41 protein-coding genes and 1 pseudogene (1 of these 42 cut by a window edge) are annotated in these 57,671 nt (G+C 60.3%); 25 read left to right on the forward strand and 17 right to left on the reverse strand.

Annotated elements, in window-relative coordinates; translation table 11 throughout:
* Positions 1-65 precede the first annotated feature (65 nt).
* The gene (locus FXO12_RS13415) at positions 66-1,106 is read left to right on the forward strand and encodes an NADP(H)-dependent aldo-keto reductase (protein ID WP_057976853.1); all 1,041 of its coding nucleotides are present in this window, start codon (positions 66-68) and stop codon (positions 1,104-1,106) included.
* Positions 1,107-1,250: 144 nt separating this feature from the next.
* Here FXO12_RS13415 and FXO12_RS13420 read toward each other — a convergent pair whose 3' ends face one another.
* On the reverse strand, positions 1,251-2,387 hold the full coding sequence (locus tag FXO12_RS13420; protein WP_057976851.1) for an acyl-CoA dehydrogenase family protein: 1,137 nt from the start codon (positions 2,385-2,387) through the stop codon (positions 1,251-1,253).
* 220 nt (positions 2,388-2,607) lie between these two features.
* On the opposite strand from FXO12_RS13420, the gene FXO12_RS13425 reads away from it, so the two are divergent.
* The gene (locus tag FXO12_RS13425) at positions 2,608-3,528 is read left to right on the forward strand and encodes a GlxA family transcriptional regulator (protein WP_173647476.1); all 921 of its coding nucleotides are present in this window, start codon (positions 2,608-2,610) and stop codon (positions 3,526-3,528) included.
* Positions 3,529-3,665: 137 nt separating this feature from the next.
* Here the strand turns inward: FXO12_RS13425 and zapE are convergent, their stop codons facing one another.
* The 3 genes from zapE to FXO12_RS13440 all read right to left on the reverse strand — a co-directional run bounded on the left by zapE (position 3,666) and on the right by FXO12_RS13440 (position 6,841).
* Positions 3,666-4,760 carry a cell division protein ZapE gene (gene zapE / locus FXO12_RS13430; protein WP_057976849.1) on the reverse strand — a complete coding sequence of 365 codons (1,095 nt, stop codon included), beginning with the start codon at positions 4,758-4,760 and terminating at the stop codon, positions 3,666-3,668.
* 79 nt (positions 4,761-4,839) lie between these two features.
* Positions 4,840-6,195, reverse strand: a complete 1,356-nt coding sequence (locus FXO12_RS13435; protein ID WP_057976847.1) for a tryptophan--tRNA ligase — start codon at positions 6,193-6,195, stop codon at positions 4,840-4,842.
* 16 nt (positions 6,196-6,211) lie between these two features.
* Positions 6,212-6,841 carry an alpha/beta hydrolase gene (locus FXO12_RS13440; protein ID WP_054897033.1) on the reverse strand — a complete coding sequence of 210 codons (630 nt, stop codon included), beginning with the start codon at positions 6,839-6,841 and terminating at the stop codon, positions 6,212-6,214.
* Between the two features lie 145 nt (positions 6,842-6,986).
* On the opposite strand from FXO12_RS13440, the gene FXO12_RS13445 reads away from it, so the two are divergent.
* Positions 6,987-7,424, forward strand: a complete 438-nt coding sequence (locus FXO12_RS13445) for a YhcB family protein (protein ID WP_003171734.1) — start codon at positions 6,987-6,989, stop codon at positions 7,422-7,424.
* Between the two features lie 195 nt (positions 7,425-7,619).
* Here FXO12_RS13445 and FXO12_RS13450 read toward each other — a convergent pair whose 3' ends face one another.
* The 3 genes from FXO12_RS13450 to FXO12_RS13460 all read right to left on the reverse strand — a co-directional run bounded on the left by FXO12_RS13450 (position 7,620) and on the right by FXO12_RS13460 (position 11,259).
* Positions 7,620-9,344 carry an ABC transporter ATP-binding protein/permease gene (locus tag FXO12_RS13450; protein WP_057976845.1) on the reverse strand — a complete coding sequence of 575 codons (1,725 nt, stop codon included), beginning with the start codon at positions 9,342-9,344 and terminating at the stop codon, positions 7,620-7,622.
* 99 nt (positions 9,345-9,443) lie between these two features.
* A complete protein-coding gene (locus tag FXO12_RS13455; RefSeq protein ID WP_003171731.1) occupies positions 9,444-10,004 on the reverse strand; it encodes a response regulator transcription factor in 561 nt (186 codons plus the stop codon).
* Positions 9,997-11,259, reverse strand: coding sequence for an ATP-binding protein (locus FXO12_RS13460; RefSeq protein WP_003188495.1), 1,263 nt, complete (start codon positions 11,257-11,259; stop codon positions 9,997-9,999). The genes FXO12_RS13455 and FXO12_RS13460 overlap by 8 nt, the downstream gene beginning before the upstream one ends.
* Positions 11,260-11,593: 334 nt before the next feature.
* On the opposite strand from FXO12_RS13460, the gene FXO12_RS13465 reads away from it, so the two are divergent.
* From FXO12_RS13465 to FXO12_RS13525, 13 genes are all read left to right on the forward strand, one after another.
* A complete protein-coding gene (locus FXO12_RS13465) occupies positions 11,594-13,921 on the forward strand; it encodes a dermonecrotic toxin domain-containing protein (protein WP_057976843.1) in 2,328 nt (775 codons plus the stop codon).
* A gap of 125 nt (positions 13,922-14,046) precedes the next feature.
* Positions 14,047-14,760, forward strand: coding sequence for an SIMPL domain-containing protein (locus tag FXO12_RS13470; protein ID WP_034126285.1), 714 nt, complete (start codon positions 14,047-14,049; stop codon positions 14,758-14,760).
* Positions 14,761-14,944: 184 nt separating this feature from the next.
* Positions 14,945-18,289 carry a dermonecrotic toxin domain-containing protein gene (locus tag FXO12_RS13475; protein WP_160049685.1) on the forward strand — a complete coding sequence of 1,115 codons (3,345 nt, stop codon included), beginning with the start codon at positions 14,945-14,947 and terminating at the stop codon, positions 18,287-18,289.
* 97 nt (positions 18,290-18,386) lie between these two features.
* Positions 18,387-19,988: an ABC transporter substrate-binding protein gene (locus tag FXO12_RS13480; protein ID WP_057976838.1), complete on the forward strand. Its 1,602-nt coding sequence runs from the start codon at positions 18,387-18,389 to the stop codon at positions 19,986-19,988.
* A 258-nt stretch (positions 19,989-20,246) separates the two neighbouring features.
* Positions 20,247-21,875 (forward strand): ABC transporter substrate-binding protein, encoded by a 1,629-nt coding sequence (locus FXO12_RS13485; RefSeq protein ID WP_034126282.1) that lies wholly within the window; start codon positions 20,247-20,249, stop codon positions 21,873-21,875.
* A 356-nt stretch (positions 21,876-22,231) separates the two neighbouring features.
* Positions 22,232-23,785 (forward strand): ABC transporter substrate-binding protein, encoded by a 1,554-nt coding sequence (locus tag FXO12_RS13490; protein ID WP_371920470.1) that lies wholly within the window; start codon positions 22,232-22,234, stop codon positions 23,783-23,785.
* 171 nt (positions 23,786-23,956) lie between these two features.
* Positions 23,957-25,351 (forward strand): OprD family outer membrane porin, encoded by a 1,395-nt coding sequence (locus tag FXO12_RS13495; RefSeq protein WP_003188488.1) that lies wholly within the window; start codon positions 23,957-23,959, stop codon positions 25,349-25,351.
* Positions 25,352-25,431: 80 nt separating this feature from the next.
* Positions 25,432-27,030, forward strand: a complete 1,599-nt coding sequence (locus tag FXO12_RS13500; protein ID WP_034126280.1) for an ABC transporter substrate-binding protein — start codon at positions 25,432-25,434, stop codon at positions 27,028-27,030.
* A gap of 75 nt (positions 27,031-27,105) precedes the next feature.
* The gene (locus FXO12_RS13505) at positions 27,106-28,116 is read left to right on the forward strand and encodes an ABC transporter permease subunit (RefSeq protein WP_054896910.1); all 1,011 of its coding nucleotides are present in this window, start codon (positions 27,106-27,108) and stop codon (positions 28,114-28,116) included.
* A 10-nt stretch (positions 28,117-28,126) separates the two neighbouring features.
* Positions 28,127-29,038 carry an ABC transporter permease subunit gene (locus FXO12_RS13510; RefSeq protein ID WP_003188486.1) on the forward strand — a complete coding sequence of 304 codons (912 nt, stop codon included), beginning with the start codon at positions 28,127-28,129 and terminating at the stop codon, positions 29,036-29,038.
* A 10-nt stretch (positions 29,039-29,048) separates the two neighbouring features.
* The gene (locus FXO12_RS13515; protein ID WP_034126279.1) at positions 29,049-30,017 is read left to right on the forward strand and encodes an ABC transporter ATP-binding protein; all 969 of its coding nucleotides are present in this window, start codon (positions 29,049-29,051) and stop codon (positions 30,015-30,017) included.
* On the forward strand, positions 30,017-30,988 hold the full coding sequence (locus FXO12_RS13520; protein ID WP_057976834.1) for a peptide ABC transporter ATP-binding protein: 972 nt from the start codon (positions 30,017-30,019) through the stop codon (positions 30,986-30,988). The genes FXO12_RS13515 and FXO12_RS13520 overlap by 1 nt, the downstream gene beginning before the upstream one ends.
* A 412-nt stretch (positions 30,989-31,400) precedes the next feature.
* Positions 31,401-33,659, forward strand: a complete 2,259-nt coding sequence (locus FXO12_RS13525; protein WP_057976832.1) for a TonB-dependent siderophore receptor — start codon at positions 31,401-31,403, stop codon at positions 33,657-33,659.
* 79 nt (positions 33,660-33,738) lie between these two features.
* Here FXO12_RS13525 and FXO12_RS13530 read toward each other — a convergent pair whose 3' ends face one another.
* The 3 genes from FXO12_RS13530 to FXO12_RS13540 form a co-directional block, all read right to left on the reverse strand.
* The gene (locus FXO12_RS13530) at positions 33,739-33,993 is read right to left on the reverse strand and encodes a hypothetical protein (RefSeq protein ID WP_034126277.1); all 255 of its coding nucleotides are present in this window, start codon (positions 33,991-33,993) and stop codon (positions 33,739-33,741) included.
* Positions 33,994-34,088: 95 nt separating this feature from the next.
* Positions 34,089-34,334 (reverse strand): hypothetical protein, encoded by a 246-nt coding sequence (locus tag FXO12_RS13535; RefSeq protein ID WP_034126276.1) that lies wholly within the window; start codon positions 34,332-34,334, stop codon positions 34,089-34,091.
* 153 nt (positions 34,335-34,487) lie between these two features.
* Complete coding sequence (locus FXO12_RS13540; RefSeq protein ID WP_034126275.1) at positions 34,488-36,071, reverse strand: peptide chain release factor 3; 1,584 nt, start codon at positions 36,069-36,071, stop codon at positions 34,488-34,490.
* A 331-nt stretch (positions 36,072-36,402) separates the two neighbouring features.
* Here FXO12_RS13540 and FXO12_RS13545 point away from each other — a divergent pair, with 331 nt between their 5' ends.
* The 5 genes from FXO12_RS13545 to FXO12_RS13565 all read left to right on the forward strand — a co-directional run bounded on the left by FXO12_RS13545 (position 36,403) and on the right by FXO12_RS13565 (position 41,461).
* Positions 36,403-37,119, forward strand: coding sequence for an ABC transporter permease (locus tag FXO12_RS13545; RefSeq protein ID WP_003188475.1), 717 nt, complete (start codon positions 36,403-36,405; stop codon positions 37,117-37,119).
* A 20-nt stretch (positions 37,120-37,139) separates the two neighbouring features.
* Positions 37,140-38,033, forward strand: a complete 894-nt coding sequence (locus FXO12_RS13550; RefSeq protein ID WP_160049686.1) for a glycine betaine ABC transporter substrate-binding protein — start codon at positions 37,140-37,142, stop codon at positions 38,031-38,033.
* 12 nt (positions 38,034-38,045) lie between these two features.
* Positions 38,046-38,699 carry an ABC transporter permease gene (locus FXO12_RS13555; RefSeq protein ID WP_003188473.1) on the forward strand — a complete coding sequence of 218 codons (654 nt, stop codon included), beginning with the start codon at positions 38,046-38,048 and terminating at the stop codon, positions 38,697-38,699.
* Positions 38,696-39,853, forward strand: a complete 1,158-nt coding sequence (locus tag FXO12_RS13560) for a betaine/proline/choline family ABC transporter ATP-binding protein (protein ID WP_034126272.1) — start codon at positions 38,696-38,698, stop codon at positions 39,851-39,853. The genes FXO12_RS13555 and FXO12_RS13560 overlap by 4 nt, the downstream gene beginning before the upstream one ends.
* Before the next feature lie 444 nt (positions 39,854-40,297).
* The gene (locus tag FXO12_RS13565) at positions 40,298-41,461 is read left to right on the forward strand and encodes a type III PLP-dependent enzyme (protein WP_014716890.1); all 1,164 of its coding nucleotides are present in this window, start codon (positions 40,298-40,300) and stop codon (positions 41,459-41,461) included.
* 121 nt (positions 41,462-41,582) lie between these two features.
* On the opposite strand, the gene FXO12_RS13575 is transcribed toward FXO12_RS13565, so the two are convergent.
* Together FXO12_RS13575 and FXO12_RS13580 are read right to left on the reverse strand one after the other, a co-directional pair.
* Positions 41,583-42,326: a tetratricopeptide repeat protein gene (locus FXO12_RS13575; protein WP_057976830.1), complete on the reverse strand. Its 744-nt coding sequence runs from the start codon at positions 42,324-42,326 to the stop codon at positions 41,583-41,585.
* A gap of 2 nt (positions 42,327-42,328) precedes the next feature.
* On the reverse strand, positions 42,329-43,009 hold the full coding sequence (locus FXO12_RS13580) for a Fe2+-dependent dioxygenase (RefSeq protein WP_057976828.1): 681 nt from the start codon (positions 43,007-43,009) through the stop codon (positions 42,329-42,331).
* Between the two features lie 205 nt (positions 43,010-43,214).
* Between FXO12_RS13580 and FXO12_RS13585 the strand changes: the two genes are divergently transcribed.
* Together FXO12_RS13585 and FXO12_RS13590 are read left to right on the forward strand one after the other, a co-directional pair.
* The gene (locus FXO12_RS13585) at positions 43,215-45,500 is read left to right on the forward strand and encodes a TonB-dependent siderophore receptor (protein WP_057976826.1); all 2,286 of its coding nucleotides are present in this window, start codon (positions 43,215-43,217) and stop codon (positions 45,498-45,500) included.
* A 123-nt stretch (positions 45,501-45,623) separates the two neighbouring features.
* Positions 45,624-48,149, forward strand: a complete 2,526-nt coding sequence (locus tag FXO12_RS13590; protein WP_057976824.1) for a sulfite reductase flavoprotein subunit alpha — start codon at positions 45,624-45,626, stop codon at positions 48,147-48,149.
* 116 nt (positions 48,150-48,265) lie between these two features.
* Here FXO12_RS13590 and FXO12_RS13595 read toward each other — a convergent pair.
* The 5 genes and pseudogenes from FXO12_RS13595 to ptsP form a co-directional block, all read right to left on the reverse strand.
* Positions 48,266-48,601: pseudogene (locus tag FXO12_RS13595) on the reverse strand (alkaline phosphatase D family protein); the annotation flags it as partial.
* A 141-nt stretch (positions 48,602-48,742) separates the two neighbouring features.
* Positions 48,743-50,284 (reverse strand): alkaline phosphatase, encoded by a 1,542-nt coding sequence (locus tag FXO12_RS13605; protein ID WP_057976822.1) that lies wholly within the window; start codon positions 50,282-50,284, stop codon positions 48,743-48,745.
* 205 nt (positions 50,285-50,489) lie between these two features.
* Positions 50,490-52,199 (reverse strand): PTS fructose-like transporter subunit IIB, encoded by a 1,710-nt coding sequence (locus tag FXO12_RS13610; protein ID WP_057976820.1) that lies wholly within the window; start codon positions 52,197-52,199, stop codon positions 50,490-50,492.
* An 11-nt stretch (positions 52,200-52,210) separates the two neighbouring features.
* Complete coding sequence (pfkB, locus tag FXO12_RS13615; protein ID WP_054896898.1) at positions 52,211-53,131, reverse strand: 1-phosphofructokinase; 921 nt, start codon at positions 53,129-53,131, stop codon at positions 52,211-52,213.
* A complete protein-coding gene (ptsP, locus tag FXO12_RS13620; protein WP_057976818.1) occupies positions 53,132-55,990 on the reverse strand; it encodes a phosphoenolpyruvate--protein phosphotransferase in 2,859 nt (952 codons plus the stop codon).
* Between the two features lie 284 nt (positions 55,991-56,274).
* On the opposite strand from ptsP, the gene cra reads away from it, so the two are divergent.
* Entirely contained in the window at positions 56,275-57,270 is a 996-nt protein-coding gene (cra, locus tag FXO12_RS13625; RefSeq protein WP_057976816.1) for a catabolite repressor/activator, read from the forward strand.
* Positions 57,271-57,272: 2 nt separating this feature from the next.
* Positions 57,273-57,671 carry the 5' portion of a TatD family hydrolase gene (locus FXO12_RS13630; RefSeq protein WP_057976814.1) on the forward strand. It continues 378 nt past the right edge of the window, so the window shows 399 of its 777 coding nt (coding positions 1-399); its start codon is at positions 57,273-57,275; its stop codon lies off the right edge, out of view.

A 57,671-nucleotide genomic window follows, 5' to 3' on the forward strand; every position in this document is an offset into this window, starting at 1 on the left:
TTATGCAGATTGCGAAAAAAAATTCAACCTGCTTTTATGATTGTTTTCCCCCGAAGGAGTACCCGATGGATTACCGACAGCTGGGCCGCACCGATCTGAATGTCAGCGCGATCGCGTTGGGCACCATGACCTGGGGCGAGCAGAACAGCGAGGCAGAGGCCTTCGCGCAGGTCGAACGGGCCAAGGCCGCGGGGATCAACTTCCTCGACACTGCAGAAATGTACCCGGTGCCGCCCAAGGCCGACACCTACGCCACCACCGAGCGCTACATCGGCAACTACTTCAAAAGCCGTGGTGACCGCGCCGACTGGATCCTTGCCAGCAAAATCGCCGGCCCCGGCAACACCATCGACTACATCCGCGATGGCCACCTGCGCCACAACCGCAAGCACATCGGCGCAGCCCTCGACGCCAGCCTCAAGCGCCTGCAGACCGACTGGATCGACCTCTACCAACTGCATTGGCCGGAGCGCAGCACCAACTTCTTCGGCCAGTTGAGCTACAAGCACAAGGACGAAGACGACCTCACGCCACTGGAGGAAACGCTCGAAGCCCTGGATGAACAGGTGAAGGCCGGCAAGATCCGCCACATTGGCCTGTCCAACGAAACGCCGTGGGGCACCATGAAGTTCCTCGCCCTGGCCGAAGCCCGCGGCTGGCCACGTGCAGTGTCGATCCAGAACCCCTACAACCTGCTCAACCGCAGCTTTGAAGTGGGCTTGGCAGAGGTTGCCATTCGTGAGCAGTGCGGCTTGCTGGCCTATTCGCCTTTGGCGTTCGGCATGCTCAGTGGCAAGTATGAAGACGGCGCACGTCCGGCCAAGGCGCGCCTGACCGAGTACAGCCGTTTCAGCCGCTACTTCAACCCGCAATCGGAAGCGGCGTGCAGCCGATATGTGGCGTTGGCGCGCAAGCATGGCCTGGACCCGGCGCAGATGGCGCTGGCGTTTGTGACACAGCAGCCGTTTGTGACCAGCAATATCATTGGGGCCACATCACTGGAACAACTGGACAGCAACATCGCCAGTGCCGAACTGAAATTGTCGAAAGAGGTGCTGGAAGGGATTGAGGCGATTCAGAAGGATCATCCGAATCCAGCACCTTGATTGATCCGCACTGATCGTTCCCACGCTCTGCGTGGGAATGCCGCCTTGGACGCTCTGCGTCCGCTTTCAGAGTCGTGACGCGGAGCGTCACATGAGGCGTTCCCACGCGGAGCGTGGGAACGATCAATCAAGAGCACCTAACAATCAAAGCGCCCGCGCAATGATCTCCTTCATGATCTCATTGGTCCCCGCATAAATGCGCTGCACCCGCGCATCCGCCCAGGCCCGGGCAATCGGATATTCCCACATGAAGCCGTAGCCGCCATGCAACTGCACGCACTCATCGAGCACCTTGCACTGCAGGTCGGTGGCCCAGTACTTGGCCATCGCCGCCGTGGGCACGTCCAGCTTGCCTTCCAGATGCAAGGCCATGCACTGATCGACAAACACGCGGCCAATCTGAATCTCGGTGGCCATCTCCGCCAGCTTGAACCGGGTGTTCTGGAAATCGGCAATCGCCTTGCCGAACGCCTTGCGCTCTCGCGTGTACTCAAGGGTCCATTGCAACGCCGCTTCGGCTGAAGACAGCGCGCCAATCGCCACAGTCAGGCGTTCTTGCGGCAGTTCCTGCATCAGGTAGGCAAAGCCCATGCCCGCCTGGCCCAGCAGATTTTCCTTGGGCACGCGCACATCCTGGAAGAACAGCTCCGAGGTGTCCTGCGCCTTCATGCCGACTTTCTCCAGGCGCTTGCCCTTGTCGAAGCCCGGCGTGTCGGCTTCCACCAGGAACAGACTGGTGCCCTTGGCGCCAGCCTTGGGGTCGGTCTTGGCGACGACAATCACCAGATCGGCCAGGTAGCCGTTGGTGATAAAGGTCTTGGAGCCGTTGATCACGTACTCATCACCCTCCAAAACCGCTGTGGTCTTGACGCCCTGCAGGTCGGAACCAGCGCCCGGCTCGGTCATGGCAATGGCCGTGACCATCTCCCCGGAGATCAACTTGGGCAGGTACTTGTGCTTCAGTGCTTCACTGCCGTAATGCAGGATGTAAGGCGCGACGATATCCGAGTGCAGGGAAAAGCCGATGCCGGTCAAACCCAGGCGGCTGACTTCTTCGATCACCACCGCGCTGTAGAGAAAATCCGCGCCCAGCCCGCCATATTCCTCTGGCAGGTGGGAACACAACATGCCCGCCTCCCCCGCCTGGTTCCACAGGTTACGTTCGATATAGCCCTGCTTTTCCCATTGCCCATGGAAGGGCACGGCGTGCTTTTCGAGAAAGGTGCGCACGCTCTCACGGAAGAGTTCGTGCTCCGAGCTGAACAAGGTTCTAGGGATCATGGGTCACCTGCGTGGATTGTCGGACAAGGACGAGCCCACAGAGCCTATGCCCCGAAGGTGTCACGGGACACTGGACACATGCGACAAAAAATAAGACGATCCAGCCGTCTGGTGACCACTTTCCCCTATAAGAATAAATGAAATTATGTCTAACCAAATCTCCACGCCGTTGCGGCGCGTCAGCATTTTGGCCATTGATCGGGTATTCGCTTCAACCCTCATGCAAGCCAAGGATTTCTTCCATCTCGCCAGCCTGCGCCATGGCAAACAGCAAGGCCTGGGCCTGACCCCAGGGTTCGAAACGCGCCTGGTCAGCCCCGACGGCCAGTCCGTGCGCAGCTTCAGCGATGTGATCATGCCAGTGGACGGCGGCCTCGAAGACGCCGACATCATTGTGCTGCCGGCCTTCTGGGACGACTTCGATGCCCTGTGCTCCCGCTACCCGCAGGTGCTGCCGTGGCTGCGCGAACAGCACGCCCGCGGCGCCGTTCTCTGCGGCGAGGCCACCGGGGTGTTCTGGCTGGCCGAAGCCGGGCTGCTCGATGGCAAGGAGGCGACCACCTACTGGCGCTTCTTCAATGCCTTCACAGAGCGCTTCCCCAAGGTGCAACTCAACCAGGACAAGCACCTCACGGATGCCGATAACCTGTATTGCGCCGGCGGCACCACGTCGGCCTGCGACCTTTATATCTACCTGATCGAACGCTTCTGCGGCGCCAACATCGCCCAGGCGGTGGCCCGCGACATTCTCTATGAGGTGCAGCGCAACTATTCACCGGGGCGGATCGGGTTTGGCGGGCAGAAGCTGCATCAGGACGTGATCATCCTGCAGATCCAGCATTGGCTTGAAGAGCACTTTGCCGACAAATTCCGCTTTGAAGACGTTGCCCGGGAACACGGCATGAGCATCCGCAACTTCATGCGCCGCTTCCAGACCGCGACCGGTGACAAGCCGCTGCACTACCTGCAGCGCCTACGCATCGAAACGGCCAAGGGCTTGCTCTCGGGCAGCCGCAAGAGCATCAAGACCATCAGCTACGAGGTGGGTTACGACGATGCGAGTTTCTTTGCGCGGCTGTTCAGGCAGCACACGGAGTTGTCGCCGAACCAGTACAGGCAGCAATTCCAGCAAGCCGCCTGACCTCAGACCAACACAAACCATTGTGGGAGCTGGCTTGCCTGCGATGACGGTGTATCAGCCAGCCTATAGTTGGCTGATACACCCCCATCGCGGGCAAGCCGGCTCCCACATTAGATCTCCATTGAGCCGGAGATTGATTAAGGCTTGTGCCCGCGCGACAGGAACTCGTGGGACTGCATCTCCAGCAAACGGCTCAGGGTGCGCTGGAATTCGAAATTCAAGCGGCCGCCGGTATAGAGGTCCTTGAGTTCGACTTCCGCCGAGATGATCAGCTTGACGTTACGGTCGTAGAACTCATCGACCATGTTGATGAACCGTCGGGCGATATCGTCGGTGGTCACGCCCATCTGTTCCACACCACTCAAGATCACGGCGTGGAAGATCTTGCCCAGCTCGATGTAATCGTTCTGGCTGCGTGGCCCATCGCACAGTTGGCGGAACTCGAACCAGGCCACGTCATCGCAGGTGCGCAGCGCGATGATTTCGCGGTTCTCGATCATCAGCTTGTCGTTTTCCACCGCTTGCGTGCATTCCGGCGTCAGCGCACGGAAGCTTTTCTTCAGGCTTTCGTGCGCCGCTTCGTTGAGCGGGAAGTGGAACAGCTCGGCTTGCTCCAGGTGACGCAAGCGGTAGTCGACGCCGCTGTCGACGTTGACGATATAGGTGTTCTGCTTGATCAGCGCAATGGCCGGCAGGAAGCGCGCACGTTGCAGGCCGTCCTTGTACAGGCCATCGGGCACGATGTTCGACGTGGCCACCAGGGTCACACCGTTCTTGAACAGTTCTTCCATCAGCGTGCCGAGGATCATGGCGTCGGTGATGTCAGAGACGAAGAATTCATCGAAGCAGATCACCCGGGCCTCTTGGGAGAAACGCTTGGCGATGATGGTCAGCGGGTTTTTCTCGCCCGGCAGGGTCTTCATCTCTTCGTGCACGCGCTTCATGAAGCGGTGGAAGTGCGTACGCACCTTTTCCTTGAACGGCAGCGCTTCAAAGAAGGTGTCTACCAGGTAAGTCTTGCCACGGCCCACGCCGCCCCAGAAATACAGGCCCTTGACCGGCGTGTGGTCTTTCTTGCCAAACAGCTTGCTGAACATCCCTGGCTTGCTTTGCGACGCGGCCACGAGGTCCTCGTACAGGCGCTGCAAATGACGCACGGCATTTTCCTGGGCCGCGTCGTGGAAGAACTCGGGGCGTTTCAGATCAGCTTGATATCGTTCTAGGGGCGTCATAATTTCGTTAGCAAGGCAACAAAAACGGGCCGACACTGTAACGACGGCCCTGGATAATGGCAATCAACCCTTGGTCGGGTTAATCCTCGATTGGGGCTAACGCAGCGCGCAAGGCTTCGATGGCCGCGTCACGCGATGCTTCATTGGCGTACTCGGCACTGTCAGCTACTGCGGCGCCGTCCAGCCATACGCTGAAGCCCAAAGCCTCGGCGCGTACGTCCAGCGCATCGCCACTTTGCAGTTGCTTGGTCACCGCGCCGGCTGCTTTGCCATCGGTAAAGTTGCGCGACAACAGCAATTGCTCGCCGTCGGCGGCCAACAGGCGGAAGCGGAAGCTGCCATCGTCTTCACGGAAGCTCACAAACCGTGCAGCCTTCGCTGCTTTTTTCTTGGTGGCGACCGGCGCCGCCGCCTGGTTGACGAACGACCGCAGGCCCACCGCTTCACGCAGCTCGGCCAGGAACGGTGCCGCCACAGCGCGGGCCTTCTTGGCGCCGACCTGCAGCAGGTCCTCCATGTCCGATGGGCGCGCCATCAGTTGATGGTAACGCTCGCGCGCTTCGCCGAGCTGGCCGTCGAGCAGTTGGAACAGACGGTTCTTCGCCTCGCCCCAGCTTAGGCCTTCTAGCAGCTCGCCACGGAATTGGGCTTCCTGGGCCTTGGTCGCAAACGCCTGGTACAAGGTGAACAGGTGCGAATTGTCCGGGTCCTTGGCTTCGCCTGGCGCACGGGAGTCGGTGACGATCCGCGAGATCGCGTCCTTCATGTCCTTGGCGCTGGTGAACAACGGGATGGTGTTGTCGTAGCTCTTGGACATCTTGCGACCATCCAGGCCTGGCAAGGTGGCCACGCTTTCTTCGATCAACGCCTCGGGCATGGTGAAGAATTCCTTACCGTTGCCGAACAGGTGGTTGAAGCGCTGGCCGATGTCGCGGGCCATTTCCACGTGCTGGATCTGGTCGCGGCCCACCGGCACCTTGTGCGCGTTGAACATCAGGATGTCCGCTGCCATCAGCACCGGGTAGCTGTACAGGCCCATGCTGATGCCCGCATCCGGGTCTTCACCGTTTTCCACGTTCTTGTCCACCGAGGCCTTGTAGGCATGGGCGCGGTTGAGCAGGCCCTTGGCGGCAACGCAGGTCAACAGCCAGGTCAGCTCGGGGATTTCCGGGATGTCCGACTGGCGGTAGAAGGTCACCCGGTTCACATCCAGGCCACCGGCCAGCCAGGTCGCGGCGATTTCCATACGCGAGCGCTGGATGCGCTGCGGGTCATCGCATTTGATCAGGGCATGGTAGTCGGCCAGGAAGTAGAAGGAATCGGCATTCGCGTCTTCGCTGGCGAGGATCGCCGGGCGAATCGCACCGGCGTAGTTGCCCAGGTGCGGCGTGCCGGTGGTGGTGATGCCGGTGAGGATACGGGTACGGGTCGTCATGGGTGATCGCTTGTCATCAATTCGAAAGGCGTGGCAGCACCAGATCCTTGAGATCGGTCAGCTTGCCGTGAAAAAAGTGTCCGCATTCTGCCACTTTCAGCAACTCATGGGGGCGTTTGAGGGCGGCGGACCAGTCGTAGACCAGCTGCGGGTCAACCACTTCGTCGCTTTCCGGTTGGATCAGGGTCAACGGGCAGCCCAGCGGTAACGCGTCGGTATCGCGCAGGCGCATCACCGCAGCGGCGATCATGAACAGGTGTGCGAGCTTTTCACCTTTGGCTTCCAGGCGGCCGCCGAGGCTGGCGGCCACATACCCACCGAAAGAAAAACCGAGCAAGGTGATTGGCAGGTCCGGGTGCTTTTCCCGCAGCCAGGCGGCGGCCGCTTCAGCATCGTCCACCTCACCGCTGGCCATATCGTGAGTACCGGCACTGGCACCCACGCCACGGTAATTGAAGCGCAAAGTAATCAAACCCGCATCGCGGGCAGTGCGTTGCAGGGTCGAGACGACCTTATTGAGCATGGTCCCCCCCTGCACCGGGTTAGGGTGGCAAACCAGCGCCAGGCCACGTGGTTCGGGGTGATCCAGGTACAAGGCTTCCAATTGGCCTACCGGGCCATCGATCAAAACGGGGGTTTCACGCATGAGCAAGGATGAACTCCGTGACCTCTCAAGGGGTCGACTCGTCTAGCTAAAGTCTGTGCATGGCATCATTGCGAGCTTAATCGCGGTATACAGCGCAGGTTTGAGCCGTTAACGTAAAGCAAAGCCGTTTATAGAGGAAGGACTCGTGGAACACTCGCTCTTAGTTTGGTTGTTGCCGACTCTTGCCCTGGTTGCCGGTGTCGCCATTGGTTTCCTGGTTGCCCGCCTGCTGCCGAATGCCGCGCCTAACCGCACGCAGCGTCAGCTGGATGACATTCAGGAACGTTTTGACAGTTATCAGAACGAGGTTGTTACCCACTTCAACAGCACCGCGACCCTGGTCAAGAAGCTCACCCAGAGCTACCAGGAAGTACAGGATCACCTCGCCGATGGCGCTAACCGCCTGGCCCTCGACGACATCACCCGCCAGCGCCTGCTGGCCGCGCTGCATTCCGATGCACCGCAAACCCCACGGGAACGCCTGACCCCGCCTCGGGAAAACCAGGAGCCACCACGGGACTACGCGCCAAAGACGCCGAACGCTCCAGGCATGTTGGATGAGCATTACGGCTTGAAGAAGTAAGTCATCTTCGAGCAACAAAAAGCCCGGCTGATCGATGATCTGCCGGGCTTTTTGTTGGGTGCCTGAACCATCAGACAACACCATGCCCCTGTGGGAGCTGGCTTGCCTGCGATAGCGGTGTGCCCGTTGACACACCTGCCTCAGGCACTCCGCCATCGCGGGCAAGCCCGGCTCCCACATTGAGCGAGCAGGCACTCAAGTGAGTTGTTGTTCCTGCAACCGCCCACCGTCGATGCGCACATGCCGCCCATGGAAACGCTTGAGGCTGCTGCGGTGGCCGACGCTGACGATGCTCAACCCCGGCAATTGATCGATCAACGCCTGGTACAAGGTTGCCTCGTCTTCTTCATCCATGGCCGAGGTCGCTTCGTCCATGTACAGCCATCGCGGTGCAAACAACAACGCGCGGGCAAAGGCCAGGCGCTGTTGCTCGCCGGGCGAGAGCATGCGTTGCCAGTGGTTGGCTTCATCCAGGCGGCTGACCAGATGGGGCAGGCGACAGGTTTCCAGCACCTGTGCATAACGTTCTGGTGAATAGACGCTGTCGTCCTGTGGATAACTCAACACGGCCTTGAGCGTACCAATCGGCAGGTAAGGCTTTTGCGGCAGGAACAGGTAGCGCGTCGCCGGCAAGCGAATGCTGCCATGACCGGCGGGCCACAGATGCCCCATCGCCCGCAGCAAAGTGCTCTTGCCGCTGCCGGAACGCCCGCTGAGCATGACGCGCTGGCCAGGCTCCACGGTCATGTCGGCGTCGGTGAGCAAATGGCGGCCGTCGGCCAGGTCCATGCCCAGGTCCTTGATCACCAGGCGCTCGCCTTCAGGGCGCACGTCGATCGCCGGCGTGCGTTGCTCGTTGTCGCTCATGGCCTGCTGGAAACTCAGCAGACGGTCGCTGGTGGCGCGCCATGTCGCCAGCTCCGAATAGGCGTTGATAAACCAGCTGAAGTTCTCTTGCACGTTGCCGAACGCCGAGTTGATTTGCATCAGCTCCCCCAGCTCGATCTTGCCAGTGAAGTAGCGCGGCGCGGCGACGATAAAGGGGAAGATGATCGCGATCTGGCTGTAGCCAGCGGTGAAAAAGGTCAGGCGCTTGGACACTTTCATGATGTCCCAGAAGTTCTGCCAGACCTTGCCGAAGCGCGAACTCAGGCGTTGCCTTTCATTCGGCTCGCCGTTGTACAGGGCAATACTTTCGGCATTCTCACGCACCCGCACCATGGAAAAACGCAGGTCCGCTTCGAAGCGTTGCTGTTGGTTGCTCAGGCCGATCAAGCGCCGGCCGATCAAGTGCGTCAGCCAACTTCCCACAGCGGCGTACAGCAGTGCACACCAGAACATGTAACCGGGGATGGTGACGCCGAACACTTCGATGCTACCCGAGACGCCCCACAGGATGATCGAGAATGACACCAGGCTGACCACGTTACGCAGCAACCCAAGGCCCAGGCTCAAGGTACCGGAGGTGAAGTTGTTAAGGTCTTCGGAAATCCGCTGGTCCGGGTTATCGGTGTAGCCGCCCTGCTCCAGCTGGTAATAATTCTTGTGGGCCAGCCATCGGCTGAAGTGTTTTTCGGTGAGCCAGGCGCGCCAGCGGATTGTCAGCATCTGGGTCAGGTAAAGGCGGTACACCGCGCCGAGTATCGCCACCGCCGCGATCCCGCCAAAATAGCCGATCAGTTGCCAGAAGGCCGCGGTGTCTTTCTTCTCCAGGGCGTTGTAGAAGTCTTTGTACCAGTGGTTGATCCACACGGAGATCGCCACGCTGAACAGCGACAGGCCAATCACTGCGGCCAGCAGCAGCCAGGCCCTGCCCTTCTCTTCACTGCGCCAATAGGGTGTGATCATCGCCCAGGTTCGGCGGAAGAATTGCCCACGCACCGCGTCGTTGACCGCGCGATATTCAGCATTCTGATTCATCGTTCAGGCTCGGTAGGAAAAAGTCACAGGCGTTTGAACCGATCATAGGTGATCGGTTCGTGCGTCCGTGCAGCCTGAAGCGAGTTGTTCAGTCGCCGTTCAGCGTCGTACCGGGCGCTTCTGCAACTTGCGTTGCAGCGTGCGGCGGTGCATGCCCAGGGCGCGGGCGGTGGCGGAGATGTTGCCTTCGTGTTCGGTCAACACGCGCTGGATGTGTTCCCACTGCAGGCGGTCCACCGACATCGGATTTTCCGGCACCAGGGTGTCGAGGTCGGCATGCTCAGACAGCAAGGCGGCCAGCACGTCGTCGGCATCCGCGGGTTTGCACAGGTAATTGCAGGCGCCGCGCTTGATCGCCTCGACGGCGGTGGCGATGCTGGAGTAACCGGTGAGGATCACCACGCGCATTTCCGGGTCGAGTTCCAGCAGCTTTGGCAGCAGCACCAGGCCCGAGTCGCCGTCCATTTTAAGGTCGAGGGCGGCGTAGTCCGGCAGGTCGGCCTGGGCGATGGTCAGTCCCTCTTCGGCAGAACCTGCGGTGCTGACGCGAAAACCGCGCCGGCTCATGGCGCGCGCCATCACGCGGGTAAAGGTCGCGTCGTCATCTACCAGCAACAGGTGCGGCAGTTCTTCGCCTTCGACTTGGATCTCGTCACTCATCGATATCTCCTCGTGCGACACGGGGCAGGCGCAGCTCGGTGAGCGTGCCACCTTCCTCATGACTATAGAGCTTCACTGAGCCGCCCGCGCGGGTCACGCTGGCCTTGCTCAAAAACAGGCCCAGGCCGAAGCCTTTGCCCTTGGTGGTAAAGAAGGGTTTGCCGATTTGCTCGGCAATGGCCAGCGGCACGCCCGCGCCGTGGTCACGAATGCTGATGGTGACGTTTTCCGCGTCCCAGTCCAACTGCACCCCGAGGCCTTCAGGGCAGGCGTCGGCTGCATTGTTCAGCAAGTTGAGCAGCGCCTGGGTCAAGTCCGGCGGCGGCGCCATGCGCGGTACGCTGCCTTGGCCCAACAGGTTGAAGCGGTAACTGGCTTCGGGGCGCATCAGGTGCCAGCGGTTGAGCGCCTCATCGAGCCACTGGGTGACATCTTGCATTTCGACCGCCAGACGGCGGTTGGCTTCGGCGGCGCGCACCAGTTGCTGGAGTGTCAACTTGCACTGCTTGACCTGCTCCTGCAGTACGCTCAAATCATCTTGCAGGGCCGGGTCGTGATGGTCCTGGGTCATTTCCTTGAGCAGCACGCTCATGGTCGCCAGCGGCGTGCCCAACTCATGGGCGGCGCCAGCGGCCTGGGTGGCAACGGCCAGCAGTTGCTGGTCACGCAGGCCCTCTTCACGGCGAATGGCGCGCAGTTCTTCCTGGCGGCGCAATTCTTCGGCCATGCGCGCGGCAAAGAAGGTAATGACTGCCGCAGACAGGGCGAAGCTCAACCACATCCCGTAGATCTGCAGGTTTTCCCGGGCGATGGGGAATGTCTGCAAGGGGTAGAACTGCGCCAACAGCAGGGTGTACAGCGTCAGCGCAATGCCCGACAGCACCACCGAATAGCGCCACGGCAGGGTGACGGCAGCGATGGTCAAAGGCACCAGATAGTAGGAGACGAAGGGGTTGGTAGAACCACCGGAGAAGTACAGCAACACGCTGTGGATAAACAGGTCGCAGGCCAGTTGCAGGGCGTATTCCAGCTCGGTCACAGGCCAAGTGGTGCGCAGTCGAATGGCGGTGAACACACACAATACGGTGGAGAACCCCAGGGTCACGGCCAATTGCAGCCAGGGCAGCGGCAACAGGTCGAACCAATAGGCAAGCCCGACGGAACCGGCCTGTGCGGCCAATACCAGGGTGCGAATGAACGTCAGGCGCCAAAGGTTCTGGCGGGTGGCGGAAGTCAGTTTTACGGCGGCGAGCATGAGCTCTCCTGATGAGCGCTGCAGGTATATCGCACCGAGTATAACCAAGACACGAGGACGGCAGGGCTTATGCGGCAAACCGCCACAGCGCGACCTTCTCCTGCCCACATAATTTGGCGCATTACTTACAGGAACCAAGGTGAGCATCGGACCACCCAGAGGCCTACCGCCCACCGATGGGCATCATCATGCCTCGCCACTCAGGAACGCTTTCATGCAGATGAATAACGCACTCCCCACTCAAAGGCCCTACACCGCTGAACCGCCATCAGGTGCCACTCTTAGCCGCCAGCGACGTGCAATAGACCAGAGCCCAAACAACGAGCAATACCTCGTGGAAAGCGTGCGCAGGGATTTATCCAATAACGGTGGTGACGGTTACGAACTCGTCAGCGTGAACCACGATCCCGGCAAGACGGTGGGAGCCCATGACAAAACAATTGTACCCGTGGATGTGGGGATCAATATCGACAGCGCCAGCAATGCCGAGAACCTGGCCTTGGCCTTCAAGTCGGTAACGCAAGATGCCGCGCAGACGGTCAAGCAACTGTTCAAGGACAAGTGGAACCTGGACATCGACCCGGACAGAACGTATCTGACGACGTTCAACTACAACACTACCGGCAAGCCGCCCTACCCGGCCAAGCTGGTCGAACAGATTACACTGACGGACGCCCTGGTAAAAAACAGCCAGACTACGCCCGAAGGAAGGGGGGCGCTGGTTCCTCATTATGCCGGCGGCCCAGCAGTGAGGCTGGTCGATCACCTGCCCCATATTGCACCAGGCGTATTCGACGTCGCCGACCGATTCAACCCCAATCGCGAGTCGGCCCACATTACCCACACCTACCAAGGCATTTATACCGCATCCACGCCCGGCACCCCGCAGGTCTATGCGCCTTCAACCCAGCTGTCAGTGTCGCCAAAGGACTTCAAGGAGCAAGTCTGGGCCACCGACTTCCAGCGCCCCTACATCGAGTTCCTTAACGACTTCTGGGACAAGCACGACCGTCAATACCCTATTGTGGCCAAGGCGGCACTCGTCAAAGCTGCACACTCGCAACATCAGGAGGGCAGCCTGACGCAGGAAGACAAACAACTGGTCCTGCGCGCAGCGGGGCTGCCTGGCAACACCCTGGCCTGGGCCGATACGCTGTTCAACGACCTCACACGCCCGACGCGGCCCGATCCTGGACTAGACGTAGGCCTGTTGAGCGTAGGGCAATACAAATCCACCGACCTGATGGTGATCACCGACAAAAACACCCGCCAGGGTGCCGATGGCAAACCGATCAACCGCACACTGCTGGTCATCCCGGGCAACTCTTCGCCAATCCACGCTTTTGACAGCGTAGAGCAAATGAAGCAGTGGTTGGCGAGCCAGGCCGCAGACCCGGAAAAACTCAAGGCACTGGAAGGACACTTCACCTTCAAGGACTTGAACAGCGGCCCGTTCAAAAGCGGCGTGCGTGAAATGCTCAAAGGGATGGCCGTGTGGCCCAAATATGCGCACCACCGTACCTGGCCTCCTGCAACGACCTTGAGCCTCCAGCGCTTCAACGCCACCGGGCGTTCAAATACCGGCCCTGATATCGACGCCACCGCCGATGTCTTTCAACAGATCGGCCAACGCCAATACGATCGGTCGTTCGACGACGCCAAGTCGCAGATCACCTCCGATGCCGACGTCACCAAAGCCAATATCCTGTCGGGTCTCAGCAAGGCAGCCATGATCGCGATGCTCTTTGCCCCGGTGGCCATCGCCGTGCCCGAAGTGGCTTTGGCGTTGGATGGGCTGTACATCGCCTCGGGTATCACCGAAGCAGGCATTGGCGCCGACGATTTGGCCAAGGGCAAACCCGGCGGCGTCGGTCATTTGATTTTTGGCGTGCTCAATGCCGCGCTGCCTGTAGCCACACGCCTGGTGTCCCAGGCCGGTACAGTGGTGGAAGAAGGGGCCTCGGCCAGTTCGCAACGCCCTGTTGGGCAGCCAGTGACTGATGCCCATCCGGGCAAGCCCTCGGTCGACCTTAACGTCGACAATAACTTTGCCTCCTTACTCCCCGAATCGGAACCTGTGGCGCCGGTCTCCGAAACACTGTCGACGGACGGTAAGTTGGTCACCCTCACGGGCACCAAGGATAACCTGGTCAAAGTCGAAGACAACCTGCACATTTTCACCGACATGAATAAAAATGGCCTGGAGCATCGCCTCAACATCATTGGCCATGGCGATGGCACCCATATTTATTACAAAGGTGGCAAACACACCCCGCAGGGGTTGTACAACACGCTCAAGCGCAATGGCATCTTCCCGGAGAGCTATGACAATATTCGCATTCTGAGCTGTTACTCCGGGGCGCAGGGCGAGAACTCCTTCGCCGCTCAATTTCAGCGGCTCACCGGACGCCCAGTGAAAGGCTATGTAGGTGAACTGACTGCCAGGTACTCGCCCGAAGAGATCCTGGGAGATAACCAGACAATCTACGAAAGTGGCAAACCCCCTGTAACCTTCGATCATCCCAGTCCCGACGATGGCGTTTCGGGTAAAGAATTCAAGCCGGTGAAGACCAACCCGTATTCGATTTTCGATCACCCGTTCAAATGGTGGAATTTCAGCTACAAGCCTGTGACGTTTACTCCAAAAGGGGCCACCCTGTAACAGGGTCCTCGCGTGGCGTGAGGGTAGCGCACGCCACGCTGAAATTTATTTGTATTGGGTAAACCCGACGAACCCCAAGGCTACGTCTACAGTCTTACCGAACACGAATATCCCCAGGAGCTTCCATGTCTCGTTTCACTCGCAGTGCAGTTGTTCTCACCCTCAGCGCCAGCGCCCTGGCCAGCCTGCCGGCCATGGCCGCCGATGCACTGAATTACAACCAGATCTCCCTGCGCGCCGAAGTCAGCCAGGAAGTGGCCCGCGACAAGATGATCGTCACCCTTTACACCGAATCGCAAAACGCCGACCCGGCCAAGCTCGCGGCCGAAATCACCACCACCCTGAACCAGGCGCTGGGCCAGGCTCGCGAAGTCAAAGGCGTGACCTTGCGCCAGGGCAGCCGCAACAGCTACCCGATCTACGACAGCAAGAACCAGAAGATCACTGGCTGGCGTGAACGTGCAGAACTGCGTATGGAAAGCGCGGACTTCCCGGCACTGTCCAAACTTACCGGCGAGCTGCTCAACACTCTGAAGATGGACAGCATGGACTTCGCCATCGCCGATGCCACGCGCAAGGCCAGCGAAGATGCGCTGCTCAAAGATGCCGTGGCTGCATTCAAGGCGCGTGCGCAACTGGCTACCGATGCACTCGGTGGCAAGGGCTACAAGATCGTCAACCTGAACTTCAACACTAATGGCTACCCGATGCCCTACGCCCGCAATGGCGGCATGATGATGAAAGCCGCCATGGCCGATTCAGCACCGACGCCTGAAGTGGAAGCCGGCACCAGCCAGGTCAACATGAGCGCCGACGGCGTGATCGAAGTTTTACAGTAACTTTTTTAGACAGGACAACGGCGCAATCCCATGGGGCTTGCGCCTTTTTTTTGCGCGTTAGCGCCACGTCATATCCAGCAGTACATCTCGCAGGAATCAAGTGCCCGGCTTCCACGACTCATTACTGCCATAGCTACCAGGGAGGGATGTGCTGGCATTTATTCATACAATGAGAGCCGAATTTATGTCCCTGTCACTCAACTCAACCCACAGGTTATCGCTGCCACTCGTAGTCGCCAAACCGACGTCGGCCATTCAAGCGCAGGCGACACCGCCCACTGCAAAAACCGCCCAACCCGACGAAACAGCACTGCTCAAGGCCTATCTCGAGGCCGCACAACGTAAGGTGTTACACGGCAATGCCGGGCTTATAACCGTGCCGCCCCAGAGCACTCTGGGCCAGTGGCTTGGGCTGTATCGCATGCATTTGGAAAACGCCGTGGTACAAGGCTGGCTGCAGGAACAACACTTCGCCCCGGACACCTTGCTTTCAATCAACCCGTCTACAGGTACCTTGTCCGCCAAGGTCGAGGGCAAAACTAAAACCTTCCATCTCTCGGATTCATCAGGCTGGGGACAAATTTCAGGACCATTGCTGGACGCCGCAAAGATTATCGCCCCTGGAAATAACGGTGATTTACGTGTGAGGCTGGGCAAGGACTCCATCAAGGTCAGCGCAAAAGTGGTGGCCAACTTTGAAGGTGTGCCCCTTCCCCAAAAGCTGTCACAGGCTCGAACACAAATAAGGCACCTGGAACACAAAGACACCTTCGATCCTATCCCCGCCGATGACCGCCTGCGCCCTGCCAGCAGCCGCTCGCCACAGGCGCTGCAGGTGCAAAAACACAACGCCGCCAACTACTACAGCACCGCACCACAAGCCTTGGCTTACAAGCGCCTGGCCGTTGACGTCGCCGACAACCTGCCCAATACGCGGGCAGAGGCCAAAAAGTGGGCGGATGACCTGCTGCTCAAACTCACGGGCAAACCTATCGACTCCGACACCGTGTACTTGAACCGTTTCAAAGGTGGCGAAAGCGCAGACACGGCGACCGGCTGGGAACACACCTTTCAAGAACCCTGGTCTTCGCTGCGCTTGCCCGACGCCTTGCTGAAGAACTTCTCCGAGCACGACTGGGTGCCCGGCAACCTGGACCTGGAAGCGGGGCTATATACCCAGCCTGCTGGGCAAAGCGAAAAAGGCGGCTACGGCAAACACAATCAAATCGACCTCAAGCCGTCCCAAGTGATGCATGAAAGCTGGAAAACCGACTTTCAGACCCAAATGACCCAGAAGATTGACCACTTCTGGAGCACGCATAACGACGAGTATGAGACGACGATCAAAGGTGAATTCATCTTCCAGGCCCGCAAGCAATTGAAAAGCGCCGAGAGCAGACCCCCTCTTGAACGTTCCTTGCAAGCGCCCGAGCACCAGTTCACCCGTGACGACTACCGTTTGGTGATGGGTGCTGTGTCCAACCTTACGCTCGATGAAAACGCCCCGATCACCGTGGAACAACTCAAGGCCAAAGCACCGGCAAACGGCAACGTTCAAGCGCATGCCCTGAGCCTCCACGGGGTTACGTCCAGCGATATAGTGAGATTCAGCGCTGCGGACGGTGGCCGGCAAGTGCTCTATATACCGGGCGCCGAACCCGCATTCTTGCGCTTTGATTCTATTGAGAAGCTGGATCAGTGGCTGCTCGAGCAAGCCAAGGACCCTGCAAAACGCGAAGCACTGGCGGCTCACTTCCCGATGATCTATCGCCAGGACCAGACCAAGAGCTTTGCTGAACGCGCGGCAAAAGTACTGATGCCCATTCTGTGGTTCACCCATGTGGGCGAAAAGAAGGATGGCCTGGACACCCTCTTGGCGAAAATGGCCAGTGGTGAGTTGAAGGGGTCAGCGATTGACCGCAGCCACGCTGCCATTAAAGACGACGTTTTTTCCACATTGGCGACGGCCGCCAAAGAACGGATGAACAGTGACGCCGATGTAGTCATCAAGTCCGACAGCGAGGTGATTCGCGATACGTGGCTGAACGACATCACCGTAGCCGCCGGCCTGCTGGTCAAACTCGCGCCCATCGCCGCGCCCGTAGCCGCCGCAGCGGTGGCGGCCGGGTTGACCGAGGTGGCGCTAGGGGCAGAAAAAACCTCGTCTGGCGACACCGTGACAGAGCGGGATGAGGGCGCCTCCAAAGCGTTCGATGGCTTACTCAATACAGTGTTTTCCTACGGTGCCAGTGCTGTGCCGGAAGACCCTTTTGCACTGCCCGCAGAAAAAGAACTGCCGCGCCTTAAGCCCCAGCCTCTCCCCAGGGCAAACGCTCGCGAACCACAACCTGGGACGTCCACAGGCATCCCTGTGGTTAGCGACTCCGTTAACGCCCCACTCCCCAGATCACGTTCACTCATTCCAATGGCGCAATATGCCGTCCCGGAGGGTGAACAGCTGATAAAGAACGCGCCTCGCGACGCGTTGGGTGTTTATCGAGTAACCGACAGCCAGGGAGTGCTGCGCCAGTTAGTGCGCCTTACCGACGAGACGGGGGCGAGCAAGGTATTTGAGATATCGGGGCGTTACCGGACCGGTGATGCATTTGCCAGAGTCATCAACCCCGATAACGGCGCTGGGCTGATGGTCATCACACCCGGGCGTAACGGAGAGTGGGCGCGGGCACCGGGTGATGGCGGGATAAAATGGCCGTGGCCGTGGCAACGTCCTGAGTCCCCGACACCCAGTAACGATTTAAAAACGCCCGCACATGTATCGGATAATTTTATTGAGTTAGACGGCACCAAAATGAAAGGCGCTGACCTATTCGACAAGTATTTCAACGTTGAAGAGCAAGCGAACTATAAATATGGCGTCACTTTCAGGGAAAATAACGGTATTTTAGAAAATCGTCCTGTCTTTTCCTGGACAGCAGACAGCGCGGATTTCACCGTACTTGCATCGGAAACAGCCTCCCCCTCCTCGTTTGGTAGCAGCAATTACTCCGAATACTTTATCAAAGACATCGACCGAGACCCTTACACAATAAGACGCCCTGGCCTGGAGAACGTTGAGATCAACATACCCCGGCAGCTAGCAGGAATGACCATCCCAGATAACTTAGAAGGGTCAATTCGTGAGGGTCTGGTAAGGGACGGGATCGATACATTTGAGCGCACCGTGCCCAATCCTGACATGCGAGCGGCAATTTCAGAGGTTGCTCATCAAGGTTCTTCCGCTCCTGCGTGGTTTGAATTGCAACCTCCGCGAGTGAAAGACGGCTATAGCAGCAGCGTTGGCGACCGGCAGTACTTCATCGACTACAACCCTCTAAAAAATGAGACCGAGGTCACAATAGTCACCCAATGGCACCTGAAATATGATGTTAGAGGTGAGTCCACCCTCGTCGATGACGTGAAAATAACAGCCACTCGGACTTTCACCCTTCGTGAAAGTAATGAAATAGACGGCCCGCCCGTTACAATCGATAAATCGGCTCCCACCCGTATAGAGGTATCCCCCGCATAAAGGTATCCCCTACCTAAGCCAGCTGAACGGCGGTAACCTCGGTGACCGCCGTTTTTGTTTGGGCTGCTTTAAGATGCCCGCCGCCTCAGGGGTCTCCATGGAAAAAATCGCCGTCAAGCCACTGCTCCTCGCCGCAAGCCTTCTGGCCTTTATACCAATGACCCAGGCAGCCACCACCCTGGTCTACTGCTCCGAAGCCAGCCCCGCCGGCTTCGACCCCAGCCAGTACACCAGCGGCACCGATTTCGATGCGTCCGCCGAAACCGTGTTCAACCGCCTGACCCAGTTCAAGCGCGGCGGTACCGAAGTCGAACCTGGCCTGGCCACCAGTTGGGATGTTTCCAAGGATGGCCTGACCTACACCTTTCACCTGCGTGAAGGCGTCAAGTTCCATACCACCGACTTCTTCACCCCGACTCGTGACTTCAACGCCGATGACGTGCTGTTCACTTTTAATCGCCTGCTCGATGCCAACAGCCCGTTTCGCAAGGCCTACCCCTCAGAGTCGCCCTACTTCACCGACATGGGCTTGAACACCACGATCAAGAACGTCGAAAAACTCGACGAGCGCAGCGTGCGGTTCAACCTGAACACGGTCGATGCTTCGTTCGTGCAAAACCTGGCCATGAGCTTCGCCTCTGTGCAATCGGCCGAATACGCCACCCAGTTGTTGAAACAAGGCAAGGCGGAGCAGATCAACCAGCAACCGGTCGGCACCGGGCCGTTTGTGTTCAAGCGCTACCAGAAAGACTCGCAGATCCGTTATGTGGCCAATAAACAGTATTGGAAGCCCGAGGATGTGAAGCTCGATAACCTGGTGTTCGCCATCACCCCGGACGCCGCCGCGCGCCTGCAGAAACTCAAGGCGGGCGAATGCCAGGTCAGCGGTTACCCGCGCCCCGCCGATATCGAGGTGATGAAGCAAGACCCCAACCTGCGCGTACTGCAACAAGCGGGCTTCAACCTGGGCTTCCTGGCCTATAACGTGACTCACCCGCCGCTGGATCAACTCAAGGTTCGCCAGGCACTGGACATGGCCATCGACAAGCCCGCAATCATCAAGGCCGTGTACCAGGGCGCCGGGCAATTGGCGCAGAACGCACTACCTCCCGCGCAGTGGTCTTATGACCCGAAAATCCAGGACGCCCCCTACGACCCGACCAAGGCAAGGTTGCTACTAAAAGAAGCAGGGGTTGCACCAGGTACCACCATCAACCTGTGGGCAATGACCGTACAACGCGCCTCAAATCCGAATGCGCGGATGTCTGCACAAATGATTCAACAGGATTGGGCCAAGGTCGGCATCAAGGCCAACATCGTCAGCTATGAGTGGGGCGAATACATCAAGCGCGCCAAAAATGGCGAACACGATGCAATGATTTATGGCTGGACCGGCGACAATGGCGACCCCGATAACTGGCTGGGCGTGCTCTACAGTTGTGCTGCGGTCAAGGGCAGCAACTACGCCAAATGGTGTAACCCGGCGTATGACAAGCTGGTGCAGCAAGCCAAGGTCAGCAGCGACCGCGAGCAGCGCATCAAGTGGTATCAACAGGCACAGAAAATCCTTAAGGAACAGGTACCTATAACGCCTATTGCGAACTCGACGGTTTTCCAGCCTATGCGCAAGCAAGTGCGTGACTTCAAGATCAGCCCGTTTGGGCTAACGCCGTTCTACGGTGTGGGTCTAGATAAGTAACAGCCGCGCCCCAACCGAGTGCGCTAGACGCCTCGGCTGGGCTTTTTTGGTGCGCCATTTGCACCGAAAAAACCCTCCAAACAGGCACTTTTGTGTCGAAACTTTCATAATTGCGACATTCCTGTACGTTCGTACCACAGTTTTCCCTTTGCAACCGCTCTGCATCTTGCATTGGGTATGGCGCCTGCATAAGTATCCGCAGGCCGACTCACGAGGTCGCCCTCACCACCAAAAATGACAACAAATCATGAGGCCAACATGCTTAAACACGCAGTCCTTCCGTTATTAGTGAGCGCTGGCCTTATGGCCGCAGCCCCCGTAGCCCTTGCGGCAACTAACCTGGTGTTCTGCTCCGAAGGGAGCCCGGCCGGTTTTGATCCAGGCCAGTACACCACCGGAACAGACTTCGATGCCTCGGCCGAAACCATGTTCAACCGCCTGAGCCAGTTCGAACGTGGCGGCACCGCCGTCGTTCCTGGCCTGGCCACTAGCTGGGACGTGTCCCCGGATGGCCTGACGTACACCTTCCACCTTCGCGAAGGCGTCAAGTTCCATACCACCCCGTATTTCAAGCCAACTCGTGAATTTTCGGCTGACGACGTACTGTTCACCTTCAACCGGATGATCAATAAAGACGATCCATTCCGTAAGGCCTACCCCACCGAGTTCCCGTACTTCACGGACATGGGGATGGACACCAACATCAAGAACATCGAAAAAATCGATGACCACACCGTCAAGTTCACCCTTGGCACCGTGGACGCCGCGTTCATCCAGAACCTGGCCATGAGCTTCGCCTCGATCCAGTCCGCCGAATACGCTGCGCAGTTGTTGAAGGAAGGCAAGCCTGCCGACATCAACCAGAAGCCGGTCGGCACTGGCCCGTTCGTGTTCAAGAGCTACCAGAAAGACTCGAACATTCGCTACACCGGCAACAAGGACTACTGGAAACCTGAAGACGTGAAGATCGATAACCTGATCTTCGCTATCACCACCGACCCGTCGGTGCGTATCCAGAAGCTCAAGAAAAACGAATGCCAGATCACCCTGTTCCCACGTCCGGCCGACCTCAAGGCGCTGGGTGAGGACAAGGACCTGAAACTGCCGCACCAGGCCGGTTTCAACCTGGGCTACATCGCCTATAACGTCATGCCAGTACTCAAGGGCCAGACCGCCGCGAACCCGCTGGCTGATCTGCGCGTCCGTGAAGCCCTGGACATGTCGGTGAACAAGCAGCAGATCATCGACTCCGTGTACCAGGGTGCCGGCCAACTGGCGGTCAACGCCATGCCGCCGACCCAGTGGTCCTATGACACCACCATCAAGGATGCCAAGTACGATCCTGCCAAGGCCAAGGAATTGCTCAAGGCCGCTGGCGTCAAGGAAGGCACCGAGATCACCCTGTGGGCCATGCCGGTCCAGCGCCCCTACAACCCCAACGCCAAATTGATGGCCGAGATGCTGCAGAACGACTGGAAACAGATCGGCCTGAAGGTCAACATCGTCAGCTACGAGTGGGGCGAGTACATCAAGCGCTCCAAAGGCGGCGAGAACCAGGCCATGATCATTGGCTGGAGCGGCGACAATGGTGACCCGGACAACTGGCTGAACGTGCTGTTCGGCTGCGACTCGCTGTCGGGCAACAACTTCTCCAAATGGTGCGACAAGAAATTCGACGGCATCGTTAAAGAAGCCAAGGCCACATCGGATGTCGCCAAACGCACCGAGCTGTATAAGCAGGCGCAACATATCCTCAAAGATGCAGTCCCGATGACACCTATCGCGCACTCGACGGTGTATCAACCCATGCGTAATACCGTGCAGGACTTCAAGATCAGCCCGTTTGGCTTGAATTCCTTCTACGGCGTTAGCGTCAGCGGCAAGTAAGGTTCAATAACGGCGACGTTTCATAACGTCGCCGTTATTCCATCCGCCTGGACCTTAGGAAACAGACTACGTTTGCAAGCGTTGCCGTCTTACAGCAATGAACTGCGACCCGTGCCTCCGTTGCCTACAAGGTCAGTCAGAATTGACGCATTTACTGCAAGGTCAGCGCCCCATAAGGTCGTAGGACAGCAGAGGCATCACTCTGGGAAGGGCACTTGCTGTGTGTGGGATCAGTGATGTCTGCCTGGCTGTAAGCCAGCAGGAAGGCTCGCTGTTGATAACTACAAACAAGGACCGGGATCGTCATGCGCCATACCACCGTTGTATCCGCTCTGTTTGCCACCAGCCTGCTGGCCATGGCCACCATGGGCCAAGCCGCCGAGAAAAAGAGCTTGGTGTTCTGCTCCGAAGGCAGCCCGGCAGGGTTTGACACTGCGCAATACACCACCGCGACCGACAACGATGCGGCGGAGCCTTTGTATAACCGTTTGGTGGAGTTCGAAAAAGGCGCGACCGACGTCGTCCCTGGGCTTGCAACCAAGTGGGATATTTCCCCGGATGGCCTGACCTACACCTTCCACCTACGTGAAGGGGTGAAGTTCCACAGCAACAAGGAATTCAAGCCGACGCGGGACTTCAACGCCGACGACGTGCTGTTCACCTTCAACCGCATGCTTGACCCCGAGCACCCGTTCCGCAAGGCCTACCCCACCGAGTTTCCGTACTTCAACGGGATGAGCCTGAACAAGAACATCGCCAAGGTCGAGAAAACCGACCCGTACACCGTAGTGATGACGCTGAACACGGTCGACGCCGCGTTCGTGCAGAACATCGCCATGAGCTTTGCAGCGATCCTTTCGGCGGAATACGCCGAGCAGTTGCTCAAGCAAGGCCGGCCCAGCGACATCAACCAGAAGCCGATCGGGACTGGCCCGTTCGTGTTCCAGCGCTATCAGAAAGACTCGCAGATCCGCTACGTGGGCAACAAACAGTACTGGGACCCGAGCCGCGTCAAGCTGGACCAACTGATCTTCGCCATCAACACCGACGCCTCGGTACGCGTACAGAAGCTCAAGGCCGGCGAATGCCAGGTGACCTTGCATCCACGCCCTGCCGATGTCGAGGCCCTCAAGGCCGACCCGAACCTGCAACTGCTGACCAAGCCGGGCTTTAACCTGGGCTATATCTCCTACAACGTGCGCCACAAGCCATTCGATCAGCTTGAAGTACGCCAGGCGCTGGACATGGCGGTGAACAAGCAGAGCATCCTCAATGCTGTGTACCAGGGCGCCGGGCAACTGGCGGTCAACGCCATGCCGCCGACGCAGTGGTCCTACGACGACAGCATCAAGGACGCCGCTTACGACCCGGAAAAAGCCAAGCAGTTGCTCAAGGCCGCCGGGGTCAAGGAAGGCACCGAGATCACCCTGTGGGCCATGCCAGTGCAACGCCCGTACAACCCCAACGCCAAGCTGATGGCGGAAATGCTGCAGAACGACTGGGCCAAGATCGGCCTCAAGGTCAAGATCGTCAGCTATGAATGGGGCGAGTACATCAAGCGCACCAAGAATGGTGAGCACGATGTCAGCCTGATCGGTTGGACCGGCGACAACGGTGACCCGGACAACTGGCTCGGCACCCTCTACAGCTGCGACGCCATCGGCGGGAACAACTACTCCATGTGGTGCGACCCGGCGTACGACAAGCTGATCAAGCAAGCCAAGGTCGTGACCGACCGTGAACAAAGGACTGTTCTGTACAAACAGGCGCAGCAATTGCTCAAGCAGCAGGTGCCGATCACGCCCATCGCCCACTCGACGGTCAACCAGCCGTTAAGCGCCAAAGTCGAGGGCTTCAAGGTAAGCCCCTTCGGCCGCAACGTGTTCTCGGGCGTCAGCATCAACCCATAAGAAAATAACCGGATGGCGGGGAGCGAAATACGCTCCCCGGCAAACGTGCAGGCTTTTGTTGGGAAATTTCCTACGCCAAACGTTTGCAATAGCTTGAACGAGTTCCACACCCAATAGCCGGATCACCCAAAAAGACCGGCATTAAAAAAGAGAACCAAAGGAGCTTCACCCATGAAACTGAGCAGCAAAGCGCTTCTGGCCTTGGCCATCAGCAGCATCACGGCCACCGCCTACGCTGAAACGCAAAGCCAGGACTTCGTTCCTACCACCCTGGCCGGCACCAGCGCCCAAAGCGAGGCCAAAGGCTTTATCGAAGATTTCAGCCTGGGCGGCACCACGCGTAACTGGTACTCCCATGAAAGCAAATACCGTGGGGGCACCTTCTCGTACCAGAAGCACGGCCAGACCCTGACCGATCGCAACCGTACCAACTGGGTGCAGGGCACCATCCTCAACGCCAGCTCGGGTTTCACCCAGGGCACCGTAGGGGTCAAGACTGAAGTGGCGGTGTACAACGCCCTGGTGCTGGATCGCAGCAAGCGTGATATCAAAGGCGGCTCCAACCGTACCCTGGCCGACTCCAACGGTGACGCCGTAGACCAGTGGAGCAAACTGGGCCTGGCCAACGTGCAATTCCGCGTGTCCAACACCACACTGACCGCCGGTCGCCAGAACTTCAGCAGCGGCATCGTCGACACCATCGGCAACCGTGCTCTGCCTTCGAGCTTCCAGGGTGTGAGCTTTAACAGCGAAGAATTCAGCAACCTGTCGTTCCAGGGCGGCGTGTTCGACCGCGTTTCGCCACGTAGCGAGCAGAGCCTGTCGAAATTCCGTAGCGAATACGGCAATGGCGCAGAAACCGACAAAGTGTCGACCCTGGGTGTGAACTACCAGCCGCTGAAAAGCCTGAAAACCAGCTTCTTCGCCGCCAACGTGAAGGACTTCTGGAACCAGTACTACTTCGGCGCCACCCACGAGCTGGGCGACGCGCAGCAGTTGGGCCTGACCACCGGCTTCAACTACTACAAGACTGTCGATGAAGGCAAAAAAGAGATGGGGGAAATCGACAACGATACCTTCTCCCTCTCCCTGGGCCTGACTCACCAGGCACACAGCCTGACCTTCGGCTACCAGCAAGTGAACGGTAACGAGTACTTCGACTACCTGCACGAAACCAACGGTATCTACCTGGCCAACTCCCTGACGTCTGACTTCAACGGCCCGAACGAGAAATCCTTCCAGATCGCCTATGCCATCAACATGGCTGAATACGGCGTACCCGGCCTGAAGTTCAACGCTTACTCGGCACGCGGCTGGGGCATCGACGGTACCCACTACACCGGCAACAATGGCCGGGCCAAGTTTGCTTATGACGGCATCCAGTCCCAGGACGGCGAGAAGCACCAGGAATACGGTGTAGGCGCCTCTTACGCGCTGCAGAGCGGCCCGCTCAAAGCCACCACCGTGCGCGCAACCTATGTTGAGCACCGTGGCAGCGAGTTCCAGTCCGACGGCAGCATCAAAGAGTTCCGTCTGGTTACCACCATCCCGTTCAACATCCTTTAATTAGCGCCAGGCAGGCGGCGAGCTCAGGACGAGCCCGCCGCCTACGCTTTTCTGGCTCCATCGATTGCAGAGGGCTCTGAATGAAAATGCTCCCACTACAAGCCGCCATGGCCGCTGCGCTGTTGAGCGTGGCGATCGGCGTTTCGGCCAAACCGCTGGTGGTCTGCACCGAAGCCAGCCCGGAAGGTTTCGACCCGGTCCTGTACACCACTGCAGTGACTGCTGACGCCGCCGCTGAAACCATGTTCAACCGCCTGGTGGACTTCAAGCCCGGCACCACTGAAGTGGTCCCTGCCCTGGCCAAAGACCTGCCGGAAATCAGCGCCGATGGCCTGACCTACACCTTCCATCTGCGTGACGACATCAAGTTCCACACCACCGACTATTTCAAACCCACGCGCAACCTGAATGCCGATGATGTGCTTTGGAGCTTCCAGCGCCAGCTGGACCCGAATCACCCGTGGCATAACAAGTCCCTCGTGGGCTACCCGTACTTCGAAAGCATGGGGTTCAAGGAACTGCTCAAGAGCGTAGAAAAGACCGACGATCACACCGTCGTCTTTACCTTGACCCGTCCGGAAGCTCCGTTTCTGGCCGACCTGGGTATGGCATTCTCTTCAATCCACTCGAAGGAATACGCCGACCAGTTGCTCAAGTCCGGTAAAACTGAAGACCTCAACGCCAAGCCTATCGGCACTGGCCCATTCGTCTTCAATCGTTATCAGAAAGATGCCCAGGCGCGCTTCAAGGCCAACCCGGACTACTTCCGCGGCAAGCCGGCGGTCGACCCGCTGATTCTGGCGATCACCACCGATAACAACGTGCGCCTGCAAAAGCTCAAGGCCAACGAATGTCAGATCGCGTTGTTCCCCAAGCCGGATGACATTCCAAGCATCAAGAAAGACCCGAACCTGAAGGTCGATGAACTGGCGGCGATGACCACCAGCTACACCGCATTGAACACCACTCGCAAATACATGAGCGATGCCCGAGTACGTCACGCGATCAACATCGCGTTCGACAAGGCCGGTTATACCGAAGCGCTGTTCGGCAAAGGCAATGCAGTCGTGGGCACCGGCCCGTATCCGCCGACCTTGCTGGGTTTCAGTGAAAAGCTGAAAAACCCACCGCGCGACCTGGATAAGGCGCGCGCCCTGCTCAAGGAAGCCGGCGTGCCGGAAGGCACCGAGTTCACGCTGTTCACCCGTAACGGCGGCGGCCCGACAAACCCTAACCCGATGCTCGGCGCCCAGCGTATGCAGGCGGATCTGGCGCAGGTTGGCCTGAAGGTCAATATCAAAGTCATGGAATGGGGCGAAATGCTCAAACGCGCTAAAAACGGCGAGCACGACATGGTGTCGGCAGGCTGGGTCGGTGATAACGGCGACCCGGATAACTTCCTCACCCCGAACCTGAGTTGCGATGCGGCGAAAAACGGCGAAAACTACGCGCGCTGGTGTAACAAAGAGTTTCAGGACTTGATCGACAAAGCTCGTGCGGAAAAGGAACCGGCCTTACGGGCCGCGCTCTATGAACAAGCACAGGATGTCTTCGAAAAAGACCAACCATGGCTTCCCATGGCTTACCCGAAACTGTTCACCGCCATGCGCAAGAACGTAGAAGGCTTCATCCAAAGCCCTCTGGGTACGAATAACTTCGCCACCACCCAGGTGAAGTAATAAGAAAAACGCTCGGCACCGTCGACACTGACGGTGCCGGACCTGCCTAACCGGCTGATTGAGGTACACACCAAGATGTTTAGTTTTATTGCCCGCCGACTGGGGTTATTGATCCCCACGTTCTTCGGCATCACGTTGCTGACCTTTGCGTTGATTCGCATGATTCCAGGCGACCCCGTAGAAGTCATGATGGGCGAGCGACGGGTTGACCCAGAAATGCACGCACAGGCAATGGAGCGCCTTGGCCTTAACAAGCCGCTGTATGCGCAATACCTGGACTATGTCGGCAAGCTCGCCCAGGGCGACCTTGGCGAATCGCTGCGCACACGCACCAGCGTGTGGACCGAATTCACCGCTCTCTTCCCCGCGACCCTGGAGCTGTCCATGGCCGCGCTGTTGTTCGCCGGTATCCTGGGCCTGTTGGCCGGGGTGATCGCGGCACTCAAGCGAGGATCCCTGTTCGACCATGGGGTGATGGGCATCTCCCTGGCGGGGTATTCGATGCCGATCTTCTGGTGGGGCCTGATCCTGATCATGTTCTTCTCGGTAAGCCTGGGCTGGACCCCGGTATCCGGGCGTATCGACCTGCTCTATGACATCGAGCCGCGCACCGGCTTCATGCTGATAGACACCCTGCTGGCCGACGAGCCGGACGCGTTCTGGGATGCATTGCACCACCTGATCCTGCCGGCCATCGTGCTCGGCACCATCCCGCTGGCGGTGATCGCGCGCATGACCCGTTCGTCGATGCTCGAAGTGCTGCGTGAGGACTACATCCGTACCGCCAGGGCCAAGGGCCTGTCGCCAGCCCGCGTGGTGTTCGTGCACGGCCTGCGTAACGCACTGATCCCGGTGCTCACCGTGGTCGGCCTGCAGGTCGGCACGCTGCTGGCCGGTGCGGTACTGACCGAAACCATCTTCTCGTGGCCCGGCATCGGCAAATGGCTGATCGAAGCCATTGGCGCGCGGGACTACCCGGTGGTGCAAAACGGCATTCTGCTGATCGCCTGCCTGGTGATCCTGGTGAACTTCGTGGTGGATATCCTCTACGGCTTCGCCAACCCTCGCATCCGTCACCAGCGCTGAGATCATGACCATGACCACACCTACTCAAGTGTCAGCAGTCGATCAGAGCCTGCTGTACCCGTCCCCGTACAAAGAATTCTGGCAAGCCTTCTCCAAGAACAAAGGCGCGGTCGCCGGCCTGCTGTTCATGTTGCTGATCGTGTTCTGCGCGATCTTCGCCCCGTGGGTTGCCCCGCATAACCCCAGCGAGCAATACCGCGACTTCCTGCTCACACCACCGGCGTGGCTGGAAGGTGGGCAAATGCAGTTCCTGCTGGGCACCGACGAACTGGGCCGTGACTTGCTCTCGCGCCTGATCCAGGGCTCGCGTCTATCGTTGCTGATCGGTTTGTCGTCGGTGGTGATGTCGCTGATCCCGGGTATCCTGCTGGGCCTGTTCGCCGGGTTCTTCCCGCGCTTGCTCGGCCCAACCATCATGCGTCTGATGGACATCATGCTGGCCCTGCCATCGCTGCTGCTGGCCGTGGCGATTGTCGCCATCCTCGGCCCTGGCCTGATCAACACCGTGATCGCCATCGCCATCGTGTCGTTGCCATCCTATGTGCGCCTGACCCGCGCCGCCGTGATGGGCGAACTGAACCGCGACTACGTGACTGCCGCCCGCCTCGCTGGCGCCGGCCTGCCACGCCTGATGTTCATCACCGTGCTGCCTAACTGCATGGCGCCGCTGATCGTACAAGCGACCTTGAGCTTTTCCTCGGCGATTCTCGATGCCGCGGCCCTGGGCTTCCTCGGCCTTGGCGTACAACCGCCAACCCCTGAGTGGGGCACCATGCTGGCTTCGGCCCGAGACTACATCGAACGCGCCTGGTGGGTCGTGAGCCTGCCTGGCTTGACCATTTTGCTCAGCGTGCTGGCAATCAACTTGATGGGTGACGGCCTGCGCGACGCGCTGGACCCGAAACTCAAGAACGCCGCCTGAGGAGATTCCCATGTCACTGTTAGAAATCAAGAATCTCAACGTGCGCTTCGGCGACAAGACCGCCGTGCCGGTGGTCGATGGCCTCGACATTTCGGTCGACAAAGGCGAAGTCCTGGCGATCGTTGGCGAGTCGGGCTCGGGTAAATCCGTGACCATGATGGCGCTGATGGGCCTGATCGAGCACCCTGGCATCGTCACCGCCGACGCCCTGAACTTCGACGGCAAGGACATGCTCAAGTTGAGCAACCGCCAGCGCCGCCAGATTGTCGGCAAAGACCTGGCGATGGTGTTCCAGGACCCGATGACCGCGTTGAACCCCAGTTACACCGTGGGTTTCCAGATCGAAGAAGTGCTGCGCCTGCACCTGAAAATGTCCGGCAAACAAGCGCGCAAGCGGGCTATCGAGCTGCTGGAAAAAGTTGAGATCCCAGGCGCTGCCAGCCGTATGGATGCCTACCCGCACCAATTGTCCGGCGGTATGAGCCAACGCGTGGCAATCGCCATGGCAATTGCCGGTGAGCCCAAGTTGCTGATTGCCGATGAACCGACCACTGCGTTGGACGTGACCATCCAGGCGCAGATCATGGAACTGCTGCTGGCCCTGCAAAAAGAGCAGAACATGGGCCTGGTGCTGATCACTCACGACCTCGCGGTGGTTGCCGAAACCGCCCAGCGCGTGTGCGTGATGTACGCAGGCCAGGCGGTGGAAGTCGGCCAGGTGCCGCAGCTGTTCGACATTCCGGCACACCCGTACAGCGAAGCGTTGCTCAAGGCCATTCCCGAGCACAGCCTCGGCGCAACGCGCCTGGCCACGTTGCCGGGCATCGTGCCCGGCCGCTACGACCGTCCGCAGGGTTGCCTGCTGTCGCCGCGCTGCCCGTACGTGCAGGACTCCTGCCGCGCCCAGCGGCCGGGCCTTGATCCGAAAAGCCACAGCCTTGCCCGCTGCTTCTACCCGCTGAACCAGGAGGTGGCGTAATGGCCGTCGTACTTACCGCCCGCGACCTCACCCGTCACTACGAAGTGTCCCGCGGCCTGTTCAAGGGTCATGCCACCGTGCGTGCCCTCAATGGTGTGTCTTTTGAGCTGGAAGCCGGCAAAACCCTCGCCGTGGTAGGCGAGTCGGGCTGTGGCAAATCCACCCTGGCCCGCGCCCTCACGCTGATTGAAGAGCCCTCGTCGGGCTCGTTGAAAATCGCCGGGCAAGAAGTGGCCGGCGCCGACAAGGCCCAGCGCAAGCAATTGCGCAAAGACGTGCAGATGGTGTTCCAGAGCCCCTATGCCTCGCTGAACCCACGCCAGAAAGTCGGTGATCAACTGGCCGAACCGCTGCTGATCAACACCAACCTGTCCGCCGCCGAACGCCGCGAGAAAGTGCAGGCGATGATGAAGCAAGTGGGCCTGCGCCCTGAGCATTATCAGCGCTACCCGCACATGTTCTCCGGCGGCCAGCGCCAGCGCATCGCGTTGGCCCGCGCCATGATGCTGCAACCCAAAGTGCTGGTGGCGGACGAACCGACCTCGGCACTGGACGTGTCGATCCAGGCACAGGTGCTCAACCTGTTCATGGATCTGCAGCAGGAATTCAACACCGCCTACCTGTTCATCTCTCACAATCTGGCGGTGGTGCAGCACGTGGCTGACGATGTGATGGTGATGTACCTCGGCCGCCCAGTGGAAGTGGGCCCCAAGGAAGACATCTACGCACGCCCGCTGCACCCTTACACCCAGGCGCTGCTGTCGGCCACGCCGACCATTCACCCAGACCCGAGCAAGCCGAAGATCAAGATCGTTGGCGAACTGCCCAACCCACTGAACCCGCCGCCTGGCTGCGCGTTCCACAAGCGTTGCCCGTATGCGACGGCGCGTTGCAGCAGTGAAGAGCCGCTGTTGCGTCCTTTGGATAACCGGCAGGTGGCTTGCCACTACGCGGAGCAATTCGTGGCCTGAAGCAACACAACCTCCTCCTGTAGGAGCGAGCTTGCTCGCGAAAGACGTCAACGATAACGCGGGTAGTCTGGTTTAACGCGGTATTCATACGTTCTTCGCGAGCAAGCTCGCTCCTACAGCGGCCGCGGTTTCAATGAGTTCCATCGCCCTTCCCGCCAGATTGCGCATCAGTCTGGCGGGAGGGGCTTTTTTTTGCGCGTTTGTAACAAAGAACATACCGATTAAACCTCGCCCTTCACAGCCGCCAGCCTTGAAAACATTGAGCCAGAGCCTTAAGGAAAGTGTATAGATTGTAAATGCAATTTACTTCTGTTTGAGAATCAATACCATTACGGCGCATGGAGAGCGCTGGATGCACGAAAAAATTCAGACGACTCTCGTTCAATCGCCCCTCCTAAAGGACTTTGTGGACATGTCGTCTCAATTCAGGCTCAGCCATCTATCGTTGGCGTTTATCGCTACCCTTTCGTCCCCCGCGCTGCTGGCGCAGAGTGTGGAAAAAGAACGCGACAAGGTGCCGATCGAAGCGACAGACCTGCCTGTGGACGGCACGCCCCAAGCCCTGGTGCTGGGCGAGACGCACGTGCTGGGCACCGCCGCCGAAGAACTCAAGCAAGCGCCCGGCGTGTCGATCATCACTGCCGAAGACATCAAGAAGCGCCCGCCCACCAACGACCTGTCGGAGATCATTCGTCGCGAGCCGGGCGTGAACCTGACCGGCAACAGTTCCAGCGGCAGCCGTGGCAATAACCGTCAGATCGACCTGCGGGGCATGGGCCCGGAAAACACCCTGATTCTGATCGATGGCAAACCGTCGACCTCGCGCAACGCCGTGCGTTATGGCTGGAGTGGCGACCGTGATACCCGTGGCGAAACCAACTGGGTACCGGCCGAAGAAGTCGAACGCATTGAAATCCTGCGCGGCCCGGCTGCTGCCCGTTATGGCTCCGGCGCCATGGGCGGGGTGATCAACATCATCACCAAACGCCCCACCGACCAACTGCACGGCTCGCTGACCGCCTACACCGCCTTCCCCGAAAACGATGCCGAAGGGGCGAGCAAGCGCACCAACTTCAACCTCAGCGGCCCGTTGACCGACACCCTGGCGTTCCGCGTCTATGGCGGCCTGAACAAGACCGATGCCGATGACGCCGACATCAACCGCGCAGCGCAGGCGACCCCGGACTCGCTGGTGGCCGGCCGCGAAGGCGTGCGCAATAAAGACGTGAATGGTTTGCTGAGCTGGCAGTTCACCCCCGAGCAAACCCTCGACCTGGAGGCCAGCTACAGCCGCCAGGGCAATATTTTCGCCGGCGACACCATGCTCAACGGCGGTGGCGCATTCGTGGAAAGCCTGGTGGGCAAGGAAACCAGTGTGATTCAGCGCAGCAGCTTTTCAGCCACGCACCGCGGCGAATTCGATTGGGGTTCGACACTGGCCTCGTTGACCCACGACCTGACTCGCAACGAACGTCTCAACGAAGGCCTGGCCGGTTCCGGCGAAGGCGCGCCCTCCGCCAGTGCTGGTCGTTTCGAGTCGCGATTGCGCAACACCCGGGCCACTGCCGAGGTCAACCTGCCCCTGAGCGTCGGTGCCGAACAGGTGCTGACCCTGGGCAGCGAATACCTCTATGAGTCGATGAACGACCCAGGCTCGTTGCGCCCGCAAAGCTATGACCCGGGCACCGGCGGCGTACCCGCCATCCCGGGCGTCAGCCGCTACAGCACCAAGACCACCGCCTCGAGCTACGCCTTGTTTGCCGAGAACAACATCGAGTTGGGCAGCAAAACCGTCATCACGCCTGGCTTGCGCTTCGACGATCATGAGGAATACGGCGGCAACTGGAGCCCCAGCTTCAATGCCTCGCACCAGTTGACCGACGAACTGAGCATCAAGGGCGGCATTGCCCGCGCCTACAAAACCCCCAACCTGTACCAGTCCAACCCGAACTATTTGCTCTACAGCCGTGGTAATGGCTGCAACGCCAGCGAAGCCAACATGGGCGGTTGCTACCTGGTGGGCAACCGGGACCTGAAGCCGGAAATCAGTGTCAACAAGGAAATCGGCCTGGCTTTCGACAAGGGCACCTGGCGCACCAGTGCGACGTATTTCCGTAATGACTACAAGAACAAGATCAACGCCAGTAACGAGGCGGCGTTCCGTCTGGGCAACGGCCGACGTGTATTGGAGTGGGAAAACAGCGGCCCAGCCTTGGTACAGGGCGTTGAAGGCAACCTGTTCGTCAGCCTGCGCGATGATTTGGACTTGAACACCAACCTGACCTATATGATCGACTCCAAGGACAAAGACACCGGCGAGCCCTTGAGCATCATCCCCAAGTACACCGTCAACACCACGCTGGACTGGCAAGCCACTGACAAGCTGTCATTCCAGGTCAGCGGCACCTATTACGGCAAACAAGAAGCACCGACGCTCAACTCACGCAGCGCCAGCCGTTACGATCGCAGCGCCCAGCAGGACGTCGACCCGTACGGGTTGATGGGCCTGAGCAGCGGCTATGAGTTCAGCAAAAACCTTAGCGTGCGGGTGGGCATCAACAACCTGCTGGACAAGCGCCTGTCGCGCAAAGGCAACGCCGAGGATGCGGGCGCGCAGACTTACAACGAGCCGGGCCGTGCTTACTTCGCGTCGGTGACCACTTCGTTCTGAAGAAAAGGGCGGCCAATAAAAATGTCTTGGGGGTCCCTTCCAAGGCATTGATTGTTTGGAACGCTTCCCCTTGGCGAGCCTACGTCTGGCTATCGCCTTCGTCTGCGTCGTCGCTGTCAGGCTCGTCGGTGGTCGAGTCGTCATCGTCTTCGCTGCCACCCTGGCCTTTATCGCCTGGCTCCGCTTCGGACTTGGCCAACTGCAAGTCCGAAATCTGGCTACTCGCCACCATCTCTGGGCCATGCACCGGGGCGTGCGCCCAGGCCGTCGACATCCCCAACCACAACAGCACCAGCACCTTCATCAATAGCACTACACGTTGAACAATACCCATGGTCGATTCCGTCCAGTCAATAGATGAACTCTGCCGGCAATAACTTGCCGCCACCCGCGTTGACGCTAGTCGCGATTCTGGATTTACGCCAGGCTTCAGGTCTCGCCGTCGTCATAGGTATCGCTGGCTTCCCCTTCGTTATAGGGGTTCTCCTGATCCTCCTTGGGCGCCGGTTGGACCTGGGGCTGCCAACTGCCGGAGTTGACTTCATTGGCCTTTTTTTTGCTGACCGGACCGGTGTCTTTCCATTGGGGCGTGCCGGTATCGGCAAAAGTCGGAAAGGTCGTCGCTCCCAGGCTTGCCAGCAACACCAGATGGATGGCGAATCGAACATTTCGCACGGTGCTCTCCTTCACAGTCACTGTGTGAAAGCTAGACCCAATGCAGGGTTATCGCCAATTTCCAACCTTATAGAGACCAGACCCAGGGTAGTTGAAGCCAATAAAAAGGGGCGAAGCCATCACAGCTTCGCCCCTCTTTCACCCGCCCAGGCCTTAGTGGTGTTCGCGGGTCGCGCGGAATTTCACATCCGGCCAACGCTCTTCCATCAGCGCCAGGTTGACCCGGGTCGGGGCCAGGTAGGTCAGGTGACCACCGCCGTCGATCGCCAGGTTTTCCACGGCCTTGTTGGAGAACTCTTCCAACTTCTTCTTATCGCTGCAATCAATCCAGCGCGCCGAATACACGGTGATCGGCTCGTAGGAGCACTCCACCTTGTATTCCTCTTTCAAGCGGCTGGCGACCACGTCGAACTGCAGCACACCCACGGCGCCGAGGATGATGTCGTTGCTGCGCTCGGGGAAGAACACCTGGGTGGCGCCCTCTTCGGCCAATTGCTGCAAGCCCTGGCGCAGTTGCTTGGATTTGAGCGGATCACGCAGGCGCACGCGGCGGAACAGTTCCGGGGCGAAGTGCGGGATACCGGTGAAGCCCAGCGCTTCGCCTTCGGTGAAGGTGTCGCCGATCTGGATGGTGCCGTGGTTATGCAAACCGATGATGTCGCCGGCGTAGGCTTCTTCGAGCTGTTCACGCTCGGAGGAGAAGAACGTCAGGGCATCGCCAATGCGTACGTCCTTGCCGGTGCGCACATGGCGCATCTTCATGCCTTTTTCGTAGCGGCCGGAGCAGATACGCATGAAGGCGATACGGTCGCGGTGCTTGGGGTCCATGTTCGCCTGGATCTTGAACACGAAGCCGGTGAACTTCTCTTCCACCGGCTCCACGGTGCGCTCGTTGGCGACGCGGGCCAGCGGGCGCGGCGCCCAGTCCACGACGGCGTCCAGTACGTGGTCGACGCCGAAGTTGCCCAGGGCGGTACCGAAGAACACCGGGGTCAACTGACCGTCGAGGAACTCTTGCTGGTTGAACTCATGGCAGGCGCCCTGCACCAGTTCCAGCTGGTCGACGAAACGGTCGTACTCGTCACCCAAGTGGGCGCGGGCTTCGTCGGAGTCGAGCTTTTCAATGATCTTGGTTTCGGTGCGTTCATGACCGTGGCCAGCGGTGTAGACAATGATGTAGTCGTCGGCCAGGTGGTACACGCCCTTGAAGTCGCGGTAGCAACCAATCGGCCAAGTGATCGGCGCGGCCTTGATCTTCAGGACGGCTTCGATTTCATCCAGCAGCTCGATGGGGTCGCGGATATCGCGGTCGAGTTTGTTGATGAAACTGACAATCGGCGTGTCACGCAGACGGCACACGTCCATCAGCGCGATGGTACGTGGCTCGACGCCTTTACCGCCGTCGAGGACCATCAGCGCCGAGTCCACCGCGGTGAGGGTGCGGTAGGTGTCTTCGGAGAAGTCTTCGTGCCCTGGGGTGTCGAGCAGGTTGATCATGTGCTCGCGATACGGGAACTGCATGACCGACGTGGTAATGGAAATACCCCGTTGTTTTTCCATTTCCATCCAGTCGGAGGTGGCATGGCGGTCGGATTTGCGCGATTTCACCGTGCCGGCTACCGCGATCGCCTTGCCCATCAGCAACAGCTTTTCGGTGATGGTGGTTTTACCGGCATCGGGGTGGGAAATAATGGCGAAAGTGCGGCGTTTCGCGACTTCGGCGGCCTGGTGGGTCATGGGAAATCGCCTGGCAGGTGAGTCAAAAAAGGGCGGCGAGTATAGCGCAAACGCGAGGGTACGGACCACCGTTGAGCCCATTGGGGGTGGCTAAATGCGCCCAAGTGTGGAACCTTTTAAAAGGTCGAGACGTCCACTCCCCTGCTACCGCACTCGGAACAGGGGCTGAAAAATCAGCAAGTTAGCCTGACGAGGCTGCGCTTATGGCTCGATCGCATACTGCATAGCCAGTATCGGCGAGCTGCTTTTCGCGAACTCATCAGAGGCAGCCAGGAATGGCATTGCCGCTCGGAAATGTGTTCGCCGACAAAAGAAAAAAAGGAGTCCGCCTGTGGCTATTCGCTATGGCAAAGGGCTGATAGGAGCAGTGGTTGTCGTCGCTCTCCTGGCCCTGCTGGTCCACTGGATCGGCATCAACACGATCGAACTGTACCGCGACGATTTGTTGTTTTACCTGCAAGCTCATCTGATTCTGGTTTTAGTCTCCATGCTGGCGGCCCTGATTGTGGGCATCCCCGCCGGTATCCTGCTCAGCCGACCCAACATGGTCGGGCGCGCAGAACGTTTCATGCAGATCTTCAACATCGGCAACACCGTCCCTCCCCTGGCCGTACTGGCCATCGCCCTCGGCGTCCTCGGCATCGGCAGCGGCCCGGCCATCTTCGCGCTGTTCCTTGCCTCGCTCCTGCCCATCGTGCGCAACACCTACGAAGGCCTGAAAAACGTTCAGGGCTCCCTCAAGGAAGCCGCCACCGGCATCGGCATGACCCCGCGCCAGGTGCTGTTTCGCGTGGAGCTGCCCAACGCCGTGCCGATCATCATCGGCGGTGTACGCGTGGCCCTGGCGATCAACGTCGGTACCGCACCGCTGGCGTTCCTGATTGGCGCCAACAGCCTGGGCAGCCTGATTTTCCCTGGCATCGCCCTGAACAACCAGCCGCAACTGTTGCTCGGCGCCGCGTGTACCGCGCTGCTGGCATTGCTGCTTGATGGCCTGGTGACCATGGCCAGCCGCCTCTGGCTGGAACGCGGGTTGCGCCCGTCTTAAGGCCCGGTAAAGGAAATCACATGAAAAAGCTGAGCTTGATATTAGGCTGCGCCCTGCTGTTTGCAGGTATTGCGCAAGCCGCTGAAAAACCCGTGATCCGCATTGGCGCCCGGGTGTTCACCGAGCAAACCCTGCTCGCCGAAATCACCTCCCAGTACCTGCGCACCAAGGGCTACGACGCCCGTGTGACCGGCGGCCTGGGCAGCAACCTGGCGCGTAGCGCCCAGGAAAGCGGGCAACTGGATCTGACCTGGGAATACACCGGCGTGTCGCTGGTGGCCTACAACCATATCGACGAGAAACTCGACAGCGAACAGTCCTACGCTCGGGTCAAAGAACTCGATGCGAAAAAAGGCTTGGTCTGGCTGTCGCCGTCGCGTTTCAGCAACACCTACGCACTGGCGCTGCCGGAGAAAGTTGCCGAGGAACATCCCGAGATCAACAGCATCAGCGATCTCACCAAAGCCATGGCCGAAGACACCAAAGAGCACCGCCTGGTCGCCCTGGACACCGAGTTCGCCAACCGCTCCGACGGCCTGGCGGGCATGGTCAAGCTGTACGACATGAACCTGACGCGCAACAACACCCGGCAGATGGACGCGGGCCTGGTCTACACCGCCCTGCGTAATGGCCAGGTGTTTGCCGGACTGGTCTATACCACCGACGGCCGCCTGAACGCGTTCAAGTTGAAGCTGCTCGAAGACGACAAGCACTACTTCCCCGACTACACCGCAGCCCCGGTGATCCGCCAGGAATACCTCGACAAACACCCGCAGCTGGCCGCCGAACTCAAGCCTTTGGCCAACCTGTTCGACGATGAAACCATGCGCCAACTGAACGCACGGGTCGACGTCGACCATGAAAGCCCGTCCGCCGTTGCCGCCGATTTCCTGCGCCAACATCCAATCAACTAAAAAGGAGAAGACATGGAATTTTTGAACGCCTTTTCCCATCTTGATTGGGCCCAGGTCCTGCACCTGACCTGGCAGCACATTACCCTGGTCGGCATCGCCGTGATCCTCGCGATCTTCATCGGCGTGCCCTTGGGCATTCTGATGACGCGCTTCCCGACCCTGGCCGGCCCGTTGCAAGCCAGCGCCACAGTGTTGCTGACCGTGCCATCCATCGCGCTGTTCGGCCTGCTGCTGCCGTTCTACTCCAAGTTCGGCCAGGGCCTGGGGCCAATGCCGGCGATCACCGCCGTGTTCCTTTACTCCCTGCTGCCAATCATGCGTAACACCTACCTGGCCCTCACCGGCGTTGAGCCAGGCATTCGCGAAGCCGCACGCGGCATCGGCATGACCTTCGGCCAGCGCCTGCGCATGGTCGAACTGCCGATTGCGGTGCCGGTGATTCTCGCTGGCGTGCGTACCGCCGTGGTGATGAATATCGGTGTGATGACCATCGCCGCCACCATCGGTGCCGGTGGCCTGGGTGTACTTATTCTGGCTTCCATCAGCCGCAGCGATATGTCGATGCTGATCGTCGGCGCCGTGCTGGTCAGTCTCCTGGCCATCTTCGCCGACCTGCTTCTGCAATGGCTGCAACGCTCGCTGACTCCAAAAGGATTGCTCAAATGATCGAACTTCAAAACCTGTCCAAGACTTTCCAAAGCAACGGCAAGACGGTCACCGCCGTCAACGATGTGAGCCTGACCGTCAACGAAGGCGAGATTTGCGTGTTCCTGGGGCCCTCGGGCTGCGGTAAGAGCACTACGCTGAAAATGATCAACCGACTGATCAAGCCCTCCTCGGGCAAGATTTTGATCAACGGCGAAGACACCACCGACCTCGACGAGGTGACCCTGCGTCGCAACATCGGCTACGTGATCCAGCAGATCGGCCTGTTCCCCAACATGACCATCGAAGAGAACATCGTGGTGGTGCCCAAGCTGCTCGGGTGGGACAAGCAGAAATGCCACGACCGCGCCCGCGAGTTGATGAGCATGATCAAGCTGGAGCCCAAGCAGTACCTGCATCGCTATCCGCGTGAACTGTCCGGTGGCCAGCAACAGCGCATCGGTGTGATCCGCGCCCTGGCGGCGGATGCGCCGCTGCTACTGATGGACGAGCCGTTCGGCGCGGTCGACCCGATCAACCGCGAGATGATCCAGAACGAATTCTTCGAGATGCAGCGCGCGCTGAACAAGACCGTGATCATGGTCAGCCACGACATCGACGAAGCCATCAAGCTGGGTGACAAGATCGCCATCTTCCGCGCCGGCAAGCTGCTGCAGATCGACCACCCGGACACGCTGCTGGCGCACCCGGCCGACGAGTTCGTCAGCAATTTCGTGGGCCAGGACAGCACCCTCAAGCGCCTGCTGCTGGTAAAAGCCGAAGACGCGGCGGACAACGCCCCGTCGGTGAGCCCGGAAACACCCGTGGCCGATGCGCTGGAATTGATGGACGAGCACGACCGCCGCTATGTGGTGGTCACCTGTTCGGAGAACAAGGCGCTGGGCTACGTACGCCGTCGCGACCTGCACCGCCAGGCCGGCACCTGCGGCCAGTACCTGCGCGAGTTCAACGCCACGGCAGCGTATGACGAGCATTTGCGCATCCTGCTGTCGCGCATGTACGAGTTCAACCGTTCGTGGCTGCCGGTGATGGATGCGGAGCGGGTGTTCTTGGGTGAGGTGACCCAGGAGTCGATTGCCGAGTACCTGAGCTCTGGCAAATCGCGTGGGGGCAAGACCAGTATCGTGTCTCCAGCCGAGACCGCGCTGGTCTGATCCGCCGCTATCGCAGGCAAGCCAGCTCCCACATTTGAACTGCATTCTTATGTTGGAATGCATTCCCCTGTGGGAGCTGGCTTGCCTGCGATGAATACACCGCAAATCCACCTGATTGGCCCCATCCGGGGAACATCAATCCGTCACACCGGTCGGTTACATAAGTAGCTGCACGCGGCCGCGCGACGAACGCGTGCAAAAACGCGACATTTTTAGTTGATCCCACGCCCGCCAAGCCCTAAAGTTCGCGCCGAACGTCCATGCTGGAAACGATCCATCCGGCTCAAGTACTGACGACGAGACAGCAAGGCCAAGGGCAGCTTACCCCATGGCCTTTTTGCTTTCGGCGACATGCCTTGGGAAGTAGGCGAACCAAAGTGGGGATACGGAGGACGTTCATTTGCACCCATTGATCAAATTAGTTTGCCCTTAGGAGTTCCCAGCATGTCGATCAACGTCGAAGATTATTTCGCGCGCGCCACTTTTGACAAAATGAAGGCGTTCGCCGACAAGCAAGAAACCCCGTTCGTGGTGATCGACACCGCGATGATCAGCCAGGCCTACGATGACCTGCGCGCCGGTTTCGAATTCGCCAAGGTGTATTACGCCGTCAAGGCCAACCCGGCCGTTGAGATCATCGACCTGTTGAAAGACAAGGGTTCGAGCTTCGACATCGCCTCGATCTATGAGCTGGACAAGGTCATGGACCGCGGCGTCAGCGCCGACCGTATCAGCTACGGCAACACCATCAAGAAATCCAAGGACATCCGCTATTTCTATGAGAAGGGCGTGCGCCTGTTCTCCACCGACTCCGAAGCCGACCTGCGCAACATCGCCAAGGCTGCGCCGGGTTCGAAAGTGTATGTGCGTATCCTCACCGAAGGCTCGACCACTGCTGACTGGCCGTTGTCGCGTAAATTCGGCTGCCAGACCGACATGGCCATGGACCTGCTGATCCTCGCCCGCGACCTGGGCCTGGTGCCTTACGGCATCTCGTTCCACGTCGGCTCGCAACAGCGCGACATCAGCGTGTGGGACGCAGCCATCGCCAAGGTCAAGGTGATCTTCGAACGCCTCAAAGAAGAAGACGGCATCCACCTGAAGCTGATCAACATGGGCGGCGGCTTCCCGGCCAACTACATCACCCGCACCAACAGCCTGGAAACCTACGCCGAAGAAATCATCCGTTTCCTTAAAGAAGACTTCGGTGACGACCTGCCGGAAATCATCCTGGAACCTGGCCGTTCGTTGATCGCCAACGCCGGTATCCTGGTCAGCGAAGTGGTGCTGGTGGCGCGCAAGTCCCGTACCGCCGTCGAGCGCTGGGTGTACACGGATGTGGGCAAGTTCTCCGGCCTGATCGAAACCATGGACGAAGCCATCAAGTTCCCGATCTGGACCGAGAAGAAAGGCGAGATGGAAGAAGTGGTCATCGCCGGCCCGACCTGCGACAGCGCCGATATCATGTACGAAAACTACAAGTACGGCCTGCCGTTGAACCTGGCCATTGGTGATCGCCTGTACTGGTTATCGACCGGTGCCTACACCACCAGCTACAGCGCGGTTGAGTTCAATGGGTTTCCGCCGCTGAAATCCTTCTACGTTTAACCCCTCCCCCTCTCGTTCCCACGCTCTGCGTGGGAACGCCTCCTGTGACGCTCTGCGTTACGCGCTCAAGTGCGGACGCGGAGCGTCCAGGGCGGCATTACCACGCGGAGCGTGGGTACGATCAGCTCGTAGCTCGTTGCCGGTACAACTTGGCCATGGCGCGAATTCGCGGGTCATCCGCCCGTGCCAGCGCCTTGTGTGCCGTTTGCAGAAACTTGAGATTCCCGCCTGCCAGCGCCTTGTGCAACCATTCCAGCGCCGCGTCGATCTGGCCGCTGTCGGCCAGCACCGCCGCATGGCTGAACTGCCCACGAAAATCACCTGCCTCGGCTGAGCGGCAGTACCACTCAACGGCCGCCTCAACATCCTTGGGGCAATGCTGCCCGTCTTCCAGGTAACGCCCGAGCAGGTTCATCGACTTGGCATGGCCCTGTTCGGCAGCCTGGCGATACAGCGCCAGTGCTTGCGCCTGGTCTTCAACAACGCCACGGCCGGTAGCCAAGAGGTTGGCGTAGTTGTACTGCCCCCAATCCAACCCGGCGTGTGCCGCCAGGCGATATTCCCGTGCTGCGGCGGCCTCATCGACAGCGCAGCCCCAGCCATGCTCCCGGCAACGCCCGATCATATTGCGCGCCATCAGGTGCCCGCCCTGCGCCGCAATCTGGAACCAGCGCAGTGCCAGGGCTTCATCGCGGGCAATGCCGCGCCCTTCCAGCAGGATTTGCCCGAGCAGGGCCTGGGCCTCGACCACACCTGCCTTGGCGGCGATCAGGATGGCCTGGGCGGCGCGCACCGGGGAGTCATCGAGCATGCTCTGCAATTGTGCGACGTTGAGCACTTCTTCGCGGCGCAATAAAAAACCCATGCTCAGACCTCGACCCAGCGGCGCAACAGGTTGTGGTAGGTGCCGGTGAGCTGGATCAGCGCAGGGTGGTCGGGGACGTCGCGGGTCAGTTGCTGGATCGCGCCGTCCATCTCGAACAGCAGGGTGCGCTGGCTGTCTTCGCGCACCAGGCTTTGGGTCCAGAAGAACGAGGCATAACGCGCGCCACGGGTCACCGCGTTGACTTTGTGCAGGCTGGAGCCGGGGTACAGCACCATGTCGCCGGCGGGTAGCTTGACCCGCTGCAGGCCGAACGTATCCTGAATCTCCAGTTCCCCACCGTCATAGTCGTCGGGGTCGCTGAAGAACAGCGTGGACGACAGGTCGGTGCGCACGCGCTCGTGGCTGCCTTTGGGCTGGCGCACCGCATTGTCGATATGAAAGTCAAAACTACCGCCAGCGGTGTAGCAGTTGAGCAGTGGCGGGAAGATTTTATGCGGCAGCGCGGCCGACATGAACAGCGGGTTGCTCCACAACCGCTCCAGCATGGCTGCGCCAATTTCCTTGGCCAACGGGTGACCTTCAGGCAATTGCAGGTTGTGCTTGGCCTTGGCCGACTGGTGACCGGCGGTGATTTTGCCGTCAGCCCATTCGGTCTCTTCCAGGGCCTGGCGAATGCGCAGCACCTCCTCGCGAGAGAACAGGCCGGGAATGTGCAGCAACATGGGGCAATACCTGCGATCAGAGAGGTGTCAATGGTATTGATTCTTATCCTCTCTGTAAAATACAGGGACGAACGAGAGCGCAAAATCCGTAACAAAAAAGTGTAAAGAATGTAAATTTGATGCGAATAGCAATATCTCGCAATTGATACAAAGTCTTGTTGGCCCTATATTCCGCGGCCTCACATCCTTGGGGAAGGGACACGTCATGTCGCGCACTATTCTAAAAATACCGGCCAGTTCGCCACGCATGCTGGCCTCCGCCATTGGCGTTGCCCTGAGTGCCGGCTCCGCCGCCCACCTGGCACAGGCCGCTGAAAATACCGAGCCAACAGGCGAGCGCAACCCTATCTCCCTCGGCGCCACCAACATCACCGGCCAGGAGCAGGACAACACCTCCTACCAAGTGGAGAAAGCCTCGTCGCAGAAGTACACCGCGCCGCTGGTGGACACGCCGCGCTCGGTCACTGTGGTGCCGCAACAAGTACTCAAGGACACCGCCGCCACCTCGCTGCAGGACGCCTTGCGCACCGTACCGGGTATCACCTTCGGCGCCGGTGAAGGTGGCAATCCTCAGGGAGACCGCCCGTTCATCCGTGGTTTCGACGCCCAGGGCGATACCTACCTCGATGGCGTACGCGACACCGGAGGCCAGAGCCGCGAGATCTTCGACATCGAGTCCATCGAAGTCAGCAAAGGCCCGAACTCCTCGTTCGGCGGCCGTGGCTCGGCCGGTGGCAGCCTCAACCTGGTAAGCAAGACCCCACAAGCGCGGGACTTCACCAACGGCGGCTTTACCTACGGCTCCGACCAGACCCGCCGCTACGTGCTCGACGTGAACCGCCAGTTTCTGGACGACAGCGCGGCATTCCGCCTGAACCTGATGAGCCATGAACAAAACGTGGCTGGCCGCGACGCGGTGAATTACGACCGTTGGGGCGTGGCACCGTCGCTGACTTTCGGCTTGGGCACGCCGACCCGTGTCAACCTCAGCTACTACCATATGGAAAGTGATGACCTGCCGGATTCGGGGATTCCCTACGGCTACGGTTCGTCGACCGCCACAGCCCACGTGCATGACAAACCCAACGACGGCGGCGACAGCAACAACTTCTACGGTTTGAAAAGCCGTGACTTCCGCAAGACCCGTGCGGACATCAGCACGTTCTCCATCGAACACGACTTGAACGACAACATGACGCTCAAGAACACCCTGCGCCACGGCAGCACCGGCCAGGACTATGTGCTCACTCAGCCGGATGACAGCAAGTTCAACGTCAACCGCTACGGCACTGTCTGGCGTCGCGCCAACAGCCGTGTCTCCACCACGACCACAACCACCAACCAGACCGATCTGTTTGGCAGCTTTCAGGCCTTGGGCTTCAAGCACACTTACTCCACCGGCCTGGAATTTACCGGCGAAGAAACCCGTGTCAGCGGCTACACCGTCAGCCCTAACGCCAACCCGGTGTGCACAACGGCCAAGGGCAGCCTGGGCGGCCAGTGCACCTCACTGAGCAACCCGAACCCCGACGACGCCTGGAACGGCAGCATCGCGCGCAACTACAACGGTACCAACACCAAGGCCACCAGCCGCGCCGCCTACGTGTTCGATACCATCGAACTCGATCCAAAATGGCTGCTGAACGTGGGGTTGCGCTACGACACCTTTGACACCGAAGCCAACACCAACGCCGTCGCCGGGCGCACCAAGATCAAGGACGACAGTCAGTTCTTCAACTGGCAGGCCGGCCTGGTGTGGAAGCCGGTGGAGAACGCCAGCATCTACGCCTCTTACGCCACATCGGCCACGCCAGCCGGTGGCCTGGTAGGCGAAGGATCCGACGGCAACCCGCTGTCTGCCGGTGCCGCCACCAGCGACTTGCAGCCAGAAGAAACCGTCAACTACGAACTGGGCACCAAGTGGGACCTGTTCCACGACCGCCTGTCCCTGACCGCAGCCGTGTTCCGCACCGAGAAGAAAAACACCCGCATCCTGGTGGATGCGCTCACCTACCAGAACGCCGGGGAATCTCAGGTCGACGGCATCGAATTGTCCGCCAGCGGCAAAATTACCGAACAATGGCAGGTGTTTGCGGGCTACAGCTATCTGGACAGCGAACTGGTCAAATCCGGCCTCAACGGGCGTAACGGTGTCGTGAGTGCGGGCTCCAACAAAGGCAATCAGATGCCCAACACGCCGAAGAACTCCTTCAGCCTGTGGACCACCTACGAGATCACGCCCAAGCTGACCATCGGCGGCGGCGCGTTCTATGTCGATGAGGTTTACGGTGATGTCGGCAACACGGTGTATGTACCCTCCTACACCCGCTACGACGCCATGGCCAGCTACAAGCTGACCAAGAACGTCGACCTGCAACTGAACGTGCAGAACCTGACCGACAAAACCTACTACGACAAGGCCTTCTCCACGCATTTCGCCAACCAGGCGGCCGGTCGTACGGCATTGTTGACCACCAGCTTCCACTTCTAAAAGCGGTCAAGGTTCAGCCAGGAGCCCCACACATCGGATGCGTGGGGCTTTTGCGTGTTTCCCGGCAACTCACGGCATAATGCGCGCCGTGATCAGATATCCAGCTAAGCGAGGCGCTCCGACGTGTTGAAGAAAACCCTGTTCCAGTTGCATTGGTTCTTCGGCATCACGGCCGGGCTGGTGCTGGCCTTGATGGGGGTCACCGGGGCCGCGTACTCGTTCCAGGACGAGATCCTGCGGGCGCTCAACCCCACCGTGTTGAGCGTGCAGAAACGCGAGGCCGGTGTACTGCCGCCCGCCGAGCTGGTACGCAAATTGGAAGCGGCCGAAGGCAAGACCGTGGCCATGCTGTGGGTAGAAAGCGAGAGCGGCAACGCCGGCCGCGTGTCCTTCACCCCGCCGCCTGGCGAGCGCCGTGGCCAGATGCGCTACTTTGACCCGTACACCGGCGACTACCTGGGCGACGCGGTCGGCCAGGACCTGTTCGGTTTTATCCTGCAACTGCACCGCTTCCTCGCCATCGGCGACACCGGGCGCAACATCACCGGCGCCTGCACCCTGATCCTGCTGTTCTTTTGCCTCTCCGGCCTGTACCTGCGCTGGCCGCGCCAGGTGAAAAGCTGGCGTGTCTGGCTGACCCTGGACTGGCGCAAAAAGGGCCGCAGCTTCAATTGGGACCTGCACTCGGTATTCGGCACCTGGTGCCTGCTGTTTTATCTGTTGGCAGCGCTGACCGGGCTGTATTGGTCGTACGACTGGTACAACCGTGGCGTGACCAAACTGCTGTCCGACGCGCCGCAGAACGAGCGCATGCGCAAGCGCGGCCCAGCCCCCGCAGGCCCGGCTCCGGTGGCCAACTACGACGCGATCTGGAGCAGCATCTACAGCAACGCCGGCCCCGACTTGAGCGCCTATAACATTCGGATGCCCGCGGTCGCCGGGCAACCGGCCACCGTGTATTACCTGCTCACTTCATCGCCCCATGACCGTGCGCTGAACCAGATCAACCTGGACCCGGCCACAGGCGAGGTCAAATCTCACGAGCGCTACGCCAGCAAAAGCCTCAAGGCGCAGTTGCTGACGAGCGTGTATGCGCTGCACACCGGCAGCTATTTCGGCCTGGTCGGGCGCATCGTCCTCACCGTCAGCTCACTGCTTATGCCGCTGTTTTTCATCACGGGTTGGCTGCTGTACCTGGACCGACGCCGCAAAAAGCGCCAGGTCCGCGATGCCCGCAAAGGCCTGACAGATAACCACAGCGATGCCCCGGCCTGGCTGATCGGCTTCGCCAGCCAGAGCGGCTTTGCCGAACAACTGGCCTGGCAAACGGCCGGGCAACTGCAGGCTGCGGGCCTGGCGGTGAAGGTGCAGCCCCTGGGCAGTGTCAGCCGCGACGACCTCAGCCAATCGCAGAACGCGCTGTTCGTGGTCAGTACTTTTGGCGACGGCGAAGCGCCCGACAGCGCCCGAGGTTTCGAGCGTAGCGTGCTCGGCCAGGCGCTATCCCTCAAAGGCTTGAACTACTCGGTGCTGGCCCTGGGTGACCGGCAGTACGAACATTTTTGCGGCTTTGCCCGGCGCCTGCATTTCTGGCTGACCAACCAGGGCGGCACCCCGCTGTTTGCCCCGGTGGAAGTCGACAGCGGCGATACACTGGCGCTGCAGACCTGGCAACAGCAACTGGGCCAGCTCACCGGGCATGCGCCGGCAGCGGCCTGGCCGACGGCCCAGTACGAAAACTGGACCCTGAGCCAACGCACCCTGCTCAACCCCGACAGTGTCAGCTCGCCCGTCTACCTGCTGGGCCTCACATCCACGTCTGCGCACAGCTGGCTGGCCGGCGACCTGGTGGAAGTCCTGCCGCGCAATTGCCCCTGGGCCATCGAACACTTCCTGGCCGGCCTGGGCTTGGTCGGCAGCGACGGTGTGGTGATCGACGGCGTCGCCCACACCCTTGATCAGGCCCTGGCCACGCGCCAACTGCCGGAAAACCGCACGCACCTGGTCGGCCTGCACGCCCAGGCATTGGTGGATGCGCTGGTCCCCCTGGGCATGCGCGAATACTCCATCGCCTCGATTGCCAGCGACGGCGTGCTGGAGCTGATTGTGCGCCAGGAGCGCCACCCCGACGGCAGCCTGGGGCTTGGCTCCGGCTGGCTGACTGAACACGCCGCCCTCGGCTCGGCCATCAGCCTGCGTCTGCGGCGCAACAGCGGCTTCCATTTGCCCGACGCGCCTGTGCCGCTGATTCTGCTTGGCAACGGCACCGGGCTTGCGGGCCTGCGCAGCTTGCTCAAAGCCCGCATTGCCGACGGCCAGCAGCGAAACTGGCTGCTGTTCGGCGAGCGCAATATCGCCCACGACTACCTGTGCCAGGACGAACTGCAAGGCTGGCTCGCCAGTGGAGACCTGGCCCTGCTGGACCTGGCATTTTCCCGCGATCAAGAGGAGAAGATCTACGTACAGGATCGCCTGCGCGAGTCAGCGGATGTGCTGCGCAAATGGCTCGCGGACGGCGCAGCGATTTATGTGTGTGGCAGCTTGCAGGGGATGGCGACGGGGGTGGATCAGGCACTGAAAGACATCTTGGGCAATGAGGCGCTGGAGCGCCTGATCGAACAGGGTCGCTATCGCAGGGATGTCTATTGATATTTGATCGTTCCCACGCTCCGCGTAGGAATGCCGCCCTGGACGCTCCGCGTCCGCTCTTGACGGCGTGACGCGGAGCGTCACAGGATGCGTTCCCACGCAGAGCGTGGGAACGATCAGGCCGGTTGCAGCTTTTGCTCGAACACCGAGACTCCATCGAGATCGCGCAGCATCACCGTCAACTCCGCCGTCTGCCCATCAATCTGTACTTCACCAAAAAACTGAAAGCCCGCAAACGGCGAGGTGTTCTGTGCCGGTGGCGCCTTCTGGAACACCACGTGCGGGCCAAAGGTTTTATCCAGTGGGTTGGGCCCGAAACTCCCAGCATTCAACGGCCCCGCCACAAACTCCCAGAACGGCTCGAAATCCTGGAACGCCGCGCCGTCAGGGTGATAGTGATGCGCCGCACAGTAATGCACATCGGCCGTCAGCCACAGGTGGTTGCGCACCTTGTGCTCATGCAGGAACCCCAGCAGTTATTTGATCGTTCCCACGCTCCGCGTGGGAATGCCGCCCTGGACGCTCCGCGTCCGCTCTTGACGGCGTGACGCGGAGCGTCACAGGATGCGTTCCCACGCAGAGCGTGGGAACGATCAGGCCGGTTGCAGTTTTTGCTCGAACACTGAAACCCCGTCCAAGTCCCGCAGCATCACCGTCAACTCCGCCGTCTGCCCATCTATCTGCACTTCACCAAAAAACTGAAAGCCCGCAAACGGCGAGGTATTCTGCGCCGGTGGCGCCTTCTGGAACACCACGTGCGGGCCAAAGGTTTTATCCAGTGGGTTGGGCCCGAAACTCCCAGCATTCAACGGCCCCGCCACAAACTCCCAGAACGGCTCGAAATCCTGGAACGCCGCGCCGTCAGGGTGATAGTGATGCGCCGCACAGTAATGCACATCGGCCGTCAGCCACAGGTGGTTGCGCACCTTGTGCTCATGCAGGAACCCCAGCAGTTCGGCGATCTCCAGCTCACGCCCTTGCGCCGGGCCAGGGTCGCCATTGGCGATCGCTTCCCAACGCGCCACGCCGGGGCTGACCTCACCGTCGGGCACGCCCAGGCCGATAGGCATGTCTGCGGCTACCACCTTCCACTGCGCTTGCGATGCCTTGAGCCCGCGCTTGAGCCAGTCCAACTGTTCACGCCCAAGAAAGGGTTTTTCAGCGCCCAGGTTGTCGTCATTCGGCCCGCGATAGCTGCGCATATCCAACACAAACACATCCAGCAGCGGCCCATAACTGAGCTTGCGATAAATGCGCCCGCCACCGTCGGCGCTCTGTCGGCGCATGGGCGAATATTCCAGCCAGGCCTGGCGGGCGCGGCCCACCAGGGTGTTGATGTCACGGGTCTGGTAACGCTCATCCAACTGCTTGCTCGATGACCAGTTGTTGATCACCTCGTGATCGTCCCACTGCCAGATCTGCGGCACCTCGGCATTGAAGCGGCGTACGTTTTCATCCAGCAGGTTGTAACGGTAATTGCCGCGATATTCATCGAGGGTTTCCGCGACTTTGCTTTTGGCTTCAGTGGTGATGTTGCGCCAGATGCGCCCGCCTTCAGTGGTGAGCTGCGCGGGGACCGGGCCGTCGGCGTAGATGGTGTCGCCGCTGTGGATAAAAAAGTCCGGCAGGCGCAGGCGCATGGCTTCATAGATGCGCATGCCACCGATGTCCGGGTTGATGCCGAAGCCTTGGCCGACGGTGTCGCCGCTCCACACAAAACGGATATCACGCCGCTGTTGCGGCACGCTACGCAGGTGCCCGAACCAGGGTTCACTGGCAATGCCGGTCTGGGCGTCTTCGAAATGCACGCGGTAGAAAATCGCCTGGTCGACCGGCAGCCCGGTGAGCTCGACACGGGCGGTAAAGTCGGTGCGGCTGTCGGCCAGGGGCGAGACGAATCGGCGCGGGTTGCTGAACACGCTGCGGGTATCCCACTCCACCACCATCTTCGCCGGGCGGTCACTGCGGCTCCAGATCATTGCGCGATCGCCCTGCAGGTCGCCCGATTGCACGCCGTCAGTGAGTTGCGGTCGGTCCTTCACCGAAGCGATCACCGCCGGCGCCAGGCCCGGCAACAGCAGGCCAGCGCCCACAGCTTGCATCACACGGCGGCGACCGAGATCGAAGTGGCTCATGCAGGTGCCCTCTTGAGTATCAAAAGGGCCACTAAAGCACGACGGGATGAAGCGCAGATGACAGGCTACAACTGTAGGAGCGAGCTTGCTCGCGAAAAACGTCAACGATCACGCGGGCTTGCTGAATGAACGCGGCGCCTGCGAGTTCTTCGCGAGCAAGCTCGCTCCTACAGGGTATTTGGGCTTGCCCCCACACTTTTACTGGTCAGGCAGTCACGGCCAGCTCGGCCGCTTCCGGTCGCTTGAGCACGGCATACACCAAGCCGGTCAACACACTGCCCGCCACAATCGCCAACAAATACAACAACGCATGGTTCATCGCATTCGGAATCACCAACACAAACAACCCGCCATGGGGCGCGGCGAGTTTGCAGCCGAAGTACATCGACAGCGCACCGGTCAACGCGCCACCGGCGATGCTGGCCGGGATGACGCGCAGCGGGTCTTTGGCGGCGAAGGGAATCGCGCCTTCGGAGATAAAGCACAGCCCCAGGATCATCGCCGCCTTGCCGGCCTCGCGCTCGGTCTGGGCGAACTTGCGCCGGGCCAGCAACGTGGCGATGCCCATGCCAATTGGCGGCACCATGCCGGCGGCCATGGTCGCGGCCATCGGCGCGCCGCTCGACGCGGCCAGCAGGCCAACCGAGAACGCATAGGCCGCCTTGTTGATCGGCCCGCCCAAGTCCACGCACATCATGCCGCCGAGCAAAATGCCCAGCAGCACCGCGTTGGTGGTGCCCATGGTGCTGAGGAAATCCGTCAGGCCCGTGAGCAAGCGGGCGACCGGTGGGCCCACCAGGTAGATCATCACCAAGCCAGTAAACAGGCTCGCCAGTAACGGGATGATCAGGATCGGCTTGAGCGCTTCCAGGCTCTGGGGCAGTTGCACTGCGCGGCTGATCAGTTTGACGCAATACCCGGCGACGAAGCCGGCCAGGATGCCGCCGATAAACCCAGCCCCCAGCGTCCCAGCCAGCAGCCCGCCGATCATGCCGGGCGCAAGGCCAGGACGGTCGGCAATCGAGTAGGCGATGTAGCCCGCCAGCAACGGCACCATCAACAGGAACGCCTGGTCACCCACGGATTTGAGCGCCGCCGCCAAGGTGCCGGGCTGCTCGAAAGCATGGATGCCGAACACAAACGACAAGGCGATCAGCAAGCCCCCCGCCACCACCATCGGCAACATATACGACACGCCGGTGAGCAGGTGTTTGTAGACGCCGGTTTTCTCCGCCTTGGCCGGTGCACCGCCGGCCGCGCTTTCCACCGCGCCTTCGGCCAGGGCTTTGTTGAGGATGACTTCGGATTGCTTGAGGGCAATGCCGGTGCCACAGCGGTAAATCTTCTTGCCGGCGAAACGCTCGGTGGCCACTTCGATATCGGCCGCCAGCAACACCACATCGGCATCGGCAATCGCTTGCGGGCTCAACGGCGTGCGGGCGCCCACCGAACCTTGGGTCTCGACCTGCAGGTCATAACCCAGGCGCTGAGCAGTCTGCTGCAAGGCTTCGGCGGCCATGAACGTGTGGGCCACACCGGTGGGGCACGCGGTAATCGCGACGATACGCGGCGCAGCCTTGGCCGCCACCGGGGCGGCGTCGGCGACATACACCCGGGCTTCTTCGGCGCCCCGGCGCAGCACGCCTTCGACATCCGCCAATGCCTGGGCCGGTGTGCTCTGGAACACACGCTTGCCGACAAACCGCTGCATCTCCACCGGGGTACTGCTGACCAGCAGCACCCACTCGGCATCATCAATCGTCGCCTGGGACAACTGGCGCTCCGGGCGCTGTACATCGACGACTTCAACACTGGTGTGCAAGCCCATGCGCTGGGCGGCGGCGTCCAACAAGCGGGCGCACAGCACACTGGTGACCATGCCGTTCGGGCAGGCGGTAACAATGGCTAACTTCATCACAAACCCTCTTATTGTTCTGTCAGCGTGCGCACATCGACGCCGCTTTCGAGATGCGCCAACTGCGCGTCATCGCTGATGCCAAAACCGATCTGTGTCACCGCCATCGCGGCAATCGCCGTGGCCCGGCGCAAGGTGTGCTCCGGCGTATCGCCACTGAGCAAACCGTGGAGCATCCCGGCCAGCAGCGAGTCGCCGGCGCCCACGGTACTGGCCACTGCCACCTTGGGCGGCGTGGCGTGCAGCGCCGCACCCGGGCGGTACCAGGTCACGCCTGCGGCCCCGTCGGAGACCACCACATGTTCGACGCCTTGCTGATGCAGGCGGCTGATGGCATCGGTGGCGTTACCCAAGGCCTCGGCCAACTCTTCGGTATTGGGTTTGACCAGCCACGGGCCAACCTCCAACCCCAGGCGCAGCGCTTCGCCGCTGGTGTCCAGGGCGACTTTCAAACCGAGGTCCTTCAACGCCTCCAGCAAACCTTTAAACCATTGCGGGCTGACGCCGCGCGGCAAGCTACCGGCCACCACGACCGCATCGAACTCCGGGCCAATGATCGCGACCATCTTGAGCAGCGCTTTTAGCGCCTCTTCAGTCACCAGCGGCCCCGGTGCATTGATGTCGGTGACACGCCCATCCTGTTCGGCAATCTTGATGTTGCTCCGGGTTTCGCCGGGAACCCGGATGAAGGCATCGCCAAACCCACGGCGCTTGATCAGCGCATTGAAAGCCTGGGGGTTGGCACTGCCGAGAAACCCGCCCACGCTGACGTAATGGCCTAGGTCCGCCAGCACTTGCGCCACATTCACGCCCTTGCCCGCGGCGTGGGTGAGCATCGCTTCACTGCGATTGACCTCACCGGGTTGCAGGTGCGCCAGGCGTACCGTGAGGTCCAACGCCGGGTTCAGCGTCAGGGTCAGAATATTCGCCATCTACACGGCCTCCACTAGGGCACGCACTTCGGCGGGCGAACCCACCGCCAGTGCTTGTTGCGCCAGGCCCTGGGCCTCGCTCAGACTGAATTCACGCACCCGCGCCTTCACTTCAGGAATGCTGCGGGCCGACACGCTCAACTCATCCACGCCCAGGCCGACCAGCACCGGCACCGCCAGCGGGTCCGCCGCCAACTCGCCGCACACGCCTACCCATTTGCCGTGGGCATGGGCGGCGCGCACGGTGATGTCGATCAGTTGCAGGACTGCAGGGTGCAAGCCATCGGCCTGGGCCGACAGGGTCGGGTGGCCGCGGTCGATGGCCAGGGTGTATTGGGTCAGGTCGTTGGTGCCGACGCTGAAGAAGTCGACTTCCTTGGCGAGGACCGGCGCCAGCAGCGCGGCTGAGGGCACTTCGATCATGATCCCCAGTTGCAGGTCTGCCACTGGGATCTCCAGGCGCAGGCGCTCGGTCATGTCCCGGGCGGCGCGCCACTCATCCACGCTGCCGACCATGGGGAACATGATGCGCAGCGGGCGGTTGTCTGCTGCACGCAGCAATGCGCGCAGTTGCGCTTCCATGATCTGCGGGCGTTGCAACGTCAGGCGAATGCCGCGCACACCCAGAAAGGGGTTTTCCTCTTCGGCGATCGGCCAATAGGGCAAAGGCTTGTCGCCGCCCACATCCAGGGTGCGCACCACCAACGGGCGACCATTGAGGCCGTCGAGTACGCGACGGTATTCGGCCTCCTGAGTGGCCTCGTCTGGCGCCTGGGAGTGAGCCATGAAAATCAGTTCGGTGCGCAGCAGGCCAATGCCTTCGGCGCCCTGCTCCACTGCGCTGGCCACCCCGGCGCTTTCGCCAATATTGGCGAACACTTCCACGGCGTGGCCGTCACGGGTCAGCGCCGCTTCATGGCGCTGGGCCGATGCGGCTTGCAAGCGCTGTTCGCGGCTGTCGCGCTCCACGGTGGCCCGTTGCAGGGTGGCGGCGTCGGGGTCCACATGCAGGCGACCACGCTGGCCATCGAGCAACAGTGGCGTGCCCGGGTTGAGCAATAACACCGCAGCGCCAGCGCCGACCAAGGCCGGAATGCCCAGGGCGCGGGCGACAATGGCACTGTGAGCGGTGGCGCCGCCCCGGGCGGTGAGAATGCCGGCAACGCGGGCCGGGTCCAGGCGCGCCACGTCAGAAGGGCCGACCTCTTCCATCACCAGGATGTAGGGCTCGCTCGGTTCCTGCACGCTCTGGACGCCGCACAACTGGGCCAGCACGCGGCGGCCGATGTCACGCAAGTCGGCAGCACGCTCGGCCAGCAAGGCATCCTGCAAGGCTTCCTGTTGCTTGGCAGCGGCTTCGATCACGCTCATCCAAGCGGCTTCGGCGCTTTCGCCCTGCTTGAGGCGGGTGTCGACTTCGTCGGTCAGTTCCGGGTCGTCGAGCATTTCCTGGTGGGTGATGAAAATCTCGCGGATGGCCTTGGCCTGGCTACGCTCGATCAAGCCCTGGATATCCGTGCGCACGTCGCTCAAGGCGGTGTGCAGGCGCTGGCGTTCGGCGGCGGCGGATTCACCCCGTAGCGGGTAATCGAACACCTGCGGCACCTGGATATGAGCCGGGCCGATCGCGATACCCGGCGCGGCGGCAATGGCCTGGAGTTGGCTACCGCTCAGTGGCGCGCTGAGCACCGGTTCGATATCGACCTGTGCGGGCTGTGCGCTCACCGTGGGCAAGGGCTCGACCTCTTCGCCAAGGCCCTCTTGCACGGCGGCCAAGAGGGCGGGCAGTGCATCGCCGGCCACCGTCGGCTCGGCCACAAACTCCAGCACCTGGCCACGACGTGCGCCGAGGCTGAGCAACTTGCTCAGGCTTTTGACCGACACGGCGCCCACCGCGCCATCGACGATGCGTACGCGGATATCGCCGTCAAAACTTTTCGCCAATTGCGCCAGGATCTTGGCCGGGCGCGCGTGCAGGCCGTGGGCGTTGGCCAGGGTAATACGGGCGCTGGGCCAGTCCGGCGGCAGTTCACCGCCCAGCACTTCCAGCACCGCGCGGCTGCTGGTGGCGCGTCCCAACTCCTGGCCGCGCCCTTCAATCAGCAAGGCACACAGGCGTTCAAGCAGGGTCTGGTGCGCTTCACCGAGGCTCGCCAGGCAGAACAGGCCGTGCAAGGGCTGGCCGAGGTAACGCATAGGTTTGTCCGGCGTCACAAAGGCCAGGCCCGGACGCTTGACCGTCTGCTCGCTGTGCAACCACCACAGGCCATCGCCCAGGGGCAGCGCGTCGACTTGCTGCAATACGGCGGCAAAGCCATTGCTCACGCAGTCGGCCTGGCGCAGCAGGCGCGCACCGCGCCACACCAACTCTTCAAAATCATCGGCCGACACGCCCAGGCTGATCATCTGCGCATCCAGCGCCAGTTCCTGGGGCGCGCCTTGCAACAGTTTCAACAGCGCTTCGGCACTGCCGGCACGGCGCAACGCCTGGCCCAGGTCGGTTTCACCGAGGGCACGGGTGAGCAGTTGCAACAGGCGCAGGTGTTCATCGGATTTAGCCGCGATGCCAATCGCCAGGTAGACGATCTGGCCATCGCCCCAGTCCACCCCTTCGGGGAACTGCAGCAGGCGCACACCGGTGGAAAACACTTGGTCGCGGGTTTCTGGCGTGCCATGGGGGATAGCAATGCCTTGGCCGAGAAAGGTCGAACCTTGGGCTTCACGGGCTTGCAAGCCACTGAGATAACCTTCGGCAACCAGGCCATCGGCCACTAATTTGTCAGCGAGCAGGTGCAAGGCAGCAGATTTATCCACAGCCAGCTGGCCCATGGATATCTGCTCTACAGTGAGCTCAAGCATGCCGTTCTCCTAGTTAGTGCGACAGGCGCACTAGGTATTGTTGTAGGTAAATATGATCAAAATTAACTGACTGAGCGGTCAATTGGCAGTGGTCACTCAGTAGCGAACATCGTAAAAATACGCTTGCTGAAACGTTTAATCTAGAATTTATGGCAGATTACGCGTTAATTACGCAAGCTTTAAGGGCCACTCGGCGCTTGCTGTGGGACATTGGTCGAATGCTGGAATCGGTTACGATTGGACAAAATGTCGGGGCGAGCGCCAAAAAACAAGGAAATCCCGGTTTGAAACTCAGTGATATCGCACGTCTGGCCGGTGTGTCCGTTACCACCGCCAGCTATGTCATCAACGGCAAGGCCGAACAGCAGCGCATCAGCAACGCCACCGTTGAGCGTGTGCGTGCCGTGGTCCAAGCCCATGGCTTTACCCCCAACCCTCAAGCCGCGGGGCTGCGCAGCCGGCATACGCGGACCTTGGGGTTCATCCTGCCAGACCTGGAAAACCCCAGCTACGCACGCATCGCCAAACTGCTGGAACAAGGTGCACGGGCGCGGGGATATCAGTTACTGATCGCCAGCTCCGATGACGAAGCGGAGAGCGAGCGCCAACTGCTGCAACTGTTCCGGGCGCGGCGTTGCGATGCGTTGTTCGTCGCCAGTTGCCTGCCGGCCAGCGATGACAGCTATCGCGAGCTGCAGGCCAAGGGGCTGCCGGTGATTGCCATTGACCGGGAGATGGAGCCGAACCAGTTCTGCTCCGTGGTCAGCGACGACCACCAGGCCTGCCAGCAACTCACTAGCAGCCTGCTGCAACCGTTGCCCAAGCAGATCGCGCTGATCGGCGCACGGCCCGAGCTGAGCATCAGCCAGGCGCGTACCGCCGGTTTCCGCGATGCGCTGCAAGGCTTTACGGGCGAAGTGATCATCGAACAGGGCGAAGCCTTTAGTCGTGACTGCGGCCGAGAGCTGATGGAGCAATTGCTTCAACGCCTGGGGCATCTGCCGGACGCGCTGGTAACCACCTCCTACGTACTGCTCCAAGGCGTGTTTGATGCGCTGCATGACTTCCCTCTCAAGTCACGCCCCCTGCGCCTGGGCACCTTCGGCGATACCCAGTTGCTGGATTTCCTCCCGCTGCCGGTCAACGCCATGGCCCAACAACATCAATTGATCGCCGAGACCGCCCTGCGCCTGGCCCTGGCCGCCGTTGAAGAAGAACAGTACCAACCCGGCGTGCATGCGATTGGCCGGACCTTCAAGCAGCGTATCCACGAGGCCTGAGCGTGGAGCTGATCGACACCCACACGCACCTGGACTTCGAGGACTTCGACCAGGATCGCACGCACGTCCTCGCCCACAGCCGTGAACTCGGCGTGCGGCGCCTGGTGGTGCTGGGGGTGTACCAGAAAAATTGGCAGCGGCTATGGGACTTGGTGCAACAGGACGAAGGCTTGTTCGCCGCCTTCGGCTTGCACCCGGTGTATCTCGATGAGCATCGCCCCGCCGACCTGCTGGAGCTGGGCGACTGGTTGACGCGCCTGCATGGCCACCGGCAACTGTGCGCCGTGGGCGAAATTGGCCTGGATTACTTTCTTGAACAGTTGGACCACCAGCGCCAGCAACCGCTATTTGAAACCCAGCTGAAACTCGCGGTGGATTTCCAGCTGCCGGCCCTGCTCCAC

Origin of the sequence: Pseudomonas sp. J380 (genome assembly GCF_009827115.1) — a bacterium.
Classification (GTDB): Bacteria; Pseudomonadota; Gammaproteobacteria; order Pseudomonadales; family Pseudomonadaceae; genus Aquipseudomonas; species Aquipseudomonas paracarnis.

Coding starts and splice junctions, on each gene's coding strand:
- FXO12_RS13525 (WP_057976832.1), top strand. CDS start 31,401: ATGTCGTCTCAATTCAGGCTCAGCCATCTATCGTTGGCGTTTATCGCT.
- ptsP (WP_057976818.1), bottom strand. CDS start 55,990: ATGCTTGAGCTCACTGTAGAGCAGATATCCATGGGCCAGCTGGCTGTG.
- FXO12_RS13530 (WP_034126277.1), bottom strand. CDS start 33,993: ATGGGTATTGTTCAACGTGTAGTGCTATTGATGAAGGTGCTGGTGCTG.
- FXO12_RS13575 (WP_057976830.1), bottom strand. CDS start 42,326: ATGGGTTTTTTATTGCGCCGCGAAGAAGTGCTCAACGTCGCACAATTG.
- FXO12_RS13455 (WP_003171731.1), bottom strand. CDS start 10,004: ATGAGTGACGAGATCCAAGTCGAAGGCGAAGAACTGCCGCACCTGTTG.
- FXO12_RS13420 (WP_057976851.1), bottom strand. CDS start 2,387: ATGATCCCTAGAACCTTGTTCAGCTCGGAGCACGAACTCTTCCGTGAG.
- FXO12_RS13440 (WP_054897033.1), bottom strand. CDS start 6,841: ATGCGTGAAACCCCCGTTTTGATCGATGGCCCGGTAGGCCAATTGGAA.
- FXO12_RS13515 (WP_034126279.1), top strand. CDS start 29,049: ATGTCACTGTTAGAAATCAAGAATCTCAACGTGCGCTTCGGCGACAAG.
- FXO12_RS13610 (WP_057976820.1), bottom strand. CDS start 52,199: ATGAAGTTAGCCATTGTTACCGCCTGCCCGAACGGCATGGTCACCAGT.
- FXO12_RS13580 (WP_057976828.1), bottom strand. CDS start 43,009: ATGTTGCTGCACATTCCCGGCCTGTTCTCTCGCGAGGAGGTGCTGCGC.
- FXO12_RS13550 (WP_160049686.1), top strand. CDS start 37,140: ATGAAAAAGCTGAGCTTGATATTAGGCTGCGCCCTGCTGTTTGCAGGT.
- FXO12_RS13450 (WP_057976845.1), bottom strand. CDS start 9,344: ATGAATCAGAATGCTGAATATCGCGCGGTCAACGACGCGGTGCGTGGG.
- FXO12_RS13605 (WP_057976822.1), bottom strand. CDS start 50,284: ATGAGCCACTTCGATCTCGGTCGCCGCCGTGTGATGCAAGCTGTGGGC.
- FXO12_RS13520 (WP_057976834.1), top strand. CDS start 30,017: ATGGCCGTCGTACTTACCGCCCGCGACCTCACCCGTCACTACGAAGTG.
- FXO12_RS13470 (WP_034126285.1), top strand. CDS start 14,047: ATGTCTCGTTTCACTCGCAGTGCAGTTGTTCTCACCCTCAGCGCCAGC.
- FXO12_RS13585 (WP_057976826.1), top strand. CDS start 43,215: ATGTCGCGCACTATTCTAAAAATACCGGCCAGTTCGCCACGCATGCTG.
- FXO12_RS13435 (WP_057976847.1), bottom strand. CDS start 6,195: ATGACGACCCGTACCCGTATCCTCACCGGCATCACCACCACCGGCACG.
- FXO12_RS13495 (WP_003188488.1), top strand. CDS start 23,957: ATGAAACTGAGCAGCAAAGCGCTTCTGGCCTTGGCCATCAGCAGCATC.
- FXO12_RS13485 (WP_034126282.1), top strand. CDS start 20,247: ATGCTTAAACACGCAGTCCTTCCGTTATTAGTGAGCGCTGGCCTTATG.
- FXO12_RS13565 (WP_014716890.1), top strand. CDS start 40,298: ATGTCGATCAACGTCGAAGATTATTTCGCGCGCGCCACTTTTGACAAA.
- zapE (WP_057976849.1), bottom strand. CDS start 4,760: ATGACGCCCCTAGAACGATATCAAGCTGATCTGAAACGCCCCGAGTTC.
- FXO12_RS13510 (WP_003188486.1), top strand. CDS start 28,127: ATGACCACACCTACTCAAGTGTCAGCAGTCGATCAGAGCCTGCTGTAC.
- FXO12_RS13425 (WP_173647476.1), top strand. CDS start 2,608: ATGCAAGCCAAGGATTTCTTCCATCTCGCCAGCCTGCGCCATGGCAAA.
- FXO12_RS13490 (WP_371920470.1), top strand. CDS start 22,232: ATGGCCACCATGGGCCAAGCCGCCGAGAAAAAGAGCTTGGTGTTCTGC.
- FXO12_RS13555 (WP_003188473.1), top strand. CDS start 38,046: ATGGAATTTTTGAACGCCTTTTCCCATCTTGATTGGGCCCAGGTCCTG.
- FXO12_RS13500 (WP_034126280.1), top strand. CDS start 25,432: ATGAAAATGCTCCCACTACAAGCCGCCATGGCCGCTGCGCTGTTGAGC.
- FXO12_RS13540 (WP_034126275.1), bottom strand. CDS start 36,071: ATGACCCACCAGGCCGCCGAAGTCGCGAAACGCCGCACTTTCGCCATT.
- FXO12_RS13560 (WP_034126272.1), top strand. CDS start 38,696: ATGATCGAACTTCAAAACCTGTCCAAGACTTTCCAAAGCAACGGCAAG.
- FXO12_RS13505 (WP_054896910.1), top strand. CDS start 27,106: ATGTTTAGTTTTATTGCCCGCCGACTGGGGTTATTGATCCCCACGTTC.
- FXO12_RS13415 (WP_057976853.1), top strand. CDS start 66: ATGGATTACCGACAGCTGGGCCGCACCGATCTGAATGTCAGCGCGATC.
- FXO12_RS13480 (WP_057976838.1), top strand. CDS start 18,387: ATGGAAAAAATCGCCGTCAAGCCACTGCTCCTCGCCGCAAGCCTTCTG.
- pfkB (WP_054896898.1), bottom strand. CDS start 53,131: ATGGCGAATATTCTGACCCTGACGCTGAACCCGGCGTTGGACCTCACG.
- FXO12_RS13460 (WP_003188495.1), bottom strand. CDS start 11,259: ATGCTCGCCGCCGTAAAACTGACTTCCGCCACCCGCCAGAACCTTTGG.
- FXO12_RS13475 (WP_160049685.1), top strand. CDS start 14,945: ATGTCCCTGTCACTCAACTCAACCCACAGGTTATCGCTGCCACTCGTA.